The organism is Erythrobacter sp. (genome assembly GCF_030066995.1).
GTDB lineage: Bacteria > Pseudomonadota > Alphaproteobacteria > Sphingomonadales > Sphingomonadaceae > Erythrobacter.
The window spans coordinates 1-57025 of the sequence record NZ_JASJAP010000007.1; the positions used below are offsets into that span (position 1 = coordinate 1).

Genomic DNA, 57025 nt, shown 5'->3' on the forward strand with positions numbered 1-57025 from the left:
CCCCCCCCCCCCCCCCCCCCCCCCGCCCCCCGCCCCCCGGGCCGGCGGCCCCCCCCCCCCCCGCGCGCGGCCCCCGCACTACCCCAGCCGTTCCAGCGCCGCCTTCAACCGGTCCACCTCAGCAGAATGGTGGGCGAAGTCCTCGCGGGCCTTTTCGACCGCTTCGGGCTTGGCGCGCTCGACGAAATTGGCGTTGGAAAGCCGCCCTTCGAGCGATTTGGCCTCTTTCTCCGACGCGGCGAGCGCCTTTTGGAGGCGGGCTTTCTCCGCATCGATATCGATGATCCCTTCGAGCGGGATGATGAACACATCGCCCAGCGCTGTGACCTGCATGGCCGGGCCTGACGGGGCCTCACCGGTGGTCACGGGAGTGAGGCGCGCAAGGCGTTCGATGGCGGCGCTCGAACGCTCGATAGTGCTCGCGGCCAGCTCCGAAGGCTCGGGAACGAAGGCCGCGAGCTTGGCACCCGGCGGGATGCCGAGCTCATTCTTGGCTGAGCGCACATTGGTGGTGAGATCGATCACCCAGTCAATCGCGTCGGTCGCGTCCTTGCTGACCTCGGCGCGTGGATCGGGCCATTTGGCGGTGATAAGATCGTAGCTGCGCTGACCCTGAGCGTGCCACAGCTCTTCGGTGATGAAGGGCATGAAGGGGTGGAGCATGACGAGGATCTGGTCGAGCGCCCAACCGGCGACTTCACGGGTTTCTTCCAAAACCGTTCGGGCTGAGCTTGTCGAAGCCCCGTCCTCCTCTTGAGGACCGCCGGAAGAAACGGAGGGCGGCCCTTCGACAGGCTCAGGGCGAACGGAGCTCTGAGCAAAAATGGGTTTGATCAGCTCCAGATACCAGTCGCAGAACTTGCTCCAGGTGAACTGATAGATCGCGTTGGCCGCGGCGTCGAAACGCAGGTCCGCCATCGCTTTCTCGATCTCTTCGCAAACGCGCTGGACCTCGCCGATGATCCATTGGTTGGCGGCCAGGCGGGCCGTGGGGGCCTTGAGGGTGGTCGAAGCGCCGATACCGTTCGACTGGGAGAAACGCGTTGCATTCCAGAGCTTTGTGGCGAAGTTGCGGTATCCCTCGACGCGGCGTTCATCCATCTTGATGTCGCGCCCTTGGCTCTCCATCGCCGCCATGAAGAACCTGAGGGCATCGGCGCCATATTGGTCGATGAGGCCAAGCGGATCGACCACATTGCCCTTGGACTTCGACATCTTCGCGCCGTCCGCCGCGCGCACCAGCCCGTGGAGATAGAGGCGCGGCCACGGGGCCTCGCCCATATTGTAATTCCCCATCATCATCATGCGCGCATCCCAGAAGAACAGGATATCGAAGCCGGAGATGAGGAGGGAATTGGGAAAGTGTCTCTGCAACAGGTTGCGTTCGTCCTGAGGAGCGGTCGAAGCCGAAGGCTGAGCGCGTCTCGAAGGGCCCTTCGAGACAGGCTCTCGACTTCGCTTCGCTTCGCTCGATCCTTCCTCAGGGCGAACGGTTTTGAATTCAGAACCCCGCTCATCCTGAGGAGCCGCTGAGCTTGTCGAAGCGGCGTCTCGAAGGACGGGCCAACCGAGCGTGGCGAAGGGCCACAAGGCGGAGGAGAACCATGTGTCGAGGACGTCGGGGTCGCGGATCAACGCGATCTCGTCACCCCGGCGAAGGCCGGGGTCCAGTTCCGGGCTCTCGTCTGGATTCCGGCCTGCGCCGAAATGACGCGATCGGGCCTGTGCATAGGCTTCTTCTTCGCTCTCAGCCACAAACACATTGCCGTCGGCGTCAAACCACGCCGGAATCCGGTGCCCCCACCACAGCTGGCGCGAGACACACCAGGGCTGGATGTTCTCCATCCAGTTGAAGAAGGTTTTCTCCCAGCTCTTGGGCACAATCTCGATCGTGCCGTCGCGCACCTGCTCGATCGGCTTGGCCGCGAGCTTCTCGGCGTCCACATACCATTGGTCGGTCAGCCACGGCTCGATCACCACGCCGCCGCGATCGCCGAAGGGGGTTGCGATCTGGCGCGGTTCGGCGTCGATCTCTTGAGTGTCGCCTTTCTTGGTCTTCAAGATATGCGGGATCAGAAAACCTTGATCCTTAAGCGTCTTGACGACCCATTCTCTCGCCCCGTCCACACCATCGCGTTTGAAACGGTGCATTCCGATCACTTCTTCGGGCACCAGCCCATCGGCGGTCTGGCAGACATTCGCCTCGCCATCGAGCATGTTGAGCATGTCGCCCGCCGCAATCCCTGCGCGTTTGCCGACTTCGAAGTCGTTGAAATCGTGGCCCGGCGTGATCTTCACCGCGCCCGAGCCCAGCTCCGGATCGGCGTGTTCGTCGGCGACGATGGGAATGCGGCGACCGGTGATGGGCAGGATTACGTGCTTGCCGACAACGCTGGCGTAGCGCTCGTCCGTCGGGTGCACCGCCACGGCCATATCGGCGAGCATGGTTTCGGGCCGGGTGGTCGCGACGACGATGTAATCGCTCCCATCGTCGAGCGTCACACCGTCCGCCACGAGGTACTTAATGCGCCAGAAATGCCCCGGAATGGTCTGTTGCTCCACCTCAAGGTCGCTGATCGCGGTCTTGAGCTTGGGATCCCAGTTGACCAGCCGCTTGTCGCGGTAAATCAGGCCATCGTTGTACAGATCGACAAAGGTCTTGATCACGGCCTTGGTGAAGTGCTCGTCCATCGTGAACTGCTCGCGCGACCAGTCCATCGAACAGCCCAGACGGCGCAGCTGCGTCGTGATCGTGCCGCCGCTCTCGGCTTTCCATTCCCACACCTTGTCGACGAATTCCTCGCGCGTGTAATTGGTGCGCTTGTCCTGACGCTCCTCAAGCTGGCGCTCGACCACCATCTGCGTCGCTATCCCGGCGTGGTCGGTGCCCACCACCCACAGCGCGTCCTTGCCGCGCAGCCGCTCGTAGCGAATGACGATATCCTGAAGCGTGTTGTCGAGCGCGTGGCCGATATGCAGGCTGCCGGTCACGTTGGGCGGCGGATTGACGAGGGTGAAGGGTTCCGCGTCCGGGCGCTCTGGGCGAAAACCGCCGGTCGTCTCCCAGTGCGTATACCAGCGCTTCTCGATCTCGCCGGGGTTGAAAGTGGTGGGTAGGGAAGAGGTCATTTTTGTTCTTGGCTCGCTATCGCTCGCGGTCCGGGCCACCCGCTCCCTCCACTCTTCCACCTGGATTTTGTCCCGGTGGGCTCCGGGTGGAAGGGTGGAGGGAGCGGGTGGCCCGGCACCCCCGAAAAGACGTCCTCCATCCCTTACACCGCGCGTGTTGCGGCGCAACACCCCGGTTAGGCCGGTTTGCCTACACTCTTGTGATGCGCCGCGTTTGCGGACATACCGCGCCGGTAATGGACGCAACGGCGCATTATTCGCTTAAGGATGCGGGCGATGGGACTTCACAGCTCTCGCTTGGCGGGCCGCTGCTGGTGTCCACCATCGGCACGCTGGACCGCGAGATGCGCGGCGCCCTGGGATCGCTGGGCGCGGTGAGCCGGATCGATCTCTCCGGTGTCGAGGAGATCGACACGGTGGGCGCGTTCCTGGCCTGCCAGCTCGCCTCCGACCACCAGGCCGACATTGTCGGTGCGAGCGAGCGTGCGCAGCGGCTGCTGGCCGCCGTCGAGGGCGCTGGCGCGCACGCCGATCACACCGTGCACAAGGAGCCCGCGTGGGAGCGCGTTCCGATGGCGCTCGGGCAACAGGTCTTCGAGGCGCGCGACGGGTTTGCCGGAGTGGTGGGCGCGATCGGCCGGGTCATCATCGGCTTTGGCAATCTGGCGCGGCACCCTGGGCGTTTCCCCTACAAGGCGCTGGTTGCGCAGATGGAACAGGTGGGCGTCAGCGCGCTGCCCATCATCGGGCTTATGAGCTTCCTCATCGGTGTCGTGATCGCCCAACAGGGCGCGGTGCAGTTGGAGCAATTCGGCGCAGAAGCGCTGACGGTCAATCTGGTCGGACGCATTTCCTTACGCGAACTGGGCGTGTTGATGACCGCGATCATGGTGGCGGGGCGCTCGGGAAGCGCCTTTGCCGCACAATTGGGGACGATGAAGCTGACCGAGGAAATCGACGCAATGCGCACGATCGGCATTTCGCCCACCGAAGTGCTGATCATTCCGCGCGTTCTGGCTTGCACCTTCATGATGGTGCTGCTGGGCTTTTACTCTTCGGTCATCTCGATCATCGGCGGCGCGGTGGTGGGCCAGCTCGGCCTTGGCATCCCGTTTCTTACCTTCCTTATCCGCATTCAGGAGGTGGTGCCGCTCCACGATGTGTGGGTGGGCCTGATCAAGGCGCCGGTGTTCGGCCTCATCATTGCGCTGGCGGGCTGCTATCACGGGATGCGCGTGCAGGGGAATTCCGAGGAAGTGGGCAAACGCACGACCCTGGCGGTGGTGTCCGCGATCTTCGCGGTGATCGTGCTCGATGCGTTTTTCGCTGTGTTCTTCACCGAGATCGGCTGGGGCTGAGCCAATGAACGACGCCACACCCGTTACGCCCGCTTCTCCCGAAAGCCAGCCCGGCGATCATGCCTATAACTCGAACGAGCCGCCGATCGTCATCGAGGGGCTGGTCAACCAGTTCGGGCGCAACCGGGTTCACGATGGCGTCGACCTTACCGTGCGCGCGGGGGAGATTCTGGGTGTCGTCGGGGGCTCGGGCTCGGGCAAATCGGTGCTGATGCGCTCGATCATCGGCTTGCAGGTGCCCGCCGAGGGCCGCGTCACCGTGCTGGGCCGAACGCTGACCGATTTCGATCCCGACGCCAATGTCGGCGTGCGCTGCCGCTGGGGTGTGCTGTTCCAGGGCGGAGCCTTGTTCTCGACATTGACGGTGGGCGAGAATGTCGAGGTGCCGCTCAAGCAGTTCTACCCCGAACTGCGCCCCGATCTGCGCGCGGAAATCGCGCGCTACAAAGTGCTGCTTTCGGGCCTGCCCGAGGACGCCATCGACAAATACCCCAGCGAGCTTTCGGGCGGGATGAAGAAACGCGCCGGCCTCGCGCGCTCGCTCGCGCTCGATCCCGAGCTGCTTTTCCTTGACGAACCCACCGCCGGCCTCGACCCGATCGGTGCATCGAGATTCGACCAACTGACCAAAGAGCTCAAGGAAACGCTCGGTTTCACCGTTTTCCTGATCACGCACGATCTCGATACGCTGCACGAAATCTGCGACCGTGTGGCGGTCATCGCGGACAAGAAAGTGATCGCGGTGGGCACGATCCCCGAGTTGATCGAGACCGGGCATCCCTGGATCCTCGAATACTTCCAGGGTGTGCGAGGGCGCGCCGCGGCCGCCTCGCAAAAGCGGGGGGAAACGCTGTGATCGCGGACGCCGCGGGCGCGCCGCTCAAAGCGCCGGCGCCCTCGCCACGCGCGTGGTCTTTTGCACAAGCCGATGGACACATTGGCCTTTTCATGCCCATAGGAGCGCTTCGTAAGGGAACCGATCGGTAATGGAAACGCGCGCAAATCATCTTTGGGTGGGCGCTATCACGTTGATTCTGCTAGTGGCTCTGGCCGCTTCGATCGTGTGGATGGCGCGGTTGAATCAGGGCGCGCAGAACGAGTACGATATCCTCTATCAGAGTTCGGTAACCGGTCTTGCCACCGGCAGCCAGGTCTCGTTTGCGGGCGTGCCGGTGGGGCAGGTCTCCGAGATTGCGCTGTCTTCGCAAGACCCCGAATTCGTACGGGTGCGGATCAAGGTGAAGGACGGGATCCCGATCCTCGTCGGCACCACGGCGACGATCCAGTCGAGCTTTACCGGTGTCGCCACCATCTTGCTCGACGGCGCGCGCAAGGACCAGCCGCCGATCACCTGCGAAACAACCGCATGTCCGGAAGGCGTACCACTGATCCCGCCGCAGGATGGCGGTATCAACGCGCTGTTGAATTCCGCGCCCCTGCTGTTTGAGCGGCTCTCGACGCTGACCGAAAACCTCAACATCCTGCTGGGCCCCACCAATCAGGAGGAGATCACTCGAATCCTCTACAACACCGATCGGCTCACCGCAGGGCTGGCGGATGCAACGCCGGAATTGAAGCAGAACCTGATCGAATTCCGCACCACGATTGCCGAATTCAACGAGACGCTGGATGGCTTGCAAAAGCTGACCGCGACGGCGGATACGTTCATGGGTAACGAGGGCGAGGGGCTGGCGAAAGAGCTCAAGACGACACTCGCATCGGCAACCAGGGCGGCCGATGCGCTGGCGGCGACACTCGAAGACACGCGTCCGGCGGCTCGCGAGCTGCGCGAGACAACACTACCTGCGACCGAGGCAACGCTCCAGGATCTTCGCGCAACCAGCCGGGCGCTGCGCTCGATCAGCGAGAAGCTCGAAAGCGAAGGGATCGGCTCGATTATCGGGGGCCGCGCGCTGCCGACTTATGAGGAGTAGGGAGAGGCGGTGGTGAAACTGTACGCACACGGGCGCGCAGCGCTACGGGCGGGGCTGGTGGCGGCTTTCGCGCTTGCGCTTTCGGGCTGCTTGAGCCTTGGCGTTGAGGTGCCCGAAAGCCTGCTAACCCTCTCGCCGGAGACCAGCGCTCCGGTCGGGGCGAGCGCGCAGGCTGGCGGAGAAGAGGGCGGCGAAGCCATCGCGGTGCTCACCCCTGAAGTGCCTGCCAAGCTGGATGTGCTGCGCGTACCGGTAAACGTGTCCGAGACGAAGATCGCCTATCTTGAGGATGCGATCTGGATCGAAAAGCCGGCGCGGCTGTTCCGGCGGGTGCTCGGAGAAACCCTGCGCGCGCGCGGTGGCGAGAACGCTCCGTTAGTGCTCGACAGCGAAGATGCGCCGGTGCGCGCAAAGACGGTTCTGCGCGGGACGCTTATGGAACTGAGCTTCGAGGCGGCCACCGGATCGGTGGTGGTGCGTTACGACGCGATTCGATCGGACGCGCAAGGCAACGCGATCACGCGGCGCTTCGAAGCGCGCGAGAGCGGCGTGAGCCCGGACGCCGCGTCGATTGGTCCCGCGCTCAATCGCGCCGCCAACGCCGTGGCGGTCGAAGTGGCCGATTGGGTGTTATCCTAACCGGCGGCTCGCGCTAGGTGTGGGTCCCTCGCGCCAGTCGCGTGAATTCGCAGGCGCGCAGGAAATCCGTCTGACGCCGTCGCCGGCGCTCCTCGGCCTCTTCATCGCGGCCCCAGGCATCGGCCTGCCATTCCTCTTCGAGGCTCGCCGCGCCCCATAAGGAGAGCGGATCGGCATCCGGCTCCAACGCGCTCATCCCGATGGTGAGCGAGGCAGCGAGGCTGGTCATCGCCTCAAGGCCCGTAAGCGCAAAGGGATCGAGCGTGTCGAGGCTGTCGCGCACGGCGCGCATCGCTGCCTCGTCCTGCTGGGCGTGGACAACGCCTGATACACGGCGCAAGCTCACGTCGTGGCGGCTTTCAAACGCGATGACAATCGGCTCCCACACTTCCTGTTGACGCTGGAAGAGCGGGTCGTCCGGATCGGCGCGGTAAAGCAGCGTGTCGGTGTCGGCAAACGCGACAAGCTTGTCCGCGATCTCCTTGCGCGAACTGGTTACGATATCGATCGTGTAATCGACCATGTCGCGCAATGGAAAGGCGCGCGGATCCAGCTCCTCGCCATCGATATCCCATTCCCTAGCCAGCGCGTTCGCAAGCGCTTTTGTGGGGACGCGCTGCGCTGCGCCGCGCACGGTCTTCAAGGGCCGGTCATCGAGCGTGACCCGCCACACGCCGTCCTCTTCGCGCGTGCCGACCGTGTGGTAGAAACGCTTCATGGCTGGCGGTCTTGCGCTTTCCAGCGTTTGAGAAGGAGCGGTGGGCCAAAGAAGAACGCGCCAATGCCCAGCAAGACCATGGCCACGCCCACGGCGTAGGGCAGCGGCAGAACGTCGCGGGCGCTGGCGAGCCCGGCGATGGTGACTGCGATCCCGCCAATCCGTACCGCGTTGAGCCAGGCGTAGCGCCGACGGGCGAGCGCTTCGGTTTCGTCGACCGGCTGCGGCATCAAGCCCACTCCCGCAGCGTCCGCGCAAGCTCTCCGATCGTGCCCGCCACGTGGATGGCTCCCGCCTGGCGCAGCTCATCGGCGGGATGATATCCCCACGCGACCCCGACGCTGGCGACGCCCGCGGCGCGGGCCATGTCGACATCGAACACCGTGTCGCCAATCATCACAGCCTCATCCGGCTGCGCGGCGGCTTCGAACAGAGCGGCCTCAAGCATGGCGGGGTGCGGTTTGGAGGGATGGCGGTCGGCGGTCTGGAGCGAGACGAACAGGTCGGCGATGTCGTGCGCCGCAAGGCAGGCCAGAAGCCCGCGATCCGACTTGCCCGTGGCGACCGCCAGGCTCCAGCCCTCGCTATGGAGCGCGCGCAGCAGATCGGCGATCCCGTCGTAGAGCGGCTCATCGAGCAAGCCTTCCTCGCGCCGGGCGCGATAGCTCGACTTGTAGAATTCGACGAGCGCGCGGCGCTGCTCCTCATCGAGATCGGGCGCCAGTTGGCGCATCGCGACCGGCAGGCTGAGGCCGACCAGGTGACGCACCGCGTTATCGGGTGGCGGCGCGAGTTTGGCGCGCTCAAAGGCCCGGCGCATCGCCCAGCACACATCGGCCTGCCCGTCGACCAGCGTGCCATCGCAATCGAAAACCGCAAGGCGATTCATAACCGCCGCCCTTTGGGCTTGGTGCGCGCTTTCTTCTTCGCCGTTCCCGCCGAGGTCGTGCGGCTGCGGCGTTCGCCCCGCCGGTTCTTGCGATACTGCTTGGCGTGCTGGCGCGCGGCCTGCTTTTTCTCAGCCGGCGTGCGCGCGGGCGGCTCGTCGCGCAAAGGGGCCGCGTCCGACATCGCCGGATTAAAGCCGAGCGCCTCCATGCTGGCCGCGAAATGCTCGGGCAGATCGGCGGTAACGTCAAGCTTGCCGCCCGCCGTGCCCTTCGCTGCGGTGTTGGACGGCTCGGCGATGATCAGCCGGCGCGCGTGCAGATGCATCTTGCGCGAGATAGCTCCGGTCAGAAACGCGTCGCGACCGCCATATTTGCCATCGCCCACGATCGGGTGGCCGATCGCCGCCATATGCACGCGCAGCTGGTGGGTGCGTCCGGTGAGCGGTTCGAGCTCGACCCACGCCGCCTTGTCCGAGGCGCGGTCGATCACGCGGTAGCGGGTCTTGGCGCTCTGGCCGTTCTCCTCATCGACATGCATCTTCTCGCCGCCCGTTCCCGGCTGCTTGGCGAGCGGCGCGTCGATCGTGCCTTCGCTGACCTCCGGACGGCCAACCACCAGCGCCCAATACACCTTGCGCGCGCTGCGGCCGGAAAAGCGCTTGGAAAACGCCGCCGCGCTGCCCGGCGTCTTGGCGATCAGGAGGACGCCCGAGGTGTCCTTGTCGAGCCGGTGGACGAGGCGCGGGCGCGGCGTGTCCTCGTCGTCCACAAAAGCATCGAGCAGGCCGTCCACGTGACGGGTGGTCTTCGAGCCGCCTTGCGTGGCGAGGCCCGGCGGCTTGTTGAGCACGATCGCGCTGGGTGTCTCGCGGATGACCATGGCGCGCGCCTCGGCGATATCCTCAGCGGTCAGCTCGCGCCGCTTGCGAGCCTTCGCCGAGCCCCTGGCGTCTGCGCCCGGCGGGACACGCAGCACCTGACCCTCGGCCAGACGATCTTCGGGTCTGGCGCGCTTGCCATCGACGCGCACCTGCCCCGTGCGCGCCCAGCGCGACACGGTCGCAAAGCCGATCTGCGGCAAATTGCGCTTGAACCAGCGATCGAGCCGGATGCCATCATCGTCCGCGCTGACGGTAAACTGGCGCACGGCGGGGCTGGTCCGGCTCATTTCGCTGGACCCATCGCGATCAGGCCGATGTAGAGCGCCGCAACGCCGGACAGAACGGAGGCGGCGATAAAGGCGCAGGCCAGTCCGAAGGCGCCGCGCTGGATCAGCAGGATTATCTCGAGGCTGAACGCGCTGAACGTGGTGAACCCGCCTAGCATCCCCACGGCGAAAAGCAGGCGTTGCGCTTCGGTCCCGCCATTGTTGAGGTAGAACCACCCGAACAGCAGCCCCATGGCAAGGCTGCCCAGCGTGTTGATCGCAAGCAAGGGCCACGGGAAAAACCCGCTCCCCAGCCACTCCGTCAGCGCCTGACCCAACAGGTAGCGGGCGAGCGATCCCAACGCGCCGCCGCACGCGACAAGCCCGCAGGCGGTCCACGCAGAAAGGGAAGCTGTCGACATCCTGGCAGCCCATAACGAGGAGAAGGCGCGCTGCCTAGCGTTGCCGTCTCCTCGAAACCTTGCCAAATTCGACGTTTGTGACTATACCGCCCACACCAAGAGCGCGATCCGGCTGGGCTCACCGCAGGATTCGCGCCCTTTTTAGCGTCAATTTTTCGCGCAATCCCGCGTTGCAACCCGCGGGCTCTGGCGCTTTTGAACAGATCGGCGGGTGAGACCCCGCTCAGAACAGACAAGGTAGTGATCGTTTATGCAAATTATGGTTCGCGATAACAATGTCGATCAGGCTCTTCGTGCCCTCAAAAAGAAGCTGCAGCGCGAAGGTGTTTATCGCGAGATGAAGCTGCGTCGCCACTATGAGAAGCCGAGCGAAAAGCGCGCCCGCGAAAAGGCGGCTGCTGTGCGCCGCGCGCGCAAGCTTGAGCGCAAGCGCATGGAGCGCGACGGCATCAAGTGACGCGGTTCGTTGGCGAGCGCCAGCGAGCTTGCATACCGCGTCGTTCCCGCGAAGGCGGGGATCTAACAAGCGTCGCTCTGCGCGAACCGCTTGAAACGCCAAATAGGATACGCCAAAGGGGCGCAAGGGGCATATCTCTTGCGCCCCTTCGTTTGTCGGGCTGCGCGGCTCCATCGCGGCGCTCGCCCGCTTTCCAGGGATTGTAGATGACCGAAATCACCCGTGTTCCTTTAAAGCCTGTTGCCAAGGGCTCGCTCACCAAGCTTTGGCTCGGCGTTCTTGGCGCCGTCGGCATTGGCGCGGGCCTTGCCGTCGCCGCCGCTCCGATCGAATGGGGCGATGTCGAAGTGATCGAAGAGGTTGCGGCGAGCGAGCCGGGGGGCAAAGCGCAGCGCCTGACCATAGAAACGATTGTCGAGGGTGCTGGCCCAACCGCGCAAGTGGGGCAGTACGTTTTTGTGAATTACAAGGGGTTTCTCGAAGACGGCACGCAGTTCGACGAATCGCAGCCTATCCCCTGGCCCGCCCCCGGCGTCTTTCCGGAAGAGGGCACACCCTTCCCGATCGAGGAGGGCGCGACGGTCGAGGGCTTTTACAAGGGCCTGCAGCGCGTGCAGAAGGGCGGCACCTACAAGCTCTTTATCCCCTCGGCGCTGGGCTATGGCAACGAAGCGCGCCCCGGATCGCCGATACCGCCCGGTTCCAATCTGATCTTCGAGCTTGAAGTGGTCGATATCGTCGATGAAGCCGTGTTCGAGGAAGGTATGGCGATCAACCAGCGCGCGTTCGAAGCCAGCCGCCCCGGCCCGCCGCCGGGCTTTGGAGAATAGGGAACGCGTCTGATGTCGGTTACCAAACAGGACGTCGCCAAGATCGCAGGGCTCGCCCGCATCAACATGAGCGAGGAAGAGCTCGACCACATGGTGCCCGAGCTCAACAACATCCTTGAGTGGGTCGAGCAGCTTGGCGAGGTCGACGTCGAGGGTGTCGAACCCATGGCCGCCGTTATCGAAAACACACTGCGCCTGCGCGCTGATGAGGTCGACGCGGATCCCAAGACCGGGGGCGGCAAGCGCGACGCGGTGCTTGCCAACGCGCCGGTGGCCGAGCACGGCTTTTTCGGCGTGCCCAAGGTGATCGAGTAGAAAGGCTACGCTAGCATCACCGTTCGTGCTGAGCTTGTCGAAGTATGAACGGTGAGAGCGGAAGGGTTCGCCCTTCGACAGGCTCAGGACGAACGGAATTGAAGTGAGCGAAGAACTTACAAGTCTTGGTGTAAAAGCCATCCGCGATGGCGTCGCCGCGGGCGATTTCACTGCGCGCGAAGTGGCGGAAAGCTTCAACACGGCGGTCGCGGACGCGGCGGCTCTGAACGCGTTTATCGTCACGACGCCCGATCACGCTCTGGCCGCCGCCGATGCGACCGATGCCAAGCGCGCGAAAGGTGAGGAACTGGGGGCGATGGCCGGTGTGCCGATCGGCATGAAGGATCTGTTTGCGACGCACGGCGTGCAGACGACTGCCGCAAGCCATATCCTCGAAGGCTTCAAGCCTCAGTATGAAAGCACCGTGTCGCAAAACCTGTGGGATGCGGGCGCGGGCATGCTGGGCAAGCTCAATCTTGACCAGTTCGCGATGGGCTCTTCGAACGAGACCTCGTATTTCGGCAACGTGTCCTCGCCCTGGCGCAAGGCTGGCTCCAACGCTGCAATGTCGCCGGGCGGTTCCTCTGGTGGTTCCTCCTCTGCGGTTGCCGCGCGTATCGCGCCCGCCGCGACCGGCACCGACACGGGTGGCTCGATCCGCCAGCCGGCTGCTTTCACCGGCATTTGCGGGATCAAGCCGACCTATGGGCGTTGCTCGCGCTGGGGGGTGGTAGCGTTTGCCTCCTCGCTCGATCAGGCGGGCCCGATGGCGCGCAGCGTTGAGGATTGCGCGATCATGCTGGGCGCGATGGCGGGCTTCGATCCCAAGGATGCAACCAGTCTGCAAATGGACGTGCCCGATTGGGAAGGCGCGCTCAACGCCGACCTCAAAGGTAAGCGCGTCGGCATCCCGAAGGAATACCGCATGGAGGGCACCTCCGAGGCGATCCTGGAAAGCTGGGAGCAGGGCAAAGCGTGGCTCAAGGATGCGGGCGCGCAGATTGTCGATATCTCGCTGCCGCACACCAAATACGCGCTGCCAGCCTATTACATTATCGCCCCGGCTGAAGCCTCGTCCAACCTCGCGCGCTATGATGGCGTGCGCTACGGCCTGCGCGAACTGCCCGAGAATGCGGGGCTGCAGGATATGTACGCCGAAACGCGCGAGGCGGGCTTTGGTGACGAGGTAAAGCGCCGCGTGCTGATCGGGACCTATGTGCTTTCGGCGGGCTTTTACGACGCTTACTACAACCAGGCGCAGAAGGTGCGCGCGCTGGTCGCGCGTGATTTCGAGCAGGCGTGGGCGCACTGCGACGTGATCCTCGCGCCGACGACGCCGACGCCATCGTTTCCTTTGGGCAGCCTCAACGAAGACCCGCTGACGATGTATCTGAACGATGTGTTCGCGGTTCCGGCATCGCTCGCGGGGCTCCCTGCCATGAGCGTGCCCGCCACGATGACCGAAGACGGCCTCCCGCTTGGCCTGCAGCTGGTCGGCAAGGCGTTCGACGAACAGAGCGTGCTCGACGCAGGCCTCGCGATCCAGCAGCGTAGCGGCTTCGACCACGCGCCGGAGAAGTGGTGGTAAGGCGATGTCCGAGCCAGTCTATCTTGTTCCTGATGAGGGTTGGGACAGAATTGACGGACAATTGGCTCCGCGCTTTGAGGTGGGGATTTTGGCCGAAGGTGTCGAATTCGCGAAAGGCGTGGTTGGTTGGAAAGCGAAGGCTATTGATGGGAAGTATGCGAAAGCCCAAGTAAGGATCACGCCGCGGCACTCCCCTTGGTCTGGCTGGGTAGCGCTTAGCATAAATGATGCAAAAGACGGGCGCTTGCTGTTTAGTGGATTGGCCAAGAGTGAGCGTTTAGCGCCAAGTTGGCGTTCGTAGTGAAGTATGACCGGCGAGATCATCTACGCAACGATTTTCATGCTCTGCTTCGTCCTTCTGGCGGGGCTTGTGATGTATCTCTCCAAGACGATCGACCACGGCGAGGCGCGTTTTGGTGAGGATGGTCGGCCACTGCCCAAAGACGACGACGCCGACTAGACGCGGCTTCAGGCGACGCTGGGTCGCGCCTGCCGGTTTCGCCCCAGCGTCAACGCCGGTTTCTCGATCAGCCACCACGAGGCCGCTCCAAGCAGCGCGGCGATCGGCATCGCGAACAGCGTGTTGGCGAGCCACCCCACCGAGACGCCGCCAATCGTCAAACCCAGAGTGAAGGGGACGAACACCTGCTGCACCGGGAATGCGTAGACGTAGACGCCATAGGAGATGTCGCCGCGCGCGGTGAGGGCGCGAAAGCCCTCGGGGCTGAGATAGGCGGCGGCGATCAACGCGTAGCTGCCGAGTGTCGCGCAGGCTTGAAGGAAGAACGGCGTCGGGATCGAAAGCGCGACGCCCAAGAGCGCAAGCCACGCGTACCCGGCGCGCACTCGAATTCGATCCTTGTAGAGGAAGAACAGCATTCCCACGCCGTAAAACTGGAACAGCGAGGCCATCTGCTCAACGAAGAAAAGCGCGCCTCGTGTATCGCCTTGCAACCAGTGTGTCACCAGAAAGCTGCCCAGCGTCGCGGCCCAAACCGCCGCGGCGCGAAGGCGCGCAAACGCCATCAGGATCGGCACAAGAATATAGCAGGCAACCTCGAATTTGAGGCTCCAGAGGCTGCCGTTAACGGCGGAAACCGGGTTGCCCTCGAACACGCCGGGAAGGTCGTAGCCCACTGGCAGAAACACCATGTTGGCGAGGAATTTGAAAGTCCCGAAATTGCTCAGGTAAGCGCCGGTCGCCATGGTGGTTGCCACCGGCCCAAGCGCGAAGGCGCACAGCATCACTGCAACGATTAAGGCCGGCATGATGCGGCGCGCGCGCTTTTCGGCAAACCGGGCGAGCGTGCCGCGCTCCAGACTGGCGGGGATCAGGAAACCGCTAATCACGAAGAACGCGCACACCGCCAGCTTGCCAAGGCTTGCCTGCCCGCCGGTGAGCCACTTGAGCGGCTCGGCAAGCGCGTTGAGCGGGAAGGCGTGGCTGACGATGACGGCACACGCCGCGATCAGGCGGATCGTGTCGAACCCGTTCGCCGCGACGGGCAATTCGCTTAGTCGCGGTGGCTCCTGCCCTGTGGTCGGTTCGTTCATTCGTGCCCCTGCATTTCGCAGAACGCACGCCTTACCGATTCGGCCCGTTCGCATCCAGTCCGGCGCGCAACTGGACGGGTGTGGTGCACAGGGTGCGTAAAAAGAGCTTCTTCTCGGTTGGCAGGGGCCTAGTCGTCTGAATCAAAGATCTGTAATAGCGTCGCCCCGTAGATCGCATGGCAACACGAGGGACTGGAATGAGAAAAATACTGGCCTTTTCGCGTCACTATCTCGCTGAGCGCGGTCTTGCGGTGCGGCCCCAGACGCATCGCACGACAGGACAGTACAGCGGCTTTTCGATGACGTGGGGCGGCGAACAGGAGGGCGTGGTTCGGGGCGCGGCGGTGTTGGTGTCCCATGAACGCGGGGAGGCCATATTCTTTGTCGAGAACGAACGCGACTTCATTCAGCGTATGCACCTGCACGGCAGATTCTACGAGTTGGACGAGCTTGAGATGATTGCTGCGCACGCAAACGATGGGACCTATCTCGATATCGGCGCAAATGTCGGCAATCATGCGGTTTTCGCCGGGCTCTTCCTTCCCTTCAAACGCATCCTCGCCGTCGAACCGAACCCCCGACCGCGCCGGTTGCTGGAATTAAACCTGAGGCTGAACGGATTGTTTGCACAGAGCACGATTTTGCCGGTCGGATTTTCCGACCAGGAGGGTGAGGCGAGCATAGTCGTGCCGCTTGTGAACAATATCGGCGCCGCGCATATCAGCGATGATGCATCGTCAGGCGTGCGGGTGAATATCGTTAAGGGGGACGATGCGCTTGGCGAGGAACCGCTTGGCTTTGTAAAGATGGACATTGAAGGGCACGAACTCAGAGCGCTTCGCGGGATGCGCGGCGTGCTGGAACGCGACAAGCCGACCCTGCTTTTAGAGGTTCACCGCAAGAACGATATCAGCGTTGGCGACTTGATGGCGCAGCTTGGCTACAGGCTTGAGCACCGGCTGGATTTCGCCGAAAAAATATCGAACCAGTTATTCGTGGCCGCCTGAGACGGGCGCCGCTAATCAGTCGAAGGCCATTTTTATGAGCAACTACCGCATCCAGGGGCAAACAGGCGAATGGGAGGTCGTGATCGGCCTTGAAGTGCACGCGCAGGTGACGAGCGCGTCAAAGCTGTTTTCGGGCGCCGCCACCGCCTTTGGCGCGGAGCCCAACAGCCAGGTCAGCCTCGTCGACGCGGCGATGCCCGGCATGCTGCCCGTGCCCAACCGCGAATGCATCCGCCAGGCGGTGCGCACCGGCATGGCGATCGAGGCGCAGATCAACGCGTGGTCGCGCTTCGACCGCAAGAACTACTTCTACGCCGATCTGCCGCAGGGCTATCAGATCAGCCAGCTTTACCACCCGCTGGTGGGCGAAGGCTCATTGCTGATCGAGGCGGATGAGAAACACGGCATTCCAGACGACAAGGTGATCGGCATCGAACGGATCCATGTCGAGCAGGACGCGGGCAAGCTGATGCACGATCAGCACCCGACCATGTCTTACGTCGATCTCAATCGCTCGGGCGTTGCGCTGATGGAGATCGTCTCCAAGCCCGACATGCGTTCTCCGGCGGAAGCAGGCGCCTATGTGCGAAAGCTGCGCTCGATCCTGCGCTATGTCGGCTCGTGCGACGGCAATATGGAAGAAGGCTCAATGCGCGCCGACGTCAACGTCTCTGTGCGCAAGCCCGGTGACGAGTTCGGCACGCGGACCGAAACCAAGAACGTCAACTCGGTCCGCTTTGTCATGCAGGTCATCGAATACGAAGCGAGCCGCCAGGTCGATGTGATCGAAGGCGGCGGCACAGTCGATCAGGAAACGCGCCTATTCGATCCGGGCACCGGGACGACGCGCACGATGCGCTCGAAGGAAGACGCGCACGATTACCGCTATTTCCCCGATCCCGACCTGTTGCCGCTGGTTCTGGAGGATGGCTTTCTCGCAGAGTGTCGCGCTTCGCTCCCCGAACTGCCCGATGCAAAGCGCAAACGGTACGAAGAGGAGCTGGGTCTTACACCCTATAACGCGCGCGAGTTGACCGTTGAGGTTGAGACTTTTGCCCGATTCGAGACACTGCTCACCGCTGCGGCGAATGCCATCGGCAAGCCCGAGACCAAGGTGGCGACGCAGGTCGCCAACTGGGCGCTTTCGGTCGCTCCGGGCGTGATAAAGTCCGTCGGCGACGAGGCTGACCCTGCCCACGCAACCGCGACCCGTCAGGCGAGCATCCTCGCGATGCAGGACAAGGGCGAGATCAGCGGCGGTCAGGCCAAGGAGATCTTCGAGATCGTGCTACGGCAGGGCCGCGAGCCCGACGAAATCGCTGAGACCGAGGGGCTGAAGCAGGTCTCCGACACCGGCGCGATCGAAGCCGCGATCGACGAAATTCTCGCCAATAACGAGGACAAGGTCGAGCAATACAAGGGCGGCAAGGACAAGCTCTTCGGCTTTTTCGTCGGCCAGACGATGAAAGCGATGAAAGGCAAGGCGAACCCTCAGGTCGTCAACCAGATCCTGAAGGAGAAGCTGGGGTAAGCGAGCGAACATGCGCGCGGGCCGAGCCTTCTGGATCGCCGGAGCGCTCGCGATTGCGCTGATCCTCGTTGCCGGGGTCATACACCGGCGCGGAGCGACTGATGATCGCGTCGTTCTGGTTGCGCTAGATCCCGACAATCCAAGTCGAGAGCGTGTAGGCGATCTGCTCTATCGCGGCGGGATTGATATCCCGAGAATGGACCAGAACATCGGTGGCCTCTCGGCGCTGCGTTGGGACGAGGGGAGTGGAAGCCTGGTGGCGCTCACAGACGACGCGCGCTGGGTGTGGTTTGCACCGGTTGAGAGAGATGGGCAGCTTGTCGGCGTCGCAGATATTGCGATCGGCGCGCTTCGCGGTCTCGATGGCGCTTCACTTACCGGGAAGGCGCAGGGCGACAGTGAGAGCCTGACGCGCAGCGCGCAAGGCGGATGGCTGGTAGGCTTTGAGCGCGACCATCGCATCTGGCGTTACCCGATGCTTTCCAGTCTACCCAAACCCACGGAAATTGATCCGGTTGCGATCATGGGGCCGCTTGAGGCGAATGGTGGAGCTGAAACTCTGGCGGTCGACGAACGCGCGCTGTTTCTGTGTGCTGAGAGCGAAAGACCCGCTCCCCAGCCCAATTGTTTCTGGCAAACACAGGGCATGGCACCGTCGGCTTTTCGCCTCGATCCGCCCGAAGATATGCTGGGCCTCGGTGCGGTGCCAACCGATGCGGATATGACGAGCGATGGGCGGTTGTTCGTGCTCTTCCGCAGCTACACGCCTGATCGCGGGAACACCGCGGGTATCCTAGTCCTTCGACCTGACGATGCCGACGAAGATCTCGCCGTCCTTCGGGCTCCGCTGACCGTCGATAACTTCGAAGGGCTCGCGGTGCGTGAAGCGGAAGACCGAACCTTCCTCTACATAGTGTCTGATGACAACTTTTCCTCAAGCCAGCGCACGCTTCTGATGAAATTCGAGGTTCTGCCCGACGCGGATTAGACACAAAAAAGCCGCCGGGATCGCTCCCGACGGCTTTTTCGATTTTCGCTTGTGAAGCGGGCTTAGCCTTCGCGCTCGCCTGTTACCGGCATCGCGCCGAACGCGCCCGCGTTCACGGTGCCGGTGAGCTGGTCGCCGTCGACCGTCGCTTCGCATTCGAGCTTCATCGGCATCGGCACGGTCATGTTCATTTCCCACTTGAGCGTGTCGCCGTCGATGGTGCCGTTTTCGACGTCCATCTGGCCCATGCCGCCGGCCATCGTGCCGGTGAAAGTGCTGCCATCATCGCCGGGGACGACGGTGAAGGTGCCGGACTGGTCCCCCATCGGGCTCTTGACGACGGTCTTGTAGGTTCCTGCAACGGACATGCTGTTCTCCCTTGAGATATGTTTCATGTGTGACCGGCGACGATCCCGACGGCCTTGGCCACGCTGTTTACACCAGTGTCAGTTCGCTTCAACCACATAACGCCGCTTGGCGTTCGCTTCGACATCGTCGCGCCAGAATCGGACCGGTTTGAGCTCGTGATCGACGTAGAGTTGCATCTGATCGGCGTAGTGCGGGCTGTCCGGACGCGTGATCGCCTGGCCGAACGGCTGGACCGATCGTGAAGAGACCCGCTCGCCGTCCTTCCACTCCACCCACTGGATGAAACTGTCGCCATGGATAAGGGCAAGCCGGCCATCCGCGTCCACCTGCCACGTGGTCGCCGCGCGCAAGGTGTCCGATCCGCCATCGAGCGGTAGGTCGACATCGCCCTGGCGCAGCCGCAACAGCTCCGACAACGGCGGGTCGATCCGGCCAAAATGCTGGACAAGGTGATCGACGGCCGCCTGCAGCTTCTCGCGAATGTCGGGATAGTCCGCCTTGTTCTGATACTCGGCCGACATGTAGTCGCGCAGCACCAGATAGGCGAGTGCGTCGGCGGGGCCTTCGCCATCGGAATTGAGGTCCCAGCCGGTTAGCAAGTCGCGCGCCTCGGCAAGCTTGCCCTCCGCCTCCAGTTTTTCAAGGGCGCTTAGCATCGTTTCGACATAGCTCGCGCGCTCATACACGGTGTCGTACTTGATCGCCTTGAGCGCCGCGCGGTCGAGCACTTCGGCCTCGCTCAGCAATTTGTACGCTCGGCGCGAACGATTGGTCTGCTTGCGTTCGATGCCGAGGATCGGCGAGAAATCCTCCGGGCTAAGATCGCTCCCTTCGCCTGCCGCCGTGTAGGGTTCGTTGTTGGAGTTGTAGACCCATCCACTCGCCGGATTGATGAGCTTGGGCAGGCGTGCATAGCTGACCGGGCTCTCCCAGATCAGATCCGAGCGCGAGCCGTCCAGAACTCCGCGCCAGTTGGCTTTGGGATCTTCGGGCCGGTCGGGGATCGCAGCGTTGTACACATAGGCGATGTTGCCGTCTTCATCGGCGTAGATGAAATTGGTCGAGGGGATCGCCATACGCTCTAGCTGCGCCTGCCATTCATCCAGGGTCGTCGCCTTGGTCAGACGATAATACGCGTCGAGCTGATCGGCAGTGCCCATGCCGCCATAGCGGATCGCGAAGAAGCCGTTATCGTTCGCGATCACCGGCCCGTGCACGCTGCGATGAATTGTACGCGGGATCGGCAGGACCAGTGGGCCCATGCGCACTGGAAGAATGACGGTCTTGCTTTCCAGATCGCGCCATTCGCCATCGAGTTGGTAGCGCGTGCCGCTCTCATCCATCTGAAGCTGGTAAACGTCGATCATGTCAGGGCGATTGACCGTGTTGGTCCAGCCCAGATGTTCGTTGTGGCCGAGAAAGGGGTAGGGTGAGCCGGGGAAGTTCGCGCCCGTGAAATGCCAGCCTTCTTCGCTCTCGACGCTGAATTCGTACCAGGCCACGCCGCCGCGCAGGGGCTGGTGCGAATTTGCGATCAACGTGGTTGTGCCGCCGCCCTTTGCAGCGGTGACGGCGAACGCGTTGGAACCCAGCAGCCCCGCATCCTCGCTGCCGGGCAGGGGTAGTGGGTGAGGGCGGTGGCTCGCGACCTCGTCGGCGGCATCGGGGTCCATCAATGGCTCGGTCGATGGCGCGATCACCCGGTCTCTCGGGAAGCCGGGAATGTCGGGGCCGAACTCGCGGTTCAGCTCCTCACCCGCAACCAGCGGCCCGATAACGTTCGCCAGCCCGAAGAAGAACGGCTGGCGCAGCACAAAGCCCGCCGCAATGTCCTCACCGTTCACTGGGAACAGGTTCGCAAGTTTTACCTCGTCGGGATGCTGGTGTGCGTATCGGTTCAGCCCCGCGGCGTAGGCTTCGAAAAGCGCTCGTGTCTCAGCCGGCAGTTTGGGAAATTCCGCCACGGCGGTGTCGCGCGCTTCGAGCAGGTGATAGGCGAAGTCCAGAACGGCGCCTTCCTGCCCGGCGATCGCGCCATAGCGGCCCCGGCTCATCGCGATCACATCCTGAAGCGTGAAGAAATCGTCTTCCGCGTGCGCCACCGCTACACCGAACGCAACGTCGGCATCGGTCTTCCCGTAGATATGCGGAACGCCATATTCGTCGCGAATGATCTCGGCGCGATAAGCCTTGCTCGAAGTCGTTGCCGAGGCGCTTGCGTAGAAAGGCTCCCAAGTCGCAAGCGCGATGAACGCGATGATGAGCACGGCGACGAAGCCGATCCCCAGGCGCATTGGCCAACTCATATGTCTGTCTCTCCCGCAGATTTCGAACCGACAATTGCGGGCGCAGCAGGGCAGGTCAAGCGCAAGCCAAAGCGACGCTTGCATTTGGCTTTGACCGACCCAACTACTTGGATAACACACCGTTCGAAAAGCGACGCGCCAGCCTTGTGTTGCACAAATGCAACACTACATCTAGGCGGAACACTGAGTGAGGGGTTTTCTGAATGAATCTCGAAAAGTTTACCGATCGCGCCAAGGGCTTCCTCCAATCCGCCCTCACCGTTGCCATTCGCATGAATCACCAGCGGATCTCGCCCGTCCACATCCTTAAAGCCCTGCTTGAGGACGATGAGGGCATGGCCGCGGGCCTGATCCAGCGCGCGGGCGGCGAGGCGGCTCTGGCCGTGAGCGCGGTGGACGCAGCGCTCGACAAGATACCCGCCGTCACGGGTGGCGGCGCGCAGTCGCAGCCGGGCCTCGATAACGATGCGGTGCGCGTTCTCGACAGCGCGGAACAGCTCGCAGATAAAGCTGGCGACAGCTATGTTACGGTTGAGCGGCTGTTGACCGCGCTCGCGCTCGCGCCCGGCGCGAGCGGTGAGGCGATGAAGGCCGCAAGCGTCACCCCGCAAAGCCTCAACGCGGCCATCGAAGACCTGCGTGGGGGCAAGACCGCCGACAGCGCCAACGCAGAAAGCACCTATGACGCGATGGAGAAGTTTGCGCGCGACCTGACCCAGGCGGCGCGCGACGGGAAGCTCGATCCCGTGATCGGACGCGACGAGGAAATCCGCCGCACCGTCCAGATCCTCGCGCGGCGCACGAAGAACAACCCCGCGCTGATCGGCGAACCGGGCACGGGCAAGACCGCGATTGCCGAAGGCCTGGCGTTGCGCATTGCCAATGGCGATGTTCCCGACAGCCTCAAGGGCCGCACGCTGATGAGCCTCGACATGGGCGCGCTGATTGCGGGCGCGAAATATCGCGGCGAGTTCGAGGAGCGCTTGAAGTCGGTGCTCGATGAGGTGAAGAACGCCGAGGGCAACATCATCCTTTTCATCGATGAGATGCACACGCTGATCGGGGCGGGCGCAAGCGAAGGCTCGATGGATGCCTCCAACTTGCTCAAACCCGCGCTTTCGCGCGGCGAGCTGCACTGTATCGGCGCCACCACCCTTGATGAATACCAGAAATATGTCGAGAAAGACCCCGCGCTCCAGCGGCGCTTCCAGCCCGTCTATATCGAAGAGCCCAGCGTCGAGGACACGATCAGCATCCTGCGCGGCATCAAGGACAAGTACGAGCTGCACCACGGCGTGCGCATCACCGATGGCAGCATCGTCGCCGCCGCGCGTTTGTCCGACCGGTACATCCAGAACCGCTTCCTGCCCGACAAGGCGATCGATCTGATGGATGAAGCCGCCTCGCGCATCCGTATGGAGGTGGAATCCAAGCCGGAAGAAATCGAGGCGCTCGACCGGCGGATCATTCAGCTCAAGATCGAGGAATCGGCGCTTGAGAAAGAGGATGACGCGGCCTCCAGGGATCGCCTTGCGAATCTGCGCGAGGAACTCGCCAATCTCGAGCAGGAATCCGCCGAACTTACCACTCGCTGGCAGAATGAGCGCGACAAGATCGAGGCGGAAGGCAAGATAAAGGAGGAGCTCGACGCCGCGCGGCTAGAACTGGAGCAGGCGCAGCGTGAAGGCGATCTCGCCAAGGCAGGCGAGCTTTCCTACGGCCGTATTCCGGAGCTCGAAAAGCGCCTCGAGGCCGCTGAAGAACTGAGCGAGGACGCGCTGCTGCGCGAGGAAGTCACCGAAGAGGATATCGCCGCCGTTGTCAGCCGCTGGACCGGCATCCCCATCGACAAGATGATGGAGGGCGAGCGCGAGAAGCTGCTCGACATGGAGAACATCCTTGGCAAGCGCGTGATCGGCCAGGCTTCAGCGATCGAAGCGGTGTCCAAGGCCGTGCGCCGCGCCCGCGCCGGCCTGCAAGACCCGAACCGTCCGCTTGGCTCGTTCCTGTTCTTGGGGCCCACAGGTGTGGGCAAGACCGAACTCACCAAGGCGCTCGCCGGTTTCCTGTTCGACGATGATCAGGCGATGGTGCGCATCGATATGAGCGAGTTCATGGAGAAACACTCGGTCGCCCGTCTGATCGGCGCGCCTCCGGGCTATGTCGGCTATGACGAGGGCGGGGTGCTGACGGAGGCCGTCCGCCGCCGCCCCTACCAGGTCGTGCTGTTCGATGAGGTCGAGAAGGCGCATGGCGACGTTTTCAATGTGTTGTTGCAGGTGCTTGACGATGGCCGCCTGACCGACGGACAGGGCCGGGTGGTCGATTTCTCGAACACCCTGATCATCCTCACCAGCAATCTGGGCAGCCAGTTCCTCTCCAATCTGCCCGACGACGGCAAGGTCGCCGATGTCGAGGACCAGGTCATGGACGTGGTGCGCGGGCACTTCCGGCCCGAGTTCCTGAACCGCCTGGACGAGATCATCCTGTTTCACCGCCTTGCCATGGAGCACATGGCGCCGATCGTCGCAATCCAGGTCAGGCGGGTGCAAAAGCTGCTCGACGATCGCAAGATCACGCTTGAGCTGACGGAAGCCGCGCTGCGCTGGCTTGGTCGGGTTGGCTACGATCCGGTCTATGGCGCGCGGCCGCTCAAGCGCGCGGTGCAGAGGTATTTGCAGGATCCGCTCGCCGAAATGCTGCTCGAAGGCGAAGTCGTCGACGGATCGACAGTCAAAATCGACGAAGGCGATGGCGAACTGCGCATGGAGATCGACGAATAGCGACTCCGGTTCGGCCAGCGTGGGAGTAGCGGAGCTTTCCCGTCTTTACGCTTTGTGAGCCATGCGAGCCGAAATGCGCCTTGTTACGTGCAAGGCATATATTATTACGCAAGACCGGGTTTGCGGGCTTAGAAAAGTCCAAGAAGCAATTCTGTATGTGGGATTAACGACACACTCGCGTGAAATCTTCGGTGAGGCGAGAACCGACTTTGACAACAAAATGTTGCTGATGCACAAAAAAAGGATCGCAGGGGCTAAATCGCGATCACGGACAGGGGACCAGCTCTCACGCCTGTAGGGGTACAGGCGTGAGGCAAAAGAGGTGTGTTCGCACGCGATGAAAGCTTCGGTTGTCGCAACTGGAGTTATTCATGAAAACTTTTCACAGCAATTCGCTTAAGGCGCTCGCCTTTTCCGCTTCGGCTATCGCGTTTGTCATTGCCGGCCCAGTGGCCGCGCAAGAGCAAGCCGAAGATGAACAAGCCGAAGATGAACAGGTCGAGCAAGAAGAGCCGATCGATATCACCAGCGATGACGAGGTTCCGGAGGATGAAGGGCGCATCACCGTTACGGGTTCGCGTATTGTCAAAGACACCTATTCGTCGATTTCTCCGCTGCAGGTGATCAGCACCGAGGGTCGGCAAGCAGTTGGCGCCTTCGACCCGACGCAGATTCTTCAACGGTCTGAAGCGGCGGCGGGCCTTCAAATCGACGCCACCTTTAACGGCTTTGTGCTTGATAACGGGCCGGGTTCGGAGACGATCAACCTGCGCGGTCTTGATGCAAGCCGGACGCTTGTGTTGCTGAATGGTCGCCGCCTTGCACCCGCAGGTGTGGAAGGCGCGCCGACAAGCCCGTCGACGAACCTCATTCCTGCGTCTCTTGTTGACCGTTATGATCTGTTGCTTGATGGTGCGTCGGCCATCTATGGCTCTGACGCTGTCGCGGGTGTGGTCAACATCATCCTGCGGAAAGATTTCGACGGTCTTGAGCTGTTCGCCGCGGGCGATCTCAACGAGCAAGGCGCGGGTAACGATGCTACCCTAAGCGCTGCTTGGGGTTTTACGACCGACCGGGGCGTGTTCGGGATCGGTGCGGAGTACCGTTATCGGGACGAAATCCGCTTTAACGATCGCGACTTCTTTAACGGGTGTGACGAGCACGAAGAGATCGACCAGAACGGAAACCGTTTGAACCTCGATGTTCGCAACGCTGCAATCGTCGAGAACCGCACGCCTGGTGTATCTACGTCGCGCGATGAATGCAAAATCACCAGCCAGGTGGGCCGTCTCGTCTCGCAGTTCCAAACGTACGGAAACCTCTGGACCATCCCCGGAACCGGCAACTCGGGTATTCCGGGCCTCGACGTTTTTTTCACGGGCGGTCGGGATATCGATGCCGACGGCGACGGTCTTCGTGATGTTGACTTCCAGGAGGTCAATCGCAACGGAACAAACCTTGATCAGATTTTTTTGAGCCGGCAGGATTTGTACAACGTGATGGCCTACGGGGAATACACTTTCCCAGGCGAGGCCAACATCACGCCGTTCTTCGAGGCGAACTACACGCGCGCTGACATCAGATCGGATAACACCGGCGCTCCCCAAATTTTCCCTTATGTGCCGGGAAGCAACGAGTTCAACCCGTGCAACATTGCCAATAACGATTGCGCGGCCGCTGAAGTCACTCTGCTTGGTCGTCCGGGCGTAAACGCTGGCTTCAGCCTGCCGACTATTCCCGTTATCTCAGTGAATGGTGATCGAAATAACTTCGACATCACGCAAGAGCAATATCGCGCCGTGCTGGGCGTTCGTGGTGACCTGCCCTTTATCGGGCCGAGCTGGTCGTTCGAATTTTCAGGCGTCTACTCGCGCTCAGAAGGCAGCTCGCTGACGCGTGGTATCCGCGAAGATAAGCTTGCCTTTGCGCTGGGCATTGACCCGACCGCTGATTTCAACGGAGACGGTGTTGCGGATAATAACGGCGATGGCTTCGCCGATGACTATAACCAAAACAATGCGTTCCCGCCGCTCACCGGAGGACCCTGCAACGCGGCGGGATTGGCTAATCCGGACCTGGCCTTGCCTGACCTTACACAAGGCTGCGTTGCGACTAACCTCTACGCACCGGGCTTGATTGATCAGGTGATCGGTGATTTCGAAACGCAGGCCGAGCGCGATTACCTGTTCGGCGACCGGGTCTTTGACACGATCTACGAACAGACCATGCTTTCCGCGTTTGCTACCGGCGATCTCTTTGATCTGCCGGCAGGCCCGGTTGGCCTCGTGCTCGGTGCGGAATGGCGCGAAGACAGCATTGATTCCCGTCCGAACGATGCCGCTGCGAACGGCCTTTTCTTCGCCTTTACCGCTGACCAGGGTGCGACAGGTTCGGCTTGGATCCGTGAAGCTTTCGGCGAAATCGATATCCCGCTTGTGGCTGGCGAAACACTCGTCGAAGAACTGAACCTTAACCTTTCGGGCCGCATCACCGATCAGGAGTTTTACGGCACCAACGGGACGTTCGCTTTGAAAGGCGGCTGGCGTCCGGTGGCACCGCTATTGCTCAAATTCAGCTACGGCACGTCGTTCCGCGCGCCGAACCTGCGTGAGAACTTTCTGCGCGGTCAGTCCGGCTTTAACACTTTCATTGACCCCTGTGCGGTTCCCGATGACGCCTACGATACCGAGACGGGCCAGTACGTTCAGTCCGGCGATAATCGTGACCCCCGAGTTCTCGAAAACTGCCGCCGTGAAGGCCGTGATCCTGAGCAGGTCGGTCTCGATCCGAACAACCCCCAACTTTCGCCCAACCAGCTCACTGGTGTGGAGGTCATAACGGGTGGTTCGCTGGATATTGATCCTGAGACCTCTCGCTCGATAGCGACTGGTTTTGCCTTCGAGGAAAGCTTCGCAAGCGGCTTCAATTTTGCCTTCAATTTCAACTACTACGACATCAAGTTGAAGGACTCGATCGTTGAACCGAGCACGCAATTCATTCTGAACGATTGCTACACCCGGCAGGAGGAGAACCGCAGCCCGTTCTGCGATCGTATCGTGACAGGCCCGCTCGATTCCGCGACACGGGGACTAGTAACCAATGTGAACAGTGGTTTCATCAACCTCAACGAAGAAAGCGTACGTGGTATTGACCTTAACGCAACCTTCGCCAAGGATTTCACGATTGGCGGTGAAGTTTTCGACGCTAACCTGATAATTAGGGCTAACCACCTGATCGAACGGTCCACGCTTTTTATCGGTGATGACGGTACACAAACCTTCGACGAAGATGCCGGTGAATTTGGTTTTCCTGCATGGACGGGAACGGCAACTTTCTTCGTCGATTGGGATGACTTCCGTCTGACGTGGGAAACTTACTACATTGGCCGGGTCGAACAGGAAGAGGCCCAGCGCGATGATTTCTCAGATGCCTTCGGCTATGGTCCGGATGGCGAGTTCACCGGCTTTTTCTCAGACACCTGTCTTGGCTCTGGTTCGCGCGATCCTGACGGGACTCTCAACGGGAATGTCGCTGGCGACGGCGTGTTCTGCCGCAACGTTGGCTTTGCGGAAGAATACTTTGAGCATGCGGTGTCGGTCCAATACCGCGGCGATAATCTCACACTCACGCTTGGTATTACGAACCTGTTTGACCGGGCTCCGCCGCGCGTGGATTCGACCGAAGTCTTCTCGATCGTGAATAACCCGATCGGCAACGGCTACGATTTCGACGGCCGCGAGTTCTTCGCGACTATTGGCTACAGCTTCTAAGCGAGAATCGGCAGAAATTAGCCAAAAAAAGGCGGCCTCCTGGACTTGCTGGGGGGCCGCTTTTTTGATTTAATCTTGATCTACGGGCGCGTTGGAATGGAGGCCGGTGCGTCTCGTTTGATCACCTATAAGACTCAGCAAAGAGGGTAATCCCCGATGAAATATCTCAAAGCTTCGGCGGCGGCTGTCATGGTCGGCGTGTCGGTTCTTGGCCTCAGTCTCGCCGCTCCTAGTGAAACCCAGGCTCAGGCAAAAGGTGCTACCTCTGTCCCTGTCGATGTCTGGGCGCTGCGCGATGTCGTCAATCGGGTCGAAATCTCCCCGGACGGCAAGCACCTGTTGGTGCATGTCAGTCCCAGTCGCGAAGGCGAATATCTGCTCCAGATCTACAAGACCGATAACCTAGCGGAACCCTTGCGCACATTGAACGCCGATCCGATGGAAATCATTTCGGCATCCTGGGTCAGCAACACGCAGATTTACGGCGCGGCCTGGCAGGTCGTTCGCAAGTCCGTGAAGCGTCAAGAGCAGGACATCCGCGGCTACGCCTCGTTTTTCTACGATCTTGAGGAGAACAAATTCAACCGGGTCGACGGCAACTTCGGGCTTGTGAACCGTTTGCCCAACGACCCCGAGCGCATCCTGGTTTCGACCGGCACCGCGGTTGATGGAGGGACCGGCAGCGATCCGCTGGCGCGTTTCCGCCCGCGCTCTTACTACAAGTTCAACCTCGAGACCGGCGCGCGCGAGCTTGTGCTGCGCGGAACCTCCAAATACGGGCAGGTTGTCTTCGACAACGAGGCGAATCCTCGCTTTGCCTTGGGCGTCGATGGAAATGACACCGTTGCCTTTTTTCGCAAGCCTGGCGACGGTTCATGGAGTGAATTTGGTCGTTACAGCAACGATGATCTCAAGAACGTTCCACGCACCTGGACCAACATTTCGGGTCTGAAAGGCTTCGATCCGAACAATCCCAATATCGGCTACTTTGTCGACTGGCAGGGCGAGGACGACAAGGCTGCGCTGTACGAGCTTGATTTCGAGGCAGGGGCGCTCGGCAAGAAGTTGTTCCAGGCCGAAAGCGCTGACGTGCTGGACATCCAGCTGCACTCGATTCCAGGGGACGACAAGCTGGTCGCTGCCCGCTATCCCGGCGCCAAGATGGAGCGGCACTGGTTCGACGAGGAAGAAAAAGCGCTTTATGAGGCGCTGGAAGCCCAAATACCCTATGCGCACCAATTGTCGATCACGAGCCGATCCTATGACGGACGCTCCATGATCGTGTACAATTCGGGGCCGAAGGATCCGGGCTCGTTCTGGCTTGTCAAAGAGGGCAAGCTTGCCAAGCTGGGCAGCCGTAACCCTCTAGTTAATCAGGAAAATCTCGCCGAGGTCGAATTCATTCGCTACCCGTCTCGCGATGGGAAGCTCATGATTCCCGGCTATGTGACCAAGCCCAAGGGGGAAGGCCCCTTCCCGCTGATCGTGATGCCGCACGGCGGACCGATGGTGAACGAGGTAGTGACCTATGACGAGTGGGCGCAGCTCCTCGCCAGCAGCGGTTACATGGTTCTCCAACCGCAATATCGCGTCACCTATGGCTGGGGCCGTGAGCACTTCCTGGCCGGCTTTGGCGAATATGGACGCGCGATGCAGGACGATAAGGACGACGGCGCGTTGTATCTGGTTGAGCAGGGTCTGGCGGACCCGGATCGCCTGGCGATGTTCGGCTGGTCCTATGGCGGTTACGCCGCGCTCGTGGCGGCCAGCCGCCAGGACAACATCTATCAATGTGCGATCGCTGGCGCTGCGGTCTCGAATTGGCCCAAGCTCAAGCAAGTCTGGGGCCGCGGCATCAGCAGCGCCGTCGAGCAGTACTGGCTCGATACCGCCTATGGCGTGAACCCGGTCGATGAAGCGGCGAACGCGCAAATCCCGCTTCTGATGGTCCACCCCAGAAACGACCGCCGGGTCCTTTACTACCACTTCCAGGACTACAAGAAGGAGTTCGAGAAGGCGGGCAAGGACGGCCAGTTCGTCACCATCGAGGGCGCGGACCACTTCTACAACACCCTGATGTTTGAGCATCAGCAGCAATTCTACACCAAGATGCTCGACTATCTGGCGAACGACTGCGGTCCCGGCGGCCTGTAAATCGAAGCCAAAGGCGATCGAGGGCTGAAGGGAGTCTTCCGATCCAACGTAAGGCCCGGCGACACCCAAGTGCGCTGGGCCTTTCCTTTTCTTTGAGAGAAGGGCGCTGTAAAGCGCGAGCGGATTATCCGATGCGGTTTCCGCGCACGCCTTTGCGCCCGTTTACGCGGATCCAGTATGTGCCCATCGTCGCTGGCTTGAATTCAACGGTGTCACCCACTTTGGGCGCGCGGAAACGGATCGAGTTGGTCTTGATCCGCCACTTCGCGTTGCCTTCCTCGATCCAGAAGTGCCACTCTTTCGAGCTGACTTTGCGCACTTTGGTGACGGTAGAGGTGAGCCGATTACTATCTTCTTTCGCCTCTTCGCTTTGCGCAGCGAAGATCCCTACGTCAGGCACATTATACCCAAACAGCTTCTTGCGCGCCTCGGCGATCTCTTCGGTCTCGACGACCGTCACTTCGCCCTCATTGCTGGCGCCAACCAGAGCGCCGACTTCACGGTCAAAGCAGGCGAGGCGCTCTGCATCTTCGGTTATGCTAAGACAGCTTTCCAGCTTCCCGACGATGGGGCTGTTGCTTATGCCGCCGCTATCGGCTTCCTGTGCCCCAGCTGAAGCCGCAGCCGCAGCGAAAACTATCGAAGATCCCAGCGTCGAGGTTATAAAAACGGGGCGGCGAAACCTAATCATGCGATTTGCCTAGTTCCGGCTGAGGAAACCGCAAGCGGTCAGTTTTGGCCCGGGATTCTTTGGAAACCGGGCTGGTTGTCGCCCACAAAGTCGCGCGAACGATCGTTGCCCTGTCGGGCCACTTCGGCCCATTCCCGGTTTGTCATGCAGGTACGCTTGCGCTGGGCGCGCGATCCGATCACCGGCTTGCTCTTGCAACGCACGTAATCAGGGTGGGAGCGATCCGTGATCTTTTCCGGCTTTTGCTCGACCACATCGATGTTGGGATCCGCTGTCGGTTCGGCCTTGGCTTGCGCAGCCGGTTCCGCTTCGGGAGCGGCCGGCACCTCCGGTGCTGCTTGCACGGCGAAAAGGCTGAAAGCGATAAGAGAATAGATCATGCTGGCTCCCCTATTTCGGCAACAGATGAAGAATAGCACAGCGCCCGAGGGAAAGACAGGCATGAATGCCTAAGGTGTGCGCTTGCGCGGAAAAAAGAAAAGGGGCGAGCCCAACGGCTCGCCCCTCTCTTGTCAGGTCAGTCCGGCTGACCGCTTGCGGCTTAGAAGCTGAAGCGGACACCGATATTGTAGCGACGACCCAGTGTGTCGTAGGTCGACGGGTAGACGTTACCCGAGTTGAACGCCGTCGTGCCGACCGTCGAACCAACCACGGTCGGCTGATTGTCGAACAGGTTCGTCACCGTGGCGGTGAACAGAACGTTCTCGATCACGTCCCACTGCAGCGTCAGGTCGAAGTAGCTTTCCGCGGGAATTTCACGGAATTCTTCTTCAACGAGACAGCCACCCGGATCGGCGCCCAACGGATCGGGGCAACCTTCCGGATCGGCCAAAGCCGCATCAAGTTCAGCCTGGAATTGCTCCGGCTCGTACTCAACGCCGCTCAGGTAGCGCCAACGCAGCGACAACGAGTAGTCGTCGAAGAAGTTGAGCGTTGCGCGCGTGTCGAACACGAACTCTGGCTGGATCGAAGCGCAGTTGACCGAGTAGAAACCGACGCAATCGCGCGCGATCGATTCCGGGGTCGCCTGGAAGATGTTCTCGTTCGTCCAGGTGCCGATCACACCAAGGTTGAGCCCGATGTCATCGGTCAGGTCCATGCCGTAATTGATCGCCGTGTCGATACCATCGGTCTGGATCAGGCCGAGGTTGGTGAGACCCAGAAGCAGACCGCGCACTTCGTCCGGTGAACCGTCAAGACCACCGGTCGTCGGGCTACGCTCGATCAACTGGCAGAATGGGTTGGAATCGAAGTCGAGGTTACCGGTGTTGTAGCAGCCGTTGACCACGTCACCGCTGGTGGGAGTGGTGATCGCGTCTTCGATGCGCAGGTTCCAGTAGTCGACCGAGACCGACAGACCCGGGATCGAGGCGGGCTGTGCGATGAACCCAACGGTCCAGGTCGTGGCCTGCTCGGTGTCCAGCTCAAGGTTACCACCGGTCGTCACGTTGATCTGGCCTGCTGCCGGTTCCTGAATGCCGCCGGCATTGACGATCTGCGCCGGAGCGCCCTGCGCGATACACACCGCTGCAAGCGCTGCGTCTTGCGTCGGCGCTGCACCGGCACACGGGTCACTTGCCAGGTTGTCAAGACCAGTGGTCTCCGGGAAGAACAGCTCGCCGATGTTCGGTGCGCGAGCCGCACGCTGGTAGTTACCGCGGACAGTGAAGCCAACCACGGGTTCCCAGGTACCGCCGACTTTCCACGTGAACTCGTTGCTCGAAAGTTCGTAATTCGAGTAGCGACCGCCGACATCGATGGTCAGACGCTCTGCGAACGCCACGCCTTCGAGGATCGGGATGTACAGTTCGCCGAACACGTCGAACACATCATAACTGCCATCGAAGTTCGGATCGGCACCGCCGCCACCGACAACCGCGCCGGGGGTCTGCGAAGCTTCATCCGAAACCTGGCTCGCGCCAAAGTCGCGGTACTCAACGCCGGTCGCAAATGAAACCGGCGAGGAGCCGAAGAGCGAAAGCGGAAGGTCGCCCGAGATGATGCCCTGCACCGTACCGATCGTCGAAATGTCGATAACCTGTTGCGTGAGGCTGAAGACATAGTCGATGGCTTCTTGCGAGCCGAGATCACCCGACGGGCCGAACAGGTTGATCGCCTGACAGCCGCCCGAAGTGTCGATGCACTGCACACCGCCGCTGCCGTCGGGGATGGCGAGCAGAGACTGCTGAAGGTTATCAAACCGAGCAAAGCCGGACTGGCGCTGGATACGCTCGGATTCGCCGTATGTCGCCGACACATCGTAGTTGATGCTGTCGGTGATCTCGCCGCGCGCGCCCACAACAATGTTGAACAGCGTCGTGGTGAAGTCTGAGTCACGCGTACCCGCTTCGATCGAGCGACGGCGCACCTGAGTGTCGAACTCGACATAGTCAGGGTTCGCCGTACCATCGGGAAGCGTCGGGCCGAACTGCGTGTTGCGCGCCGCATCGTATTCCGCGCCGACCAGGCCAAGGCCTTCACCGTAACGCACCGCGATGTCTTCCGGGATCAGAGGGTTGTTGAGGTTCAACGAGTAGGTGTTGAAGAACGAACCACCCGGCGCGATGATCGTCGAAACGGTCTGGCGCGAGAAGGTGGCTTGGCTGTACACCTCGACGGCGGGCGAGATTTCGTAGTTCGCCTGGCCGAAGATGTTGAACCGTTCAAACGGCGTCTGGAACAGATTGAACGGGTTGAAGTTGAACGGGTTCGGGTTGAACTCGCCGTCGTCCAGCGGATCGTTGGGATTGTTCGAAACGATATCCGTGCCCGATTCGTTGATCTGCGCAGTAATACCATTGGTATACCCAAGGCCACCGAAGGTTTGACGCTGCAGCTCACCAGTGTTCGGATCAATTGTGCCATCACGGAAGAGCGTTCCGGAAAGCACTGGGCAATCGGCTGCGGCAGAGAACTGCGTGTCGTCGCAAATCGTGGCCGGATCGATCGTTGAGTTGAAAAGGATGTTGGCCGGGACAGCGTTCGAAGAACCGCCGGGGTTGCCAGTGAACGAGTTGATGTTGAATTCCGAATAGGGACGATCGCCCTGGAACACCGCCGATTGGTCCTGATAGCCAACACTCAGCACCGCGTTACCGCGACCATCGTCGAAGTTGGCACCAATCGTCATTTCGATGCGGTATGTTTCGCCGTCACCTTCTTCGGTAAGGCCCGTGCTTGCATCGATCTGGACGCCGGCAAAGTCCTTCTTGGTGATGAAGTTGATAACACCGCCAACCGCGTCGGCGCCGTAGGTGGTTGTCGCACCGCCGGTCAGTACTTCGGTCTGCTCGATCACGGCGAGCGGAATGTTGTTAAGGTCAACGCGGCCGGTTTCGTCAGCCGGAACGAAGCGACGCCCGTCGAGAAGGATGAGGTTACGCACCGAACCCACACCGCGGAGGTTGACAAAGGACGCACCGCCGTTGCCGTTGTTCACCGCCGAGCCGATGCTCGGAACCGCGCTGGGAAGTTCGCGCAGGAACTGCTCAGCCGTGTTGGTCTGGCGCAGCGTCAGCTCTTCTTCGCCGATCGCGGTCACAGGCGATGACAGCTCAAGGTTGGGATCAGTCACGCGTGAACCGGTGACGATGATCGCGTCGGCCGAGATCTCTTCGGTTTCTTCGGTCTCAGTGTCCTGAGCAAAGCCGGGCGTCGAGGCCAGCGCAAGGCCGACCGCGAACGAGCCGGCGCTCAGACGCAATTGTGTTGACTTTTTCATAGGTTCCTTACCCTCAAAAAATGTCAGCCAGACGACTAACCGCCCGGCCTTTGAATACGGTCGCAGCTTTAGGTGTAGTGGAATGCACCCCTGTTCCCGCCTTTTGCTGGGCATTGGCCGGTCCAGATTTCACGCGCTCCCATGCGCAATATCTGGCAACGCAATGCCTCGCAGGCGAAATGAACCGTTCGCCCCGGCAAGGGAAGCGACACTGATCGAATTTCGAAAAATGAGACACGGCTGTCGTATTGTTGCAACACTGTGAAATGCGTCGCAAACTGGGCCTTTAGCAATGATTCCGAAGGATTTTCTCAGTTCATCGCAAGCGCGCCTCGGAACACCGATGTTACACGCCCTGTTGCGCGGTAATAACATCAAAGGCAATCGTCATACGCGCGCTCTGATCGGGTGGTCGAGCAAACCGCGTCGTGCCGTGATAGAGCGTCGAAGGGAACAGCGCGAGGTGCCCCTCCTTGGGCTGAATCGACGCGATCGGCGCCAAATCGAGCCTCAGATCCGCAGGCGGTCGGCCGATTTCCAGCCAGCCCTGCTTGTCCGCATCGTTGGCCGTTTGGGGCACCGTCACGTAGAGCGCGCTAGAGATCAGGCCTGCGGGGTGGATGTGGGCGGCGTGGTGGTCCCCCTCACCGGTCAGGCGAACCGACCATGATCCCGCGAGGCGCCAGGGTGTGTCGCGCGCTTTCAGGAGCGGGTGGTCTGCGTCTTTATCGGGCAGTTCATCGCGATAGGCCTTGAGCGTGTCGAGGATAGCGCTGTGCAGTTCGGCAAACTCCGGTTCAGGGCGCTGAAGCAGGATCCCGCGGGTCTGCGATCCGCCGCGCAGACTTTGCCCAAGCGGCATTCCAGCGCCCTCGTGAAGCGCCTCGAGCCGGGTTCGAACGCGCTCGAGCAAGCCGTCTTGCGCGATCAGCGGGCGCATCTGCACCAGACCGGCCTGCTCATGCAGCCATCGCGCCTTCGCTTTGCCCTCATCGGTTTCGCTCAACCGCCACACGATGCCTTGCAGCGCCCATGCGGCGACATCGTGCGGCGCGGTGTCGAGCGCTTTGTCGACCAGCGCCTGCGACATGGCAATCTGGCCTGCGCGTAGGCGATGCCGCGCCTCGGCGAGCCAGCGTTGCGCGCTCTCAAGCGCGAGATCGGCAAAAACGGCTTCGGCCCGATCCCAATCGCCTGCCGATCCCGCGTTGAGCGCTTCGAGCAACGCGAAATGCGGCTCAGCCGGAAAGGCCGCGCGCGCCTGGTCGGCGATCCTTGCGGCGTCGGCGAACCGTTCGATCCCTGCAAAGCTGTTGATCCAGGCGGCCAGAATATTGGGATCCTGCGGAGCTTTGGCTGCAGCGGCGGCAAAAGGTGCGGTGAAATCAGATTCACCTGCCGCCAGATAGAGGCTGGAGAGAAACGAGAGCGCTGCGATGAAACCGGGGGCCTGCGCGGCGATCTGCTCCGCCACGATACGCGCGCCCTTCCGGTCGCCAGAGAGTTCCAGCGCCTGCGCTTTTCCAAGATGGAGCTCGGCGTTTCCTGGGTCCGCGCGCAAGGCTTCATCGAAGCGCCCGAGCGCGCTTGCCTCGCCGCGTTCGAGCGCGACGCGCGCGCGCAGGCGCAATGGGATGGGGTGATGCGGAGCGGCCTTGAGCACACCGTCCAGCGCCCTGGCTACGCGCGCCAGATCCCCTTCCTTGCGCGCCCTGATCGCCGCTTCCAGCAACGCTTCGGGCGTCGGTGGCGCCGATTGGCGGGTGGAGTTGTCCATGGCCATGCCTCTCCCCTCGATTTGCCCGCTTGATTCCGCGCGGCTCCTCTCATAGGCCATGCGCCAACACGCGGCGAGTGGCAAATCGCAACTTGCTTTTCGCCTCATCGCCCGCACCCCTGGCCCAGCCTATTGGAGACAGAAACATGCCCACAGCCTATATTGTCGACGCCGTCCGCACTGCGGGTGGCCGCCGCGGCGGTCGCCTGGCCGGGGTTCATCCGGTGGACCTCCTCGCCAAGTCACTCGACGCGGTTGTCGAGCGCAGCGGGGTCGATCCCTCGGTGATTGACGATGTCGTGACTGGATGCGTCAGCCAGGCGGGCGAGCAGGCGATGCAGGTCGGGCGCATGGGCGTGCTGGCCTCAAAGCATCTCCCGCAATCGACGCCCGCCGTGACGATTGACCGTCAGTGCGGCTCCAGCCAGCAGGCGATCCAGTTCGCCGCGCAGGCCGTGATGAGCGGGACGCAGGACCTCGTGATCGCGAGCGGTGTGGAAAGCATGACGCGCGTGCCGATGGGCTCGACCGCGACGCTGCACATGAAAGAGGGGCTTGGCCACTACAAGTCGCCGGGCCTCGAAGAGAAATATCCCAAGGTCCAGTTCAGCCAATTCATGGGCGCGGAGATGATCGCGAACAAGCACGGCATGACCAAGGATGAGCTCGATAAGTTCGGGCTTTCGAGCCACGAAAAGGCCATCGCGGCCACGCAGGCCGGGGCCTTCGACAATGAGATCGTGCCGGTCGAGATCGAGACTCCCGAGGGCAATGAAGTCCACAAGATCGACGAGGGCATCCGCTTTGATGCGAGCCTTGAAGGCATTGCTGGCGTCAAGTTAATCAGCCCGGATGGCAAGATCACCGCTGCGACCTCCAGCCAAATCTGCGACGGGTCTTCGGCGGTTTTGGTAGTTTCGGAAGAAGCGCTCAAGGCCCATAACCTCACTCCGATGGCGCGCATTCACAACCTTACCGTCACGGCGGGCGACCCGGTTATCATGCTCGAAGAGCCGCTGTTTGCGACCGACAAGGCGCTCGAACGCGCTGGGCTCAAGATCGACGATATCGACCTTTACGAAGTCAACGAGGCCTTTGCGCCTGTGCCGCTCGCCTGGCTCAAGCACACCGGCGCGGACCCCGACAAGCTCAACGTCCATGGCGGCGCGATTGCGCTCGGCCACCCGCTCGGCGCGTCCGGCACCAAGCTGATGGCGACGCTGGTTCACGGTCTCAAGCGTCACGACAAGAGGTACGGCCTGCAAACGATGTGCGAAGGCGGCGGCGTCGCCAACGTTACTATCGTGGAGAGCCTTTGATTGAATTGTGCGTCCCGGCGGAAGCTGGGACCTCCCGCTAAATTGAACGAGGTCCCAGCCTTCGCTGGGACTCACGCTTTAGGAGAGAATAATGGAAGTTTCAGCCAACACCCCCGCCGTCGTCACCGGCGGAGCCTCCGGCCTAGGCGCGGCCACCGTGCGCGCGCTCGCCGCAAAGGGCGCGAAGGTCGCAATTTTCGACATGAACGAGGAAAAGGGCGAAGCGATGGCGGCCGAAGTCGGCGGCGTCTTTTGCAAGGTCAATGTGACCAGCGACGAAGAAGTCGACGCCGCGTTTGCCAAGGCGCGCGAAGCCCACGGGCAGGAGCGCATTCTGGTCAACTGCGCCGGGATCGGCAATGCGATCAAGACCGCCAGCCGCGACAAGCAGGATGGCTCGATCAAGCACTTCCCGCTGTCCGCCTTCGATTTTGTCATTCAGGTGAACCTTGTGGGTACCTTCCGCTGCATCGCCAAGTCGGCGGCGGGCATGATGACGCTCGATCCGCTCTCCGAAGACGGCGACCGCGGTGCGATCGTTAACACCGCGAGCGTGGCGGCCGAAGACGGCCAGATGGGTCAGGCGGCGTATTCGGCGTCGAAGGGCGGCGTTGTCGGCATGACCCTGCCGATCGCGCGCGACCTCATGAAGGAAGGTATCCGCGTCAACACCATCCTGCCGGGCATCTTCGAGACCCCGCTGATGAACGCCGCGCCCCCGCAGGTAAAGGAAGCGCTCGCGGCGTCCGTGCCGTTCCCCAAGCGCCTCGGTTTGCCTGATGAATACGCGAAGCTAGCCATGTGCATGATCGAAACCGGATACTTCAACGGCGAAGACGTGCGGCTGGATGGCGCGATCCGGATGGCGCCGCGCTAAGGGCGATCAACCGGGCGTCGAGACTGGAAACGCCGTTCGCATTTGGGTGCGGACGGCGTTTTTTCGTGGTCCGACAGGGCGGCGATGAGGTGGATAGCTGCCTAACCGCTTTCAGATGGCAGGACGAGATCTATATCGGAAAGGTATTCTTCAATCTTTGCTTTCCCGCACGACCTTGCGCGCGATGGACAAAAGATTCTTGTGCCAGCGCACGTCCGAGGGTGTTGAAGGGCAAACGATCACGCCCTGCGCACAGGCGATCTTCAAATGCTTCCCGCCATACCTGATCTGGAGTACTTGCAATCCGGCGGACTTGCAGAGGCGAACGCACTCACGTTCATGCTTTGTCATTTCTCGATCCTTCGGCTTAGAGATTGACTTTAATAGACTTCAGATAGTTTTCACGCAGCAACGCCGCAGGCTGCCAAACGCTTTCACCTGGAAACCTGAACCAAAGGTCACGCCAGGCATTGCGTGAGGTGCCACCCGCTACTTTCGAGGCGTATTCCGACGGGGAGTACGCACCGCTATCATCCTTGATCGCGCCATCAATGACCTTGGCGTAATACTGCGTCCCGCCGTAAGTCATGCGAACGTCCGCTCCGGAAGGAACGGTCACATACTTCCACACCAACGGGCGATTCCCTTCGCGCCGTGCCTTGGCCGCTGCTTCGTCCTGTTGATCCCAGTATTCGAGAACCTGCGGGTAAAACTCAGCAGCGAAATCTTCCATACGTTCGTCGAACATGGCCATGAAGCCGTCGCTCGCCCAACCACCGCCGAAGCACTCAGAGCTGAAGTTGTGCTCGATCCAAGCCTCAAGCCGCGACACAGCCCACTCGACCGGATCGCACTTTCCGTCGGAGAAGCGGATCAGGTCGTCATAGAGCTTCCGGGGGAAGGGGACATAAATAGTTTCAGGCATTGTTAGGGCTCCCGATTGCCGTTTTAGCGATAAACAGTCTATGGGCCAAATCGCCAATTTTAGCAAGATGTTTTTTCAAATAGCTAGTTATAGTCTATATGGTGTGCCTGGGCTGTCATGCGAATGATGCCTGTCCATCGCGGTTCTGATGCTATAAACAGCTAATGAAGGCGACAGCTGCCTCTCGGCAGGTCGCTGCGGGAAGGAAGAGATTTCCAGATTTCTCCCTCACGGTGCCGTATGGACGCGCGACCGCTTTGAGGAAAACGCGGGCGGAAACCGAACGTCTGACTTTAGGGTCGTAAGCGGACGGCGATCATTTCCTACTCTGAGCTACCATACTATTCGGAGCGCATGCGCATCAGGCATCCGTTTCTCGCGAAAAGCTCATCTGCATCGACATTCCCCAGCGCCGCTGAAAGGCAATTGAGCGAATGAGCAGTTTTCTTGGCCTGGACAGTGTGTCAGGTGTGTCAGGCGTTGCTCAGCTGCGATGAACCGATGAGAGGACTACCATGACCAACCCAACCCAGATCACGCTCGAAAAGGCCGAGGGCATCGCCACGATCACCTTGAATCGCCCGGACAAGATGAACGCCTACACCCGCACGATGGGGCAGGAGATCATCGCGGCAATGGACGATATCGACGCCGACGACAGTGTGCGCGCGGTGATCTTCACGGGCGCGGGGGAGAAGGCGTTTTGCGCGGGCGCGGATCTGACGCCGGAGGGGGGAGGGCAGGTGTTCTCGGATCCCACGCCAGTGGACGACCTCTCCGATGAGCGCGTGCGCGATGGCGGTGGGTTGCTCACCTTGCGCTTGTTCGAAAGCAAGAAGCCGCTGATCAGCGCGTGCAACGGCGTCGCGGTCGGCGTTGGCGCCACCATGCAACTCGCGATGGACATCCGTCTCGCCAGCGAAACCGCGCGATACGGCTTCGTTTTTGCCCGGCGCGGGATCGTACCCGAGGCAGCCTCAAGCTGGTTTCTGCCCCAGCTTGTGGGTGTCAGCCAGGCGCTCGAATGGTGTTACACAGGCCGCGTGTTCGACGCGGACGAGGCGCATCGCGGCGGGTTGGTGCGCTCGGTCCATGCGCCCGGTGTGCTGATGAGCGAAGCGCGCGAACTGGCTCGTGAAATTGCACAGAACACCTCGGCCGTCTCGGTCGCGATGACGCGCGCGATGATGTGGCGGTTGATGAGCGCGGACCATCCGATGGAAGCGCACAAGATCGACAGCCGGGCGATTTATCGCCTCTCGCGCGGGGCCGACGCGAAGGAAGGGATCGCGAGCTTTCTCGAAAAACGCGCGCCCGCTTATCCCGGCAAGGTGAGCGAGGACATGCCCGATTTCTACCCCTGGTGGGAACAGCGCGTTTACGAGTAGGCGCGGCGCGGCTGTGCGGCCCACTTGAAAATCCGACTGGTTTCAGTAGAAACCAATTGTCATGACCGACACCCTTGAAGCCCCCCCCACCAGTTCGTCAGAAAAGACCGCGGGCGCGGGCCAGCTTGCGCAGTTTCTGCCCTATCAGCTCTCGATCACTTCGAACGCGGTCAGCGCCCTGATAGCCGAGCGCTATCGCAAGCGCTTTGCCCTCAAAGTGACCGAATGGCGGATTATGGCGGTGTTGGGCGACGCGTCGCGCGAGCACGAAACGAGCAACGCGGGCGCGGGCATGACTCAGCGCGCGCTGACCGATGCGACCCTGATGGACAAGGTGGCGGTCAACCGCGCTTGCAAGGTGCTGGAAGCGCGAGGGCTGATCGCTCGCGCGCCAAACGCTGCAGATGGTCGTTCGCACATTCTTGTGTTGACCGCCGAGGGTCGCGACATTCATCGCGAAGTGTTGCCGCTTGCGCTCGCCACCGAGCGCGAAATCCTAGCCGATTTCAGCGAGGCGGAGCAGAAGCGCCTGCGCACCATGCTCGAACGGCTGCGCGTAAAGGTGGAAGCTCTGACCTGAAGAGCGAAGCGGCCCGCGAAGGTATCCCTCGCGAGCCGCGTCGTTAAGCGATCCGCAGACCCGCCTAGGTTTCAATCAGCGCGTCGTTGATCGAGCAGGCCGCTGGGCCAAGAATGACGATGAACAGCACCGGCAAAATGAACAGGATCAGTGGCACAGTCATGATCGCCGGCAGGCGGGCGGCCTTTTCCTCGGCGCGCATCATGCGTTCGTTGCGGAATTCCGCCGAAAGCACGCGGAGCGAGGAAGCGAGCGGCGTACCGTAACGCTCGGTCTGGATCATGGTGGTCACCACGCCCTTCACCGCCTCCAGATCGACGCGATAGGCGAGGTTGTCAAAGGCCAGTTTGCGTTCGTTCAGGAAGGACAATTCAATCGCGGTCAGCGCGAACTCGTCGCCCAGTTCCGGATAGGCCCGGCCCAGTTCCTTGGCGACGCGGTTGAAGGCGGAGTCGACCGTAAGACCCGCTTCCGCGCAGATCACCAGCAGGTCGAGCGCGTCCGGCAGACCTTTCTGGATTTCCTTGGTCCGCTTGGAAGACTTGTTCGACAGATAGATCTCTGGCCCCTTATAGCCCACGAACAGCATGAGGCTGACCGCGCCCAGCCGCATCATCGGGCTCCAGTCAGGGAAGTATTCGACAACGTAGATTACGATGAACCCAAGCAGACCCAGCACAATCGGTCCGATCAGGCGCAGACCGATGATAATGACCGCGAGTTCCTTGTTGCGATAACCAGCATGGGCCAGCTTTTGCTGAACCGCTTCGATCTGGCTTTGCTGCAGAACGTTAAGTCGGCCCAGCTGATCGCGCACCGCGTTGGTGGTGTCCGATTTGCGCGCAAGGCTCGCGCGCTTCTTTGAATTGGAGGTGACGATGCCGGCCTTGAGCTCTTCGCGGCGATCGCTCAGCGCTTTCACGCGCTTCGCCATCGGATCCTTGATCGTGAGCGCGGTGTAGATCGCGAACATCACTGCTAGAGCCGCAAGACCCGCCAGCACGGTGCCAACGAAGACGACGTCAAAGCCAAGCAGGTTTGGTCCTTCTGGCTGGTTCAAAACCGCCACTGCGGCCGTAAGGACGGCGCCATCAAGGTTAAGGAAGGCGAGGGCGGAAGATTGGTCGATGCTCATAGCGTGCTCGTGCGTCCTCGTCAGATTTCGAAATTGACCATCTTGGCCATGATTGCGACGCCGATTCCCATCCAGACGAGCCCACCCAAGCCGACGACGATCAGTCGATCGTCGGTAAAGAAGGTGCCCAGGTAGCTTGGGTTGATCCAGTAGATCAGGCCGAACACGATGAAGGGTAGTGAGCCGACGATATAGGCCGACGCCTTCGATTCCGAGCTCATCGCCTTGATCTTGAGCTTCATCTGCGCGCGCTTGCGCAGCACGTCCGCCAGGTTCGAAAGCGTCTCAGCGAGGTTGCCACCTGTTTCGCGTTGGATAGCCAGCGTGATACAGAAGAAGTTGAATTCGGGGATACCAAGACGATCCGCCGTTTCCTGAAGCGAATCTTCCATCGTCTTCCCGATCTTGATCCGCTCGACAATGCCTTTGAACTCGATGCCGACAGGGCCTGGCACCTCTTGGGCGACCACAGACAACGTTTCAGTCACCGGCAGACCGGAGCGAAGACCGCGAACCAGCAGTTCGATCCCATCGGGAAATTTTGCGTTGAATTGCGCGGTGCGCTTGCCGATCATCATCCCGACCACGAGGTGCGGGATGCCCGCGCCGACCAAAAGGCCAACGCCAAGCGACAGCAGCGCCGCACCCGATTGAAGGTAAATCAAGACGGTCACCGCCAGCGCAAGACCGACGGAGGTGTAGATGTATTGCGACACGGTGAATTCGCGACCGGTGCGATCAAGCCTTGTGGCCAGCGCTTCGAGCTGCGACCCCGAGCCAGCGACCTTGTAGGTCTTCGGTTTGCGCGCGGCGATCGCTTTCTTGAATTGCGATTCGACCTTGGCGTCCATGCTGTCCGAGTGTCGGAAGCGCAGAGCCTGAAGGCGGCGCTTCTGGGCCGACGCGACACCCGAATTGGCGACAAGGTAGTACCCGCCGACAAGAATACCGAAGATCACAACGGTGATCAGCAGAGTTTGGATGATTTCCATGAAACGATCGTCCTGCTTTTGTCCTCTGCGTGCGGGCGGGGGGAAGGAGCGGGGAAAGCGCGGCCAGAGGCGCGCGGGTCCCCGTCTCGCTTACTCCGCAGCCTGCGCGGGTTCCTTGTCTTTCTTCGCGAGCAGACCCTTCAGATCGAAGCCGCCGAGCAGCGATTTCTTCTCTTCGCCAGCCATCGCTTCCTCAAGATCTTCCTCGCTCGCGCCCAGAATGCGCTCGGCGATCTGTTTGATGGCCGCCGTCGTCTTGCTCGAACGATTGGCATCGACGAACACCTGACCCAGCTTGGCCGCATTCGAGGCTGCCTTGATGTCATAGGGGATCGCAAAGTCGATCCGGCGCTCAATCGAGGCTTCGAAATCGGCCTTGCTGATCTCGGCGACGCTGGCCTGGACCTTGTTCGCAACGATCATCGGGTGTGCGTGCGGCGCGTTGGCCTTCAGCCACGAAAGGATGCGGATCGTATCGCGCGCCGAAGCGAGCGTCAGTTCGCAGGTAAGCAGGACGAGGTTCACGTCTGCCAGGAGCTGCGGGAAGTTGATCAGCATGTTACGCGGCATGTCGATCAGCGTCATTTCGAACGCTTGACGGAACTCTTCTTCCAGCTGCACGAACGCGGAACCGTCGGTCATCAGCGGCTGGCTGATCGGCGCTTCGGCCGAGAGGATCGACAAATTGTCGTTCGCGCGGATCATGGCGCGTTCGATAAACAGGCCGTCAATGCGGCTGGGGTTGTCGATCGCGTCGGTCAGTCCGCGGCCCGGCTCCAGATCAAGAGCGAGGGCGCCGGTGCCAAAGTGCACGTCAAGGTCGAGCAGCGCGGTCGGCGAGTGGTGATCTTCGCTAAACAGCCAGGCCAGCGAAGTCGCAAGCGTGGAGGCACCGACGCCGCCACGCGTGCCGACGATCGCGGTCGAGATGTGACGCTTGACCGAGCCGTCATCGCCCGCCTTGGGCGCGGTGAAGACCGCCAGCGCCTGGTTGAGCGAATCGTGCACCTGCTGCGCCGACAGGGGCTTGAGCAGATAATCGTGAATGCCGCTTGACAGCAGATCACGATAAAGGCGCACATCGTTAACCTGGCCAATTGCGATCACGACTGTGCCGGGCTCGCAGACCTCAGCCAAAGCGTTGATGTCGTTAAGCGGATCGCCGCTTTCCGAAAGGTCGACCAGGAGGATCGCGGGCGAGGCGCTGACGGAGAGCGACTGGATCGCGTTGCGAAGGCCACCCTTATTGCACTTCTCCGGCTGCCAGCCCATTTCGATGACGACCGGACGCAAAACGTCCAGAGCGCTATCATCGCAGATAAAGGCGGCAAAAGGATCACGATTGCCGGGAAGACCCGATTTCCAAGGCGCGTTCATTGTCCGTTTCCTCCAGCTTGTCCAGCATCGGCAAGACCCGCGGCCCCGGTGTTCGGGGTTTCACGGAGTGTTGTGATGGCCTTGGTGGCGGTCGCAACGACGTTTTCGCCGTCACCCTTTTGCCCTTCGAGCAGATCTTCCGGGTTTGCGACCATCGCCGCCAGGTTGCTGTTGCTGGCGCAACCGTAATTGGGGCTCGTCGCGTTAGTGTAGTTCATGTCCGATTTGGCCGACCAATCGGGACAGCCAGGCACCTCGGCGCTCGATCGGGTGATGACGACGCGCGCCCGTCCCTGTCCAAGAGCTCCGGTGGTGGTGGGCGCGGTTTTGCTGACGATCAGACCGTAGCGTCCGGCCAGATCGTTCACCGCGTTGGTGACCGCAGGGTTCGCGCTGGGATCCTCGATCGAGATGCGATCACCGTAGCCAACGTTCATGGCTTCGAACCAGCCGTTCAGGCGAACCTGTTCAGTGACCGGAAGACCGTTAGAGATCGTTGATACGTCAAGCGCGAAGTTCTGGCGTTCCACCACCGGTTGCTTGGTCGAGTAGAGCGTATTGTTTGTCGCCATACCGCCGCAACCCGCGAGGCCGAGGCCGAGCGCGATGGCTAAAGCCATCCTCGGGGCCAGTTTACCCGCCGACTTGAAGTTGCTGTACTTTGCGTTTTGCATCGTCATAACCTTTTCAATGAGGCTGGGCGTTAGAGGCTGAAGCCCGGGGTGGGTGTTTCTGCGGTGCCTTTGTCCTTCTTCGACTTCTTGGAGACGCGGTTGCTCTTCGAAGAACCAGCGCGCATCGCGGCGTCGGGATCGAACTGGCTAATGTCGGGCGAAGGTGCGGACGGCTCAGCCGCAGTCGGGCCGGGGCGCTGCTCGCCCGAGACACCAGAATGCTCCTGGAAGCCGAGCAACTGCTCGAATTCATTGGCGGTGTGGAAGCCATCGGTCGGCAACTTGATGTCGCGTTCGTTGACCGGCTTCACGAGATAGGGGGTTGCGATGATGACCAACTCCGTCTCGCCGCGGTTGAATTGGCGCGAGCGGAACAGATTGCCCAGTATCGGCACGTCCCCAAGACCCGGCGCCTTCTCAAGCGCGTTCTGCGAGTTGTTGCTCATCAGGCCTGCAAGCATGAAGCTTTGGCCAGAGCCTAGCTCGACCGTCGTCTCGGTGCGACGGGTGGTGAGTGAGGGGACCTGAAATCCGTTAAGCTCAACCGCGCCCTGCGTCGAAAGCTCCGAGACCTCCGGACGAACGCGCATTGAGATGCGGCCATTCGCGAGCACGGTGGGCGTGTAGGCCAGGCTAACACCGAAGTTGCGATACTGGATTGCCACGTTGCCCAGACCCTGGCTGACCGGGATCGGGAATTCACCGCCCGCAAGGAACGTCGCGGTCTCGCCTGAAAGCGCGGTCAAGTTTGGCTGTGAAAGCGTTGTAACAAGACCCAGAGTCTCGGCAAGATCGAGCGCGCCGATAATATCAAGTCCGAACAGGCGGCCCATTCCGCTCAGAGTTGTGCCGGCCAGACTGGAGTCAACGCCGGGACCCGTCACGTCGATGGGGTTGCCCTCACCGTCGACAAGGACATTGCCAAATTGATCAGTGACGGGCGCGCCGAGAACCGGGTTTTGGATTCCAGCGCCAACGCCAAGCGGGCCGTTCTGGAAATCGTAGGTCTGGTTGGCCGCGCCAAGTTGGCGTCCGGTGCCGACGCCTCCGCGGAAACCACCGGTTGACGCATCATATGTCGTGATACTTCCCGCCAAACTGCGGACAAGACTGCGGCTGACTTCGGCAAACTTGACCTGCAGATTGACCTGCAGCGGCGTCGCGGTCCGGAGACGCGAGATCACGTTTGCTTCGTCGCCAAGGAAAGCCTGAATAAGGCGCTCGGCCTCGGCGGCGTCCTCAGGCGCAGCCACCGTTCCGGTCAGGAGGACCGTGTTGGAGCCCATCGTCGCGACATTGACCTGAGCGCGCGGCATGGCGAGCGCCAGCATCTGATCGATGCTGTCGATGTTGTTGCCGACGCGAACATTGGCCGACCAGATGATGTCACCGGCGGAGTTGCTGGCGTAGATCGTCGCCTGACCACCGGCGCGTGCGAAGACATAGAGCTGACGCTGCGACTTGATCTGGACATCGGCGACCGCGTCGTTCGAGACGAACACATCGGTCATTTGACCCGGTACGCTGATCAGCTCTCCGCGTCCGATCGAAAGCACGATGTCCTGCGATGGGCTGACGACCTGCTGAGCGGTCGCGGTGGAGGTCGCCGTCGCGCCCAGCGGCGCAAGAGCCAGACCGGCAAGCAGCATGCTAAGCTTTGATTTGCGTTTCATAATCCGCCCCTTGGTGGGTTCCCCATTTGCTGCTTTCGCAGCGCTTTGGCCGTCCATCAGGCCGTTGAAATTCGGTGCCATGAGACTCAAAGCCCCTCTCGTTCGATCGATCACTTGATGAGCGTAGCGGTGGTGGCGGCCGGGACCGTTTCACCGGCCTCACGAAGGCCCCGCGATTGCGAGTTGAGCAGGCCATTGGCGGCGCCGCGAACGTTGCCGGCTGGCACTTCGGTGGCCTGGGTGCCGCGGATCACGCGAACTACAGGTCCGGATTGGTTACCCGACAGGTTGCGGCCAGCGGCCCGAGCGGCGGCCAGAGCGCGTTCCTGCGCCAGTTGCGCAGCCCGCGCGGCCTCTTCGCGGCGACGACGCGCGGCGGCTTCTTCCTCGGGAAGCGTCTTGCGCTGGAAGCGCGAGACATCGCCGCCTGTCTGGAAGGTCGTGCCCTTGTCGACGGGCATACCCATCGCGGTGCGGAGTATGCGCTCTTCTTCTTCCGGCGTCGCGTCTTCGGGGATGTCGATTTCGCCCGATGCGATAGCGCGCTCAAGTTCAGCCTGGTTGTCCGCGATCGAGCGCAGGACGAGGCTCAACGTGCCGATCGTCTGCGCGACCGAGACCTTTTCAGCGAGCTTGGGTGTCACTTCGATCGTGACCGTGCGGAACGCGCGAACCACGGTCTTGCCGCTTTCGGGATCCTGCACCTTTTCGGTCTGCTGGTCGGTCGCGAGGACACGCAGGTTGCGCAACACGGTTTCGGCGGTGCGCAGCGGACGGCCATCGCCTTCGACAGTCTGCGTCAGAACAAGGTCTACCCGGTCGCCAGGGAACACGAAACCCGCAACGCCGGTGCGCGCCGACACGGGCACGGTTACGGCGCGCATTCCCGGCCCGAGAGCCGCGGCGAGGAAGCCACGGTCGCCAGGGCTGACCAGCGAGCCCATGGTTACCGGCTCACCCGCCGTGATCGGAAAACGGACCACTGTGCCAAGCAGCGAGTCGAGCTGAGCGTTGCCTTCGATGTAATAGGCGTCCTGCACCAGCTCTTCCGGCCACTGCTGGAAGTCCAGAGCGTCGGCCTGGATGATTGTGCCCGCAGGAAGGGCGCGGTTAGCCACAAGGACCTTGGGACCTGTGGGCTGTGCCGGGGCGGCTTCCGCTGATGGCGTCGTACCTCCCAAGAACATGCTGCGCGCCGCAAAGGCGGTCCCGACCGCTACGATCAGCGCTCCAAGCAGCAGAACCAGTTTTTTCCTATCCATGGCTATTCAGCCCCCTCGTGTTCGGCCCAAAGTGAATGGCGGGCGGGTATGGTTTCGACGTGTATGGTCGAACTGGTTAAAATCGGGTTCATCCCAAAGCGTTTGTGAGGTTTGCAGAGGGAAGGTGTGTCCAGCCCAGCACCCAGAGGGCGCCAGCGGTGATCGCAACGCCGTAGGGCAAGGTCCCTTGTGTCTTGGGCTTGAAGACGACACGGCGCACGATAAAGGCCACCGCGATGGCGCCGCCCACGAACGCCATGACAAGCAGGAGATCGAGAAAGGCGAGTGGGGTCAGCCACAGGGCCAGCGCGCCGAGCAGTTTCACATCGCCCCCGCCAAGCAGGCCAAGGGCGAACAAGGCGGCAAACGCCCAGAAGACAACGAAGGCGAGGCCCAGTTGGATCACCATGTCCGGCCAGAAGGCCATGCCCGAGGCGAACCAGAACAACGGCGCGCCTGCGGCGATGGCGATGTTCAGCCAATTGGCGATCTTGCGTTCTCGCAGGTCACTGACCGCAGCGACGACGAGCGCGATTGCCAAGGCAAGCAGCAATCCGTATTTGAGAATTTCCATCGTCGTCAGCCCCCAAAGCCCTACGCGTTCCGGCGCGACACACGCCCGTCCTCGTGTCTTGTGGTGGTGGGGCTACAGGGGATGGCTTACTAAAAAGTAACCAAGGCTGGAGGGACCACATTAGCAACGATACGGCGCAAGCGCTGACATCCCCGCCGATTGATCGGCGCTCAATACCCAAGGCGGCGCGCGAAGGCGTGTGGGCGCTGGAAGATGGGCATGAGGTGCGCCGGATCGACTGGCCGGGGCGCGCTTCAATTGCTGAGGGTAGGGTGCGCGGATCGATCCTGTTCTTCCCCGGTCGCGGTGATCACTACGAAAAATATCTTGAGAGCCTGGAAGAGTGGCATCGCGCAGGTTGGCGGGTGACGGCTTCAGACTGGCGCGGGCAAGCTGGCAGCGGTCGGTTGGGCAAGGACGCGGTTACCGGCCACATTGAGGATTTCGCGATCTGGATCGAAGATCTGGCGCATTTGTGGCGCGGATGGGCGGCGGAGGCGCCGGGACCGCGCGTTCTTATCGCGCATTCGATGGGCGGGCACCTTGCCTTGCGCGCTTTGATCGAAGAACGCCTTGCGCCCGATGCGCTCGTGTTGTCGGCGCCCATGCTCGGCTTTCAGACACCGCCCCTGCCGCTGCCAATGCTGCATGGAGTCGCGCGGATGATGAATCTTGTCGGCGATTCGAGACGCCCGGCGTGGAAATGGAGCGAGAAGCCCGGCGAGATTCCGGCTGGGCGCGAGACGCTGCTGACGCATGATCCCGATCGTTATAACGATGAGCAATGGTGGCGCGATGCGCGGCCCGAACTCGTCATGGGACCGGCAAGCTGGCGCTGGGTGGAGCGCGGCTACGAATCGATGCGGCGGCTGGAGGCCCCTGGCGCGATGGAGGGAGTGCAGACACCGATCCTGATCCTCTCGACCCAGAACGACAAGCTGGTGAGCCATTCGGCGAACGTGCGCGCGTCGCAGCGCCTGCCCAACGCCGAGTTGGTCGAGTTCGGTGCAGAAGCGCATCACGAAATTCTGCGCGAAGTGGACGCGGTGCGCGAGCGCGCCATGGACGCGATCGCCGATTTTCTCGATCGGGTCGCGCCCGCCTCATGACGGCCGCACCCCGCTACGATTTCGCCGTAATCGGCGCCGGGATCGCCGGTGCAAGCCTGGCCGCCGAACTGGCGCCTTACGCGCGGGTGCTGGTGCTGGAGGCGGAAGAGATGCCGGGCTATCACGCGACAGGTCGCTCGGCGGCGTTCTGGGACGAATGCTACGGTGGGCCGGGCGTTGTTCCGCTAACCCTATCTTCCGGCGCCTTCCTTCGCGAAAACGGCTTCCTGCGAGAGAGCGGTGCCCTTTATATCGGGCGCGCTCAAGACAAACGCGCAATGGACGAGTTTATGCGCTCCTTTGCGGGCACCGGCGTCACGATTGAGCGGCTGGGGCGCGAGGGACTGGAGGCTCGTGTGCCGTTCGCGCGCGAGGATTGGTGCGACGCGATCTGGGAGCCTGCCTGCGCCAACATCGATGTCGCCGCGCTGCACCAGCGCTATCTCAAGACGATGAGAGCGGGCGGGGCAGATCTGGTGTGCCGCTCCCGTGTCGCCTCGCTGAAGCGGTGTGAGGGCGAATGGCGGATTACTTGTGAAGACGGTGCGACCCATCGCGCCGCCGGACTGGTGAACGCCGCCGGGGCCTGGGCCGATCATGTTGCCGCGATGGCCGGAGCGAGGCCTCTTGGTATCAAGCCGTTGCGCCGCACGGTGGTGCAATTGCGCGTCGCTCCCGACGCTCCTGACAACCTCCCTCTGGTCATCGACATCAACGGCTGCTTCTATTTCAAGTCGGAGAGCGGGCGTCTGTGGCTCAGCCCCCATGACGAGGTTCCCAGCGCGGCGTGCGACGCGGCTCCCGAAGAAATTGACGTGGCGCTGGCGATTGATCGCTTTCGGCAGGTAGCGGATTGGCGAATCGAAGCGGTGGAACATCGCTGGGCGGGCTTGCGCAGTTTCTCGCCGGACCGTCTGCCCGTCTACGGCCCCGACCCTGAGGTCGCAGGCTTCAACTGGTTTGCAGGCCAGGGCGGCTACGGTATCCAGACCGCTCCCGCTGCGGCGCGCATTGCCGCTCAACTCCTGCTTGACCACGGACCCGATGCGATGACCGTAGCCATTGACGCGGAGGCCTACAGCCCGGCGCGCTATTACGAAAAAGTCCCCGCGAAAGTCGGCTAGCCAAGCGCTGACAATTCGTTACGGTGCACGCGTTGGTTTTGATCAATCGAAAAGGGAGAACCCATGGCTCACAAGTTTGAAATCTATAAAGACAAAGCGGGCGAGTTTCGTGTGCGTTTCAGCTACAACTCGGAAGTGATGTTCTCGACGCAAGGGTACGCGTCGAAGTCGAGCGCGCAGAATGCGATTGATTCGATCAAGAAAAACGGTCCCGAAGCGCCGGTCGAAGACAACAGCTAAGCAGGTTCCTGACCTACGATTGAATCGGGCGTGCTCTGATCAGGGGCGCGCCCGTTTTGCTTTGGTCGAGTGTGGGGGGATCAGGCTTCCGCCGCGATCCGATCCGCCTCGTCGCTGGCACGCTTGTCGACACGCTCGTTCTCGGGATGTCCGTTGTGGCCCTTGACCCAGTGCCAGTTTACCTCGTGACGCCCGGCGACCTCGATCAGCTCGTGCCAAAGATCGGCGTTGCGCACCGGCTTCTTGCTCGCTGTCACCCAGCCGCGTTTCTGCCAACCCTCTACCCATTTGGTGATGCCGTCGAGGACGTATTTGCTGTCCGAATACAGCTGGACCTCGCACGGCTCAATCAACGCGGAGAGCCCGCGGATCACCGCCGTCATCTCCATGCGGTTATTGGTTGTCTCCGCCTCGCCCCCCGAAAGCTCCTTTTCATGCGCCCCCATGCGCAGCAGAGCGGCCCAGCCGCCTGGCCCCGGATTGCCCTTGCAAGCCCCGTCCGTAAAGATATCGACCTTCTTCATCGCGCGTCTCATCACTCTTTACTTAGCATTAAGCAAACACACGCGCTCCGGATTTGCGATAAAAGTCCCACCTTGCGACAAATTCGAGGGGATCCTTACGCGTCACCAGCGCGTCATCAGGTGTGTCGAGCCAGTCTTCCGCGCGACTTGCGACAAAGCGCAGGCAGGCGCCCTGCGCGATGGCCGGCAACGCTTCGTGCTCCTGCGGTGTAAGCGCCCGCGCGCTTTCATAGCCTTCGATCAAAGCCGTCCCAAGATCGCTTCGATACTGACCATCCGGGCCAAAACACCACGCGGCGTGCGTGACCGCAAGATCAAGCGCCATCGGGCCAGTGCAGGCGAAGTAGAAGTCGATCAGACCCGTTACCCGATCGCCGAGCATCAGCGTGTTGTCCGGGAAAAGGTCGGCGTGGATTTGCGCGGATGGGAGAGCGCTCACATCGAGCGCCGCCGCTTCGCGTGCGGGTCCCAGGATCGCCGGAAGGTTGGGGTCGATTGACCTAAGCCCTGCCTCGCCGCACTTCTCCAAGACTGCAAGATTATCTGCAAATCCCATCGTGTTCGCGCGCGAAAGCGGAAAATCTGCGCCCGCTAGGTGAAGGCGCCCAAGAACCTCTCCGACGCTGCGGGCCTGATCCGCTGTGGGCCGTGTGGGCGACACACCGGGCAGAAACTCGATCAGGGCGACCGCTTTCCCGTGCTCCATGCGGAACGCGGAGCCTTCGCGATCGTGGATTGTACGCGGCACTGGACAGCCTTTGGCGGACAGGTGATCCAGCAGCCCAAGGAAGTAGGGCAGATCCGACAGCTCGATCCGCCGCTCATACATGGTCAGGATGAATCGCCCCCCCGCTCCGTCCGTCCCGGTTGTCTCGATGAGCCAGTTGGAGTTGGAGATACCCTCAGCGATTCCCTTGGCCGAGACGAGCGCGCCGACATCGTAGCGCGCGATAAGCGCCGCGAGCTCTTCGGCACCCAGATGCGTGTAAACCGCCAAGACGAACCCAGCCTTGCGCGGGCTTATTCGGTGAGTTGGCGCGGAAGTTTGAACACCATCTTTTCCTCGGTTGTGGTGATCGTTTGCTCTTCCACAGGGCGAAGCGCGGCGAGGCCATCGACCACTTCACGCACCAGCACTTCAGGCGCGCTCGCACCGGCTGTAAGCCCGACGGTGTTGACGCCGTCTAGCCACGCGGGGTCGATTTCGGACGCGCGCTGGATGAGCTTGCCTGGGGTTCCAAGCCGCTCGGCCACCTCGACAAGGCGGAGTGAATTGGAGGAATTGGGCGCGCCGACAACGATCACCAGATCGCAATCAGCAGCGAGTTCTTTCACCGCCGCCTGCCGGTTGGAAGTCGCGTAGCAAATGTCCTCGGCCTTTGGCCCGACAATGTTGGGATACCGCCATTCGAGCGCCTCAATCACTTCGCGCGTGTCATCGACGCTCAGAGTCGTCTGCGTGAGATAGGCGAGCGGTTCGTCGCTGTCGAAGGGAAGCTTGTCCACGTCTTCGATGTTCTCGACCAGGGTCATCTGACCTGGGCGCACCTGACCCATCGTGCCGATTACCTCCGGGTGGCCTTCGTGGCCGATGAAGATGATATGCATGTCCTTTTCGATCAGTCGCTCGGCCTGGCGGTGAACCTTGGAGACGAGCGGGCAAGTCGCATCGACGTAGACCATGTTGCGCCGTTCGGCTTCGGCTGGGACCGATTTGGGCACGCCATGCGCGCTGAAAACCACCGGCATGTCGGTGGGAACCTCGTCGAGCTCCTTGACGAAGATCGCGCCTTTGGCCTTCAGACCTTCAACCACATACTTGTTGTGCACGATTTCGTGGCGCACATAGACCGGCGCTCCGTAGCGCTCGAGCGATTTTTCGACGATCTCAATCGCGCGATCGACCCCGGCGCAAAAGCCACGCGGGGCCGCGATCAACAGTTTGAGCGGCTTGGCGTCGATTGCGGAGGTCGCTGCGCCCTCGGGCAGAGTCGAGTCAGGAAACGGTGCGTTCATGCCACTGCCTCTAGCGCTTTGTGAAAGCTCCCGCTAGGGCGAGCGTGTTGCGGCTTTGGTCGCCAGGGATGGGTAAAGGACGATGTTTCGATGAAGTTTCGCACGCGGGTGATCCCAGCGATTGCTGTTGTGGCCGCGCTTTCCGGATGCGCGCGCGAAGGCGATCTTGTGGTTGGCCAGGGCGTCGGCATTAGTGCCGTGCTGACGACGTGCCCTTCCGTGGGTGTTCCAAACTACACCGGCGATGTGACGATCTTTCGGGGCGCCGCGCCGGTTGCCACGGCGATCGATGTAACCGCCACGATCACAAATCTGCGCTCCACCTGCACGGACAGCGGCGAAAACGTCTACTCTGAGGCGACTTTTGATGTGTTTGCCCAGCGTCGCGACACGAGCGGCGCGCGCACGGTCACGCTGCCCTACTTCGTGACCGTCTTGCGCGGCGGTACGGCCGTTCAGTCCAAACGTGTGGGCCAGGTCACGCTCAATTTCGCCGATGGTGAGGCACGCGCGCAGGCGGGCGGAAAGGCCGCAAGCTTCGTCGACCGCGCCTCAGCCACCCTACCAGAGGAGGTGCGCGAACGCATCACGCGTCGGCGACGACCCGGCGATCCCGAGGCCGCGCTGGATCCTTTGGCCGACAATCAGGTGAAGGCAGCAATCGCGCGCACTCGCTATGAAATGCTGATCGGTTTTCAGCTTACCGAAGACCAGTTGCGGTACAACGTCACGCGTTAGTGGCTTAGCCCGTCCATAAAGGAGGTTTCCGCTGGCCCTCCGTTTCCGCACACGAAAGGGCTCTTGATATCGCCCGGTCAGGCGTGCGTTCTCATGGCGAACGAACGATCCGGCGCGCTTAAAGGCGCGAACACACGAGATTTCTGATGACTGACACCACTCTTTACAAGACCTTCGCCGCCGTTGTGGAGGACGCGCTGAGCGAACTCGTTGCATCCGGTGATCTGCCGGAGAGCACCACCTTCGAGCGTGTTACGGTGGAGCCGCCGCGCGACCCCTCGCACGGCGACCTGTCGACCAACGCGGCGATGGTGCTCGCCAAACCCGCGAAGACCAACCCGCGCGCTCTGGCGGAGAAGATCACGCCCAAGCTGGAATTGCACCCGCTTATCACAAGCGCCGAGGCCGCCGGGCCAGGTTTCATCAATATTCGGCTCTCATCCACCGCTTGGATCGACGAGCTCAAGACCATCGATGAACTTGGTGCGAGCTATGGGCGCAGCGGCATGGGCGAGGGTACAAAAGTTAACGTGGAATACGTTTCGGCTAACCCCACGGGGCCAATGCATATGGGCCATTGCCGGGGCGCGGTGGTCGGCGACGCGCTCGCCAGCCTGCTTGAATTTGCTGGCCATGAGGTGATCCGCGAATACTACATCAACGACGCTGGCGGGCAGGTCGACACGCTCGCGCGCTCCGCGCATCTGAGATATCGCGAGGCGCTGGGCGAGGAGATCGGGCCGATCCCAGAGGGGCTTTATCCCGGCGACTATCTGGTGCCGGTGGGCCAAGCTCTGGCCCATGAATTCGGGGACCAATACGCGGGCACACAGGAAGCGGAATGGCTCCCGCTGTTTCGCAAGCAGGCGGTCGCAAAGATGATGGATCTGATCAAGGCGGACCTCGCGCTGCTCAACATCCACCATGACGTTTTTGCGTCCGAGGCTGCGCTGCACGAAGCGGGCAAGCCCGCCGAGGCCGAGGCCTGGCTGCGCGCCCACGACCTTGTCTATGACGGCGTGCTCGAAGCGCCCAAAGGCAAGGCACCGCCCGAAGACTGGGAACCGGTCGAGTTGCCGCTGTTCCGGTCGAGCAAGTATGGCGATGATCAGGACCGTCCGATCAAGAAGTCGAACGGACAGTGGACCTATTTCGGCGCGGACCTCGCTTATCACTTTGAAAAAGCATCAAAAGCGGACGCGCTGATCGATATCTGGGGCGCCGATCACGCCGGAACGGTCAAGCGTATCCGTGCAGCGGTATCGGCCCTTACCGAGGGTGCAGGGCGCGAGGTTCCCTTTGACGTGAAGCTTGTCCAGATGGTCCAGTTGATGCGCGCGGGAGAGCCGGTGAAGATGTCAAAGCGCTCGGGCAACTTCATCACCATCGCCGACATGGTAGAGGAAGTGGGCAAGGACGTGGTGCGCTTTACCATGCTGACCCGCAAGCCCGAGGCGCAGATGGAGTTCGACTTTGCGAAAGTGGTAGAAGCCTCCAAGGACAACCCGGTCTATTACGTCCAATACGCCCACGCCCGCATCAGTCGATCGCTTCGCAAGGCGGCGGATGAGCACGCGATCACTCCGAGCGCTGACGATCTGGACCGCTTGGGAGAAGACGAGCTTGGTCTGGTGCGCCGCGCCGCGCAATTCCCGCGCGAGGTCGAAGCGGCGGCGAGGGCGCGCGAGCCTCATCGGATCGCGTTTTACCTCTATGATCTGGCTTCTGATCTCCATGCCTTTTATACTGCGGGCAACAAGGACACCCAAAAACGCTTCATCGTGGAACACGATTGGGGTTTATCCGGAGCAAGGCTTTTCTTAGCGGACGCAATCGGGCAAGTGCTTCGTAATGGGTTAGGCGTGTTAGGCGTCGAAGCTGTCGAATCGATGTGAGCTTGGTTCGTCGTGGCAATAATGGCGTCGCACGAACTCGCTGATGCAAGGTGCAGTACCTGTCGATGATGATCGAGGCGGAATACAACGAGATTGAAGACAGCGGCGAGCAGCTTGACTTCGCCGCCGAAGAGGGCTTGCCATGGCTCGAATCCGACAGTGAGCGGGACGACGCTGGCGGTGTGGATACTATCCAGATCGTGGGTTTTGTCGCGCTGCTTGTCATTGTCCTGATGGCCGTTCTTGGCCTCGTCACCGCGGTGTCCAACTACAACAGCGGACCGGAGCAGCTAGCCGACGGCAGCCTGATCGAAGCCCCCGATGGCCCGATAAAGGAACGCCCGGAAAACGCGGGTGGCAAGCGGTTCGCCGGGACAGGCGACGTCGCTCCGGGCGTGGGTCAGGGCGAAGCTCCGGATGCAAGAATGGCCGAACTGGCCAATGCTGGCCAAACAGTAGATGCGCCCACCGAAGCCGCGTCACAAACCAGCAATGCGACCGAACCCTCTGCCCCCTCGACGTCCG

The 57025-nt window shown here is 61.6% G+C and carries 49 protein-coding genes (1 of these 49 cut by a window edge); 25 read left to right on the forward strand and 24 right to left on the reverse strand.

Annotated elements, in window-relative coordinates:
- Positions 1-78: 78 nt before the first annotated feature.
- Positions 79-3129 carry a valine--tRNA ligase gene (locus QNI87_RS14955; RefSeq protein ID WP_300597999.1) on the reverse strand — a complete coding sequence of 1017 codons (3051 nt, stop codon included), beginning with the start codon at positions 3127-3129 and terminating at the stop codon, positions 79-81.
- A 236-nt stretch (positions 3130-3365) separates the two neighbouring features.
- Between QNI87_RS14955 and QNI87_RS14960 the strand changes: the two genes are divergently transcribed.
- The 4 genes from QNI87_RS14960 to QNI87_RS14975 all read left to right on the forward strand — a co-directional run bounded on the left by QNI87_RS14960 (position 3366) and on the right by QNI87_RS14975 (position 7060).
- Positions 3366-4487: an MlaE family lipid ABC transporter permease subunit gene (locus tag QNI87_RS14960; RefSeq protein WP_300598001.1), complete on the forward strand. Its 1122-nt coding sequence runs from the start codon at positions 3366-3368 to the stop codon at positions 4485-4487.
- Between the two features lie 4 nt (positions 4488-4491).
- A complete protein-coding gene (locus QNI87_RS14965; protein ID WP_300598003.1) occupies positions 4492-5343 on the forward strand; it encodes an ATP-binding cassette domain-containing protein in 852 nt (283 codons plus the stop codon).
- Positions 5344-5473: 130 nt separating this feature from the next.
- The gene (locus tag QNI87_RS14970; RefSeq protein WP_300598005.1) at positions 5474-6421 is read left to right on the forward strand and encodes an MlaD family protein; all 948 of its coding nucleotides are present in this window, start codon (positions 5474-5476) and stop codon (positions 6419-6421) included.
- 12 nt (positions 6422-6433) lie between these two features.
- Positions 6434-7060, forward strand: a complete 627-nt coding sequence (locus tag QNI87_RS14975) for an ABC-type transport auxiliary lipoprotein family protein (RefSeq protein WP_300598007.1) — start codon at positions 6434-6436, stop codon at positions 7058-7060.
- A gap of 13 nt (positions 7061-7073) precedes the next feature.
- Here the strand turns inward: QNI87_RS14975 and QNI87_RS14980 are convergent, their stop codons facing one another.
- Genes QNI87_RS14980 through QNI87_RS15000 form a run of 5 tightly spaced genes read right to left on the reverse strand, consistent with a single transcriptional unit; the run spans position 7074 to position 10237 of the window.
- Positions 7074-7778 carry an ATP12 family protein gene (locus QNI87_RS14980; protein WP_300598009.1) on the reverse strand — a complete coding sequence of 235 codons (705 nt, stop codon included), beginning with the start codon at positions 7776-7778 and terminating at the stop codon, positions 7074-7076.
- On the reverse strand, positions 7775-8008 hold the full coding sequence (locus QNI87_RS14985) for a hypothetical protein (RefSeq protein ID WP_300598011.1): 234 nt from the start codon (positions 8006-8008) through the stop codon (positions 7775-7777). The genes QNI87_RS14980 and QNI87_RS14985 overlap by 4 nt, the downstream gene beginning before the upstream one ends.
- Entirely contained in the window at positions 8008-8667 is a 660-nt protein-coding gene (locus QNI87_RS14990) for an HAD-IA family hydrolase (protein WP_300598013.1), read from the reverse strand. The genes QNI87_RS14985 and QNI87_RS14990 overlap by 1 nt, the downstream gene beginning before the upstream one ends.
- Entirely contained in the window at positions 8664-9836 is a 1173-nt protein-coding gene (locus QNI87_RS14995) for an RluA family pseudouridine synthase (RefSeq protein WP_300598015.1), read from the reverse strand. The genes QNI87_RS14990 and QNI87_RS14995 overlap by 4 nt, the downstream gene beginning before the upstream one ends.
- Entirely contained in the window at positions 9833-10237 is a 405-nt protein-coding gene (locus QNI87_RS15000) for a CrcB family protein (protein WP_300598016.1), read from the reverse strand. The genes QNI87_RS14995 and QNI87_RS15000 overlap by 4 nt, the downstream gene beginning before the upstream one ends.
- Positions 10238-10487: 250 nt before the next feature.
- Here QNI87_RS15000 and rpsU point away from each other — a divergent pair, with 250 nt between their 5' ends.
- From rpsU to QNI87_RS15025, 5 genes are all read left to right on the forward strand, one after another.
- Positions 10488-10694, forward strand: coding sequence for a 30S ribosomal protein S21 (gene rpsU / locus QNI87_RS15005; protein ID WP_006834591.1), 207 nt, complete (start codon positions 10488-10490; stop codon positions 10692-10694).
- A 206-nt stretch (positions 10695-10900) separates the two neighbouring features.
- On the forward strand, positions 10901-11524 hold the full coding sequence (locus tag QNI87_RS15010; protein WP_300598019.1) for an FKBP-type peptidyl-prolyl cis-trans isomerase: 624 nt from the start codon (positions 10901-10903) through the stop codon (positions 11522-11524).
- Between the two features lie 12 nt (positions 11525-11536).
- Complete coding sequence (gatC, locus tag QNI87_RS15015; protein WP_300598021.1) at positions 11537-11839, forward strand: Asp-tRNA(Asn)/Glu-tRNA(Gln) amidotransferase subunit GatC; 303 nt, start codon at positions 11537-11539, stop codon at positions 11837-11839.
- 103 nt (positions 11840-11942) lie between these two features.
- The gene (gatA, locus tag QNI87_RS15020) at positions 11943-13427 is read left to right on the forward strand and encodes an Asp-tRNA(Asn)/Glu-tRNA(Gln) amidotransferase subunit GatA (protein ID WP_300598023.1); all 1485 of its coding nucleotides are present in this window, start codon (positions 11943-11945) and stop codon (positions 13425-13427) included.
- 307 nt (positions 13428-13734) lie between these two features.
- A complete protein-coding gene (locus tag QNI87_RS15025) occupies positions 13735-13887 on the forward strand; it encodes a hypothetical protein (protein ID WP_300598025.1) in 153 nt (50 codons plus the stop codon).
- 8 nt (positions 13888-13895) lie between these two features.
- Here QNI87_RS15025 and QNI87_RS15030 read toward each other — a convergent pair whose 3' ends face one another.
- Entirely contained in the window at positions 13896-14981 is a 1086-nt protein-coding gene (locus tag QNI87_RS15030; RefSeq protein WP_300598027.1) for an acyltransferase, read from the reverse strand.
- Between the two features lie 197 nt (positions 14982-15178).
- Here QNI87_RS15030 and QNI87_RS15035 point away from each other — a divergent pair, with 197 nt between their 5' ends.
- The 3 genes from QNI87_RS15035 to QNI87_RS15045 are packed head-to-tail and all read left to right on the forward strand — an operon-like array spanning position 15179 to position 18507.
- Positions 15179-15988, forward strand: coding sequence for an FkbM family methyltransferase (locus QNI87_RS15035; RefSeq protein ID WP_300598029.1), 810 nt, complete (start codon positions 15179-15181; stop codon positions 15986-15988).
- Positions 15989-16022: 34 nt separating this feature from the next.
- Positions 16023-17519 (forward strand): Asp-tRNA(Asn)/Glu-tRNA(Gln) amidotransferase subunit GatB, encoded by a 1497-nt coding sequence (gene gatB / locus QNI87_RS15040; protein WP_300598031.1) that lies wholly within the window; start codon positions 16023-16025, stop codon positions 17517-17519.
- 10 nt (positions 17520-17529) lie between these two features.
- On the forward strand, positions 17530-18507 hold the full coding sequence (locus QNI87_RS15045) for an esterase-like activity of phytase family protein (RefSeq protein WP_300598033.1): 978 nt from the start codon (positions 17530-17532) through the stop codon (positions 18505-18507).
- A gap of 62 nt (positions 18508-18569) precedes the next feature.
- On the opposite strand, the gene QNI87_RS15050 is transcribed toward QNI87_RS15045, so the two are convergent.
- Both QNI87_RS15050 and QNI87_RS15055 read right to left on the reverse strand, forming a co-directional pair.
- Positions 18570-18875: a hypothetical protein gene (locus QNI87_RS15050; RefSeq protein WP_300598035.1), complete on the reverse strand. Its 306-nt coding sequence runs from the start codon at positions 18873-18875 to the stop codon at positions 18570-18572.
- 78 nt (positions 18876-18953) lie between these two features.
- Positions 18954-21182, reverse strand: coding sequence for an acylase (locus QNI87_RS15055; RefSeq protein ID WP_300598037.1), 2229 nt, complete (start codon positions 21180-21182; stop codon positions 18954-18956).
- A 203-nt stretch (positions 21183-21385) separates the two neighbouring features.
- Here QNI87_RS15055 and clpB point away from each other — a divergent pair, with 203 nt between their 5' ends.
- The 3 genes from clpB (at position 21386) to QNI87_RS15070 (ending at position 29889) form a co-directional block, all read left to right on the forward strand.
- Positions 21386-23965, forward strand: coding sequence for an ATP-dependent chaperone ClpB (gene clpB, locus QNI87_RS15060; protein WP_300598039.1), 2580 nt, complete (start codon positions 21386-21388; stop codon positions 23963-23965).
- A 371-nt stretch (positions 23966-24336) separates the two neighbouring features.
- The gene (locus QNI87_RS15065; RefSeq protein WP_300598041.1) at positions 24337-27735 is read left to right on the forward strand and encodes a TonB-dependent receptor; all 3399 of its coding nucleotides are present in this window, start codon (positions 24337-24339) and stop codon (positions 27733-27735) included.
- A gap of 156 nt (positions 27736-27891) precedes the next feature.
- Complete coding sequence (locus QNI87_RS15070; RefSeq protein ID WP_300598043.1) at positions 27892-29889, forward strand: prolyl oligopeptidase family serine peptidase; 1998 nt, start codon at positions 27892-27894, stop codon at positions 29887-29889.
- Between the two features lie 124 nt (positions 29890-30013).
- On the opposite strand, the gene QNI87_RS15075 is transcribed toward QNI87_RS15070, so the two are convergent.
- From QNI87_RS15075 to QNI87_RS15090, 4 genes are all read right to left on the reverse strand, one after another.
- On the reverse strand, positions 30014-30580 hold the full coding sequence (locus QNI87_RS15075) for a hypothetical protein (RefSeq protein WP_300598045.1): 567 nt from the start codon (positions 30578-30580) through the stop codon (positions 30014-30016).
- Positions 30581-30618: 38 nt separating this feature from the next.
- Positions 30619-30960 (reverse strand): hypothetical protein, encoded by a 342-nt coding sequence (locus QNI87_RS15080; protein ID WP_300598047.1) that lies wholly within the window; start codon positions 30958-30960, stop codon positions 30619-30621.
- A 161-nt stretch (positions 30961-31121) separates the two neighbouring features.
- Positions 31122-34301 (reverse strand): TonB-dependent receptor, encoded by a 3180-nt coding sequence (locus QNI87_RS15085; RefSeq protein WP_300598049.1) that lies wholly within the window; start codon positions 34299-34301, stop codon positions 31122-31124.
- Positions 34302-34647: 346 nt separating this feature from the next.
- Positions 34648-36084 (reverse strand): putative 2OG-Fe(II) oxygenase, encoded by a 1437-nt coding sequence (locus QNI87_RS15090; RefSeq protein ID WP_300598051.1) that lies wholly within the window; start codon positions 36082-36084, stop codon positions 34648-34650.
- Between the two features lie 140 nt (positions 36085-36224).
- Here QNI87_RS15090 and QNI87_RS15095 point away from each other — a divergent pair, with 140 nt between their 5' ends.
- Together QNI87_RS15095 and QNI87_RS15100 are read left to right on the forward strand one after the other, a co-directional pair.
- A complete protein-coding gene (locus tag QNI87_RS15095; RefSeq protein ID WP_300598053.1) occupies positions 36225-37397 on the forward strand; it encodes an acetyl-CoA C-acetyltransferase in 1173 nt (390 codons plus the stop codon).
- A gap of 91 nt (positions 37398-37488) precedes the next feature.
- Positions 37489-38274: an SDR family NAD(P)-dependent oxidoreductase gene (locus tag QNI87_RS15100; RefSeq protein WP_300598055.1), complete on the forward strand. Its 786-nt coding sequence runs from the start codon at positions 37489-37491 to the stop codon at positions 38272-38274.
- Positions 38275-38641: 367 nt separating this feature from the next.
- On the opposite strand, the gene QNI87_RS15105 is transcribed toward QNI87_RS15100, so the two are convergent.
- Positions 38642-39199 carry a hypothetical protein gene (locus QNI87_RS15105; protein WP_300598057.1) on the reverse strand — a complete coding sequence of 186 codons (558 nt, stop codon included), beginning with the start codon at positions 39197-39199 and terminating at the stop codon, positions 38642-38644.
- A gap of 515 nt (positions 39200-39714) precedes the next feature.
- Here QNI87_RS15105 and QNI87_RS15110 point away from each other — a divergent pair.
- Both QNI87_RS15110 and QNI87_RS15115 read left to right on the forward strand, forming a co-directional pair.
- Positions 39715-40587 (forward strand): crotonase/enoyl-CoA hydratase family protein, encoded by an 873-nt coding sequence (locus QNI87_RS15110; protein WP_300598059.1) that lies wholly within the window; start codon positions 39715-39717, stop codon positions 40585-40587.
- A gap of 61 nt (positions 40588-40648) precedes the next feature.
- Positions 40649-41167, forward strand: coding sequence for a MarR family winged helix-turn-helix transcriptional regulator (locus tag QNI87_RS15115; protein WP_300598061.1), 519 nt, complete (start codon positions 40649-40651; stop codon positions 41165-41167).
- Positions 41168-41231: 64 nt separating this feature from the next.
- Here QNI87_RS15115 and QNI87_RS15120 read toward each other — a convergent pair whose 3' ends face one another.
- The 7 genes from QNI87_RS15120 to QNI87_RS15150 form a co-directional block, all read right to left on the reverse strand.
- Positions 41232-42302, reverse strand: a complete 1071-nt coding sequence (locus tag QNI87_RS15120) for a type II secretion system F family protein (RefSeq protein ID WP_300598063.1) — start codon at positions 42300-42302, stop codon at positions 41232-41234.
- A gap of 20 nt (positions 42303-42322) precedes the next feature.
- On the reverse strand, positions 42323-43294 hold the full coding sequence (locus tag QNI87_RS15125; RefSeq protein WP_300598065.1) for a type II secretion system F family protein: 972 nt from the start codon (positions 43292-43294) through the stop codon (positions 42323-42325).
- Positions 43295-43384: 90 nt separating this feature from the next.
- Entirely contained in the window at positions 43385-44671 is a 1287-nt protein-coding gene (locus QNI87_RS15130; RefSeq protein ID WP_300598067.1) for a pilus assembly protein CpaE, read from the reverse strand.
- The gene (locus QNI87_RS15135; protein WP_300598069.1) at positions 44668-45345 is read right to left on the reverse strand and encodes a CpaD family pilus assembly protein; all 678 of its coding nucleotides are present in this window, start codon (positions 45343-45345) and stop codon (positions 44668-44670) included. Before QNI87_RS15135 ends, QNI87_RS15130 begins: the two co-directional genes overlap by 4 nt.
- A 29-nt stretch (positions 45346-45374) precedes the next feature.
- A complete protein-coding gene (locus QNI87_RS15140) occupies positions 45375-47018 on the reverse strand; it encodes a type II and III secretion system protein family protein (RefSeq protein WP_300598071.1) in 1644 nt (547 codons plus the stop codon).
- Between the two features lie 110 nt (positions 47019-47128).
- On the reverse strand, positions 47129-48280 hold the full coding sequence (gene cpaB, locus QNI87_RS15145) for a Flp pilus assembly protein CpaB (protein WP_300598073.1): 1152 nt from the start codon (positions 48278-48280) through the stop codon (positions 47129-47131).
- Between the two features lie 88 nt (positions 48281-48368).
- Entirely contained in the window at positions 48369-48854 is a 486-nt protein-coding gene (locus QNI87_RS15150; protein ID WP_300598075.1) for a prepilin peptidase, read from the reverse strand.
- 197 nt (positions 48855-49051) lie between these two features.
- Here QNI87_RS15150 and QNI87_RS15155 point away from each other — a divergent pair, with 197 nt between their 5' ends.
- The 3 genes from QNI87_RS15155 to QNI87_RS15165 all read left to right on the forward strand — a co-directional run bounded on the left by QNI87_RS15155 (position 49052) and on the right by QNI87_RS15165 (position 51327).
- Complete coding sequence (locus tag QNI87_RS15155) at positions 49052-49963, forward strand: alpha/beta hydrolase (protein WP_300598077.1); 912 nt, start codon at positions 49052-49054, stop codon at positions 49961-49963.
- A complete protein-coding gene (locus tag QNI87_RS15160; protein WP_300598079.1) occupies positions 49960-51087 on the forward strand; it encodes an FAD-dependent oxidoreductase in 1128 nt (375 codons plus the stop codon). The genes QNI87_RS15155 and QNI87_RS15160 overlap by 4 nt, the downstream gene beginning before the upstream one ends.
- Before the next feature lie 63 nt (positions 51088-51150).
- On the forward strand, positions 51151-51327 hold the full coding sequence (locus QNI87_RS15165; RefSeq protein ID WP_300598081.1) for a YegP family protein: 177 nt from the start codon (positions 51151-51153) through the stop codon (positions 51325-51327).
- Positions 51328-51407: 80 nt separating this feature from the next.
- Here the strand turns inward: QNI87_RS15165 and rnhA are convergent, their stop codons facing one another.
- From rnhA to ispH, 3 genes are read right to left on the reverse strand one after another with little or no spacing between them, the layout of a single operon-like run.
- Positions 51408-51851, reverse strand: a complete 444-nt coding sequence (gene rnhA / locus QNI87_RS15170) for a ribonuclease HI (RefSeq protein WP_300598242.1) — start codon at positions 51849-51851, stop codon at positions 51408-51410.
- Between the two features lie 28 nt (positions 51852-51879).
- The gene (locus QNI87_RS15175) at positions 51880-52848 is read right to left on the reverse strand and encodes a homoserine kinase (RefSeq protein WP_300598083.1); all 969 of its coding nucleotides are present in this window, start codon (positions 52846-52848) and stop codon (positions 51880-51882) included.
- A gap of 23 nt (positions 52849-52871) precedes the next feature.
- Positions 52872-53867: a 4-hydroxy-3-methylbut-2-enyl diphosphate reductase gene (ispH, locus tag QNI87_RS15180; protein WP_300598085.1), complete on the reverse strand. Its 996-nt coding sequence runs from the start codon at positions 53865-53867 to the stop codon at positions 52872-52874.
- A gap of 90 nt (positions 53868-53957) precedes the next feature.
- Here ispH and QNI87_RS15185 point away from each other — a divergent pair, with 90 nt between their 5' ends.
- From QNI87_RS15185 to QNI87_RS15195, 3 genes are all read left to right on the forward strand, one after another.
- Positions 53958-54605, forward strand: coding sequence for a hypothetical protein (locus QNI87_RS15185; RefSeq protein ID WP_300598087.1), 648 nt, complete (start codon positions 53958-53960; stop codon positions 54603-54605).
- A 146-nt stretch (positions 54606-54751) separates the two neighbouring features.
- On the forward strand, positions 54752-56500 hold the full coding sequence (argS, locus tag QNI87_RS15190) for an arginine--tRNA ligase (protein WP_300598089.1): 1749 nt from the start codon (positions 54752-54754) through the stop codon (positions 56498-56500).
- A 50-nt stretch (positions 56501-56550) separates the two neighbouring features.
- Positions 56551-57025 carry the 5' portion of an SPOR domain-containing protein gene (locus QNI87_RS15195; protein WP_300598091.1) on the forward strand. Its footprint extends 272 nt past the window's final position, so the window shows 475 of its 747 coding nt (coding positions 1-475); its start codon is at positions 56551-56553; the stop codon falls past the right edge of the window.

What these genes read in the sequence shown, in the direction of transcription:
- QNI87_RS15085 (WP_300598049.1), bottom strand. Translation starts at nt 34,301, where the DNA reads ATGAAAAAGTCAACACAATTGCGTCTGAGCGCCGGCTCGTTCGCGGTC.
- QNI87_RS15080 (WP_300598047.1), bottom strand. Translation starts at nt 30,960, where the DNA reads ATGATCTATTCTCTTATCGCTTTCAGCCTTTTCGCCGTGCAAGCAGCA.
- gatB (WP_300598031.1), top strand. Translation starts at nt 16,023, where the DNA reads ATGAGCAACTACCGCATCCAGGGGCAAACAGGCGAATGGGAGGTCGTG.
- QNI87_RS15150 (WP_300598075.1), bottom strand. Translation starts at nt 48,854, where the DNA reads ATGGAAATTCTCAAATACGGATTGCTGCTTGCCTTGGCAATCGCGCTC.
- QNI87_RS15125 (WP_300598065.1), bottom strand. Translation starts at nt 43,294, where the DNA reads ATGGAAATCATCCAAACTCTGCTGATCACCGTTGTGATCTTCGGTATT.
- QNI87_RS15045 (WP_300598033.1), top strand. Translation starts at nt 17,530, where the DNA reads ATGCGCGCGGGCCGAGCCTTCTGGATCGCCGGAGCGCTCGCGATTGCG.
- QNI87_RS15030 (WP_300598027.1), bottom strand. Translation starts at nt 14,981, where the DNA reads ATGAACGAACCGACCACAGGGCAGGAGCCACCGCGACTAAGCGAATTG.
- QNI87_RS15065 (WP_300598041.1), top strand. Translation starts at nt 24,337, where the DNA reads ATGAAAACTTTTCACAGCAATTCGCTTAAGGCGCTCGCCTTTTCCGCT.
- QNI87_RS14980 (WP_300598009.1), bottom strand. Translation starts at nt 7,778, where the DNA reads ATGAAGCGTTTCTACCACACGGTCGGCACGCGCGAAGAGGACGGCGTG.
- QNI87_RS15105 (WP_300598057.1), bottom strand. Translation starts at nt 39,199, where the DNA reads ATGCCTGAAACTATTTATGTCCCCTTCCCCCGGAAGCTCTATGACGAC.
- QNI87_RS15070 (WP_300598043.1), top strand. Translation starts at nt 27,892, where the DNA reads ATGAAATATCTCAAAGCTTCGGCGGCGGCTGTCATGGTCGGCGTGTCG.
- QNI87_RS15140 (WP_300598071.1), bottom strand. Translation starts at nt 47,018, where the DNA reads ATGAAACGCAAATCAAAGCTTAGCATGCTGCTTGCCGGTCTGGCTCTT.
- QNI87_RS14970 (WP_300598005.1), top strand. Translation starts at nt 5,474, where the DNA reads ATGGAAACGCGCGCAAATCATCTTTGGGTGGGCGCTATCACGTTGATT.
- QNI87_RS15160 (WP_300598079.1), top strand. Translation starts at nt 49,960, where the DNA reads ATGACGGCCGCACCCCGCTACGATTTCGCCGTAATCGGCGCCGGGATC.
- QNI87_RS15115 (WP_300598061.1), top strand. Translation starts at nt 40,649, where the DNA reads ATGACCGACACCCTTGAAGCCCCCCCCACCAGTTCGTCAGAAAAGACC.
- QNI87_RS15135 (WP_300598069.1), bottom strand. Translation starts at nt 45,345, where the DNA reads ATGCAAAACGCAAAGTACAGCAACTTCAAGTCGGCGGGTAAACTGGCC.
- QNI87_RS15050 (WP_300598035.1), bottom strand. Translation starts at nt 18,875, where the DNA reads ATGTCCGTTGCAGGAACCTACAAGACCGTCGTCAAGAGCCCGATGGGG.
- clpB (WP_300598039.1), top strand. Translation starts at nt 21,386, where the DNA reads ATGAATCTCGAAAAGTTTACCGATCGCGCCAAGGGCTTCCTCCAATCC.
- QNI87_RS15010 (WP_300598019.1), top strand. Translation starts at nt 10,901, where the DNA reads ATGACCGAAATCACCCGTGTTCCTTTAAAGCCTGTTGCCAAGGGCTCG.
- ispH (WP_300598085.1), bottom strand. Translation starts at nt 53,867, where the DNA reads ATGAACGCACCGTTTCCTGACTCGACTCTGCCCGAGGGCGCAGCGACC.
- QNI87_RS15110 (WP_300598059.1), top strand. Translation starts at nt 39,715, where the DNA reads ATGACCAACCCAACCCAGATCACGCTCGAAAAGGCCGAGGGCATCGCC.
- rnhA (WP_300598242.1), bottom strand. Translation starts at nt 51,851, where the DNA reads ATGAAGAAGGTCGATATCTTTACGGACGGGGCTTGCAAGGGCAATCCG.
- QNI87_RS15090 (WP_300598051.1), bottom strand. Translation starts at nt 36,084, where the DNA reads ATGGCCATGGACAACTCCACCCGCCAATCGGCGCCACCGACGCCCGAA.
- QNI87_RS14955 (WP_300597999.1), bottom strand. Translation starts at nt 3,129, where the DNA reads ATGACCTCTTCCCTACCCACCACTTTCAACCCCGGCGAGATCGAGAAG.
- QNI87_RS14965 (WP_300598003.1), top strand. Translation starts at nt 4,492, where the DNA reads ATGAACGACGCCACACCCGTTACGCCCGCTTCTCCCGAAAGCCAGCCC.
- QNI87_RS15025 (WP_300598025.1), top strand. Translation starts at nt 13,735, where the DNA reads ATGACCGGCGAGATCATCTACGCAACGATTTTCATGCTCTGCTTCGTC.
- cpaB (WP_300598073.1), bottom strand. Translation starts at nt 48,280, where the DNA reads ATGGATAGGAAAAAACTGGTTCTGCTGCTTGGAGCGCTGATCGTAGCG.
- QNI87_RS15055 (WP_300598037.1), bottom strand. Translation starts at nt 21,182, where the DNA reads ATGAGTTGGCCAATGCGCCTGGGGATCGGCTTCGTCGCCGTGCTCATC.
- gatC (WP_300598021.1), top strand. Translation starts at nt 11,537, where the DNA reads ATGTCGGTTACCAAACAGGACGTCGCCAAGATCGCAGGGCTCGCCCGC.
- QNI87_RS15120 (WP_300598063.1), bottom strand. Translation starts at nt 42,302, where the DNA reads ATGAGCATCGACCAATCTTCCGCCCTCGCCTTCCTTAACCTTGATGGC.
- QNI87_RS14995 (WP_300598015.1), bottom strand. Translation starts at nt 9,836, where the DNA reads ATGAGCCGGACCAGCCCCGCCGTGCGCCAGTTTACCGTCAGCGCGGAC.
- QNI87_RS14960 (WP_300598001.1), top strand. Translation starts at nt 3,366, where the DNA reads ATGGACGCAACGGCGCATTATTCGCTTAAGGATGCGGGCGATGGGACT.
- QNI87_RS14990 (WP_300598013.1), bottom strand. Translation starts at nt 8,667, where the DNA reads ATGAATCGCCTTGCGGTTTTCGATTGCGATGGCACGCTGGTCGACGGG.
- argS (WP_300598089.1), top strand. Translation starts at nt 54,752, where the DNA reads ATGACTGACACCACTCTTTACAAGACCTTCGCCGCCGTTGTGGAGGAC.
- QNI87_RS15165 (WP_300598081.1), top strand. Translation starts at nt 51,151, where the DNA reads ATGGCTCACAAGTTTGAAATCTATAAAGACAAAGCGGGCGAGTTTCGT.
- QNI87_RS15185 (WP_300598087.1), top strand. Translation starts at nt 53,958, where the DNA reads ATGAAGTTTCGCACGCGGGTGATCCCAGCGATTGCTGTTGTGGCCGCG.
- QNI87_RS15095 (WP_300598053.1), top strand. Translation starts at nt 36,225, where the DNA reads ATGCCCACAGCCTATATTGTCGACGCCGTCCGCACTGCGGGTGGCCGC.
- QNI87_RS15100 (WP_300598055.1), top strand. Translation starts at nt 37,489, where the DNA reads ATGGAAGTTTCAGCCAACACCCCCGCCGTCGTCACCGGCGGAGCCTCC.
- QNI87_RS14985 (WP_300598011.1), bottom strand. Translation starts at nt 8,008, where the DNA reads ATGCCGCAGCCGGTCGACGAAACCGAAGCGCTCGCCCGTCGGCGCTAC.
- rpsU (WP_006834591.1), top strand. Translation starts at nt 10,488, where the DNA reads ATGCAAATTATGGTTCGCGATAACAATGTCGATCAGGCTCTTCGTGCC.
- QNI87_RS15000 (WP_300598016.1), bottom strand. Translation starts at nt 10,237, where the DNA reads ATGTCGACAGCTTCCCTTTCTGCGTGGACCGCCTGCGGGCTTGTCGCG.
- QNI87_RS15035 (WP_300598029.1), top strand. Translation starts at nt 15,179, where the DNA reads ATGAGAAAAATACTGGCCTTTTCGCGTCACTATCTCGCTGAGCGCGGT.
- QNI87_RS15075 (WP_300598045.1), bottom strand. Translation starts at nt 30,580, where the DNA reads ATGATTAGGTTTCGCCGCCCCGTTTTTATAACCTCGACGCTGGGATCT.
- QNI87_RS15130 (WP_300598067.1), bottom strand. Translation starts at nt 44,671, where the DNA reads ATGAACGCGCCTTGGAAATCGGGTCTTCCCGGCAATCGTGATCCTTTT.